Below are 56,888 nucleotides of genomic sequence, written 5' to 3' on the forward strand. Positions count from 1 at the left end.
GGAAATCATCCTGCACCGGGTCGGCAACAGCCAGCCCAGCTCCAAGGTCAGTCGCTACCTGAAGCTGTACTTCCTGGCCCAGGACATCCACGAGCGCGTCAGCGCCTCGCACTACCCCTACAACGCCCTGAGCGAGGCGTTCTTCCACAGCGATGTGATGTTCCGCTGCCAGCGCCTGCTGCGCAAACAGGGTTCATCCTGCCAGGAACTGGCCCGTTCGATCCGCCTGCGCCAGCCGTTCGTGCTCGCCAGCGGCTACCCCGAGGCGCTGGAAGACCTGAACGCCTCGCTGGAGCATCTGCGCACCCAGAACAACCCGGCCTGGCGCAGCCTCCTGCGCTCGCTGCGGGCACTGGCGGTGAACCTGGCCACGCTGGACCGCTTGCTCGGCGCGGCCAGCAACCCCGACAGCCTCGCCGACGCCAGCGACAGCAGCCTGCTCGACCGCTCGCCGCGCACGTTCAAGGAGGTATGGAAACGCCTGCGCACCCAGCTCACGCCCACTTCGCTGCTGTTCCGTCATGCCCTGCGCCTGCCGCTGGCGCTGTCGATCGGCTATGGCATGGTGCACCTGATCCATCCCACGCAAGGCTACTGGATCATCCTTACCACCCTGTTCGTCTGCCAGCCCAACTATGGCGCGACGCGGCGCAAGCTGGTGCAGCGGATCTTCGGTACCGCCATCGGCCTGACGGTTGGCTGGGCGCTGTTCGACCTGTTCCCCAACCCGATCGTCCAGTCGCTGTTCGCGGTGGTCGCTGGCGTGGTGTTCTTCGTCAACCGCACCACACGCTACACCCTGGCCACGGCGGCGATCACGCTGATGGTACTGTTCTGCTTCAACCAGATCGGCGATGGCTACGGGCTGTTCCTGCCGCGCCTGTTCGACACCCTGGTGGGCGCCCTGATCGCGATCCTTGCGGTGTTCCTGTTCCTGCCCGACTGGCAGGGGCGACGCCTGAACAAGGTGCTGGCCAACACCCTGACCTGCGCCAGCCTGTACCTGCGCCAGATCATGCAGCAGTACGCCAACGGCAAGCGCGACGACCTCGCCTACCGCCTGGCCCGGCGCAACGCCCACAATGCCGACGCGGCGTTGTCTACCACGCTGTCGAACATGCTCATGGAGCCGGGGCACTTCCGCAAGGAGGCCGATGTCGGTTTCCGCTTCCTGGTGCTGTCGCACACCTTGCTCAGCTACCTGTCAGGGCTGGGCGCACACCGGGACACGGCGTTGCCTGCCGAAGTACACGAGCAGTTGATCGATGGCGTCGGCAGCAGCCTGGCGCGCAGTCTCGACGAGATCGCCAATGGCCTGGCGGCGCGGCTGCCAGTGGCCATTCACAGCGATGAAGAAGAAGCGCTGGCCAACCAGCTGGAGCAGATGCCCGAGGAGCTGGATGAGCATCAGCGACTGGTACAGACCCAGTTGGCGTTGATCTGCCGGCAACTGGGGCCGTTGCGTACATTGGCGGCGCATCTGATCAAGGAAGGGGAGCCGGCTTGAGTCGGCTGTCCGCACCAGCCCTACCGCGGGACGAGTCGGGGCGTGACAGGGCCGCTCCCACAGGAATTGGGCTGAACTTTAAATTTTGAGCAAGACAGTTGCTCCCAGATGTTCAGGCCTGCACTGTACCTGTGGGAGCGGGCTCGTCCCGCGATAGGGCCGGCGCCGACACTCCAGGTCACAAGCCATACTGCTTCAACAACCGCGCATAGCTGCCATCGGCCTTCATCGCTGCAATCGCCCGCTCGAAACGCTCGACGATCTGCCGATGCTCAGGATGCTGAAGGCTGACGAGGATATGCAGGCTGTTCTCCCCCAGCGGCCGCTCGACGAAATCCACCGCCTCGCGCACCTCCTGCGGCTCACGCTGCAGGTTGTAGCGCGCCACGTACTCGTCCTCGACCGCCAGGTCCACGCGCCCTGCCGCCAGCATGCGGATCGCCGACGGGAAGTTGCGCACCGCCACCTTGTTCAGCCGGCTGTCGCCATCGAACGCTTGTGAGTAGGCGTAGTCACGCACAACAGCGATGCTGTACGGATAAAGATCGGCCAGTCGCTTGAAGCCAAGTACCTCGCGCTGGCGCTTGAGCAGGCGAATACGGTTGGTCAGGTAGGCCCCCGAGAACTGGCCCAGGCGAGTACGCGATTCGTTGTACCAGGCATTGATAAGCACGTCGTAGCGCCCCTCGCCAATCCCCAGCAGCGCCCGCGCCCAGGGCACTTCCTCGAACTCGCTGGCGTACCCGGCGCGGGTGAGTGCCGTAGTGACGATGCTGGTGGCCAGGCCTCCGCCCGGCATGGCACTGTCGGAGAACGGCGGCCATTTGTCAGCCACCAGGCGCAGCGGTGGCTGCGCCGCCGCGAGCGCCGTGAACATCATTGCGGTCAATCCCAGAACGCAAAGCAGTGGCCGCATGCTCAGTTCCTTTCGCAGTTGAGAGCCCCACACTGATTACGGGAGAGTACACAAAGGCGACAGGCAACGGCAGCGGACGATGATGTCATTTAGCCTCTATTTTGGCCGAACTGTGCGAGCAGGTCTCCTTGGCGGCTTGCCCCGAGGGACATCAATGCGCACCGCGCGATCTGCGCGTCTTGCACCGCCACGCCGGTCAGGTCAGCCAACGTGATCGCGGCATCCTGCGTACGACCACTTGCCTGCCCAGCCAGCAACGCGCCGATCTCGATCAGGTCGCCAGGTGCAATGAGCCCGGAATCCAGGGCGTGGGACACCTCGCCGTAGCGGCTGCATTGCCCGATAGCGTCCACCACGATGCAATCGGCGGCGGCTACCAGCGCCGGGTCGAGCTCCTGCTTGCCAGGCCCATCGGCGCCCACTGCGGTGATATGGGTGCCGGGCTGTATCCATTCACGCTGCAGCAGCGGCTCGCGCGAAGGCGTGGTGCAGACGATCAGGTTGGCGGACTCGGCAAGCTCGCGGGCCTCATGAGTGGTGCGCACCTCGAAGCCCAGCCCTTCGGCGAACCGTCGATAGTCCGCAAGCCGCCCGGCATCGCGGCCCCAGGCGATCAGACGGCGGCAGTCGGTGACCGGCAGCAGTTGTTCGAGCTGCATCCGCGCCTGCACTCCGCTGCCCAGTACACCGATTGCCCGTACCTTGCGCGGCGCCAACAGGCGGGCGACGACACGCCCGGCCAGTGCAGTGCGCAGGCAGGTCAGCCAGCCTTGGTCCTGGAGCAGCGCCAGCGGTTGGCCGGTACTGGCCGAAAACACCAGCATCAAGCCATCGTTGCTTTCCAGGCCCTTGGACGGGTTGTCGTAGAAACCGCTGGAGACTTTCACCGTGAAGGTATCGCTGCCCTGCAGCCAGGCGGACTTCACGCAGCAGTCGCCGTTTTGTTCGGTGAAGGCGAAATTCTGCACCGGTGGCACATGCACCTCGCCCGCGGAGAAGGCGATAAAACCCTCTTCGATGAGGCGTACCGCCAAATCCCGGTCGAGGATTTCGACCAGTTGCGCCTTGTCGATGATCCTCATTGGATCGCCTCCAGGAACTTCTCCAGCACGATGTTGCGCCCGCACAGCACCACCGCGACCTTCTTGCCCTGGAACTCACCAGCCAGTTTCTGCATGCCTGCGACGGCAACCCCTGCCGCCCCTTCGATGATCCAGCGGTCGTGGGCTGCGACGTCGCGCATGGCTGCGCTGATCTCAGCCTCGCTGACCAGCACGGTGCGATGCAGCAACTGCTGGCACAGGGGGAAGGTGATGGCGCCGGGCTCGACGCCGCCGGCCGTGCCGTCCGACAGGGTATCGAGTTCTTGCATCTCGATGATCCGCCCCTCCTCCAGCGAGCGCTGCAGGGTGGGTGCGTTGGCCGGCCAGCAGCCGATGACCTGCACCGAGGGTGCAAGCGCGCGCAATGCAGCGCCAATGCCCGAGATCAAGCCGCCACCACCGACAGCGACGAAAACCGCGTCCAGGTCCGGCGCCTGCTCGAACAGCTCCATGCCGATGGTGCCCTGGCCAGCGATGATCTGCGCGTCGTTGTAGGGGGAGACGAAAGGCTTGCCCTGCAGCTTGGCCTGGCGAGCCGCCTCAAGCTCGACCGACAGCGGGTCACTGTCGAGTTCGATAACCTCGGCCCCCAGGCCGCGCATGGCCCGGATCTTCAGCGGCGAGGCGCTGCTGCTGACGTACACGGTGACCGGCACACCCAGCAACTGCCCGGCCAGTGCAAGGCCCTGCCCGTGATTGCCGGAAGAGGCGGTGATCACGCCAGCCTGACGCTGCGTAGGGTCGAGCAGGCGCAGCTTGTTGCTGGCCCCGCGGAATTTGAAGGAGCCGGTGTGCTGCAGATGTTCGCACTTGAGATGAACATTGCAGCCGCTCTGGCGGGAGAGATCCGGGCTGTGGCTGAGCGGCGTGACCGCGACCTGGGGACGAAGGGCTTCATGGGCTTCGCGGATGGCGTGGGGCAGGGTGTCCAGGATGGTCATGGGGGCTCCTTGGGCGATGCGCAGGGGCAAACACCACGATGTAGAATTAAATTCTACCGTAGACTATTTTTCCAGACATTGAAAGCCTGTCGTTTGCCAGCGGTGGCCTCAGCCTTCGCGCAACGCCTTCACATACTTGTACACCGTCGCCCGTCCCATCCCCAGCACGTTGGCCACGTAGTCGTGGGCGCTCTTGCCGCGGAACGCGCCCTCCCCGTGCAGCGCCTCGACCAACTGCCGCTTCTGCTCGCGATCCAGCCCGCCCAGGCTCAATCCGCGTGCCTGCAACCAGGCATGCAGGAAGGTGTTGATGCGCTCCTGCCAGTCGTCGCGGAACAATGCCTGCGGTTGCGGCAACAGGCGGCTGGCCTGGAAGAACGCCTCCAGCGCATCGCGCGCCTGCTCGAGAATCGAAACGTTGAGGTTGATGCAGATCAGCGCCTCGGGCTGGCCGCTGGCGTCGCGCATCACGCTGCTGATCGAACGGATTTTCTGCCCGTTCCAGTTGAGCTTTTCATACGGCCCCAGGCGGGTGCTGTCATCGAGCTGGCTGGGCAGGTCGTCGAGCCCGGAATCATCGCCGAGCTGGCGCTTGGAAATGTTGTTGGCGATATGCACCACCGTCTGGCTGGCCAGGTCGTGCACCACCACTTCGGCATGCGGGAACAACAGGGCTGCGATGCCCTCGGCCATGGCGGCGTAGTTGCTGAAGCGGCTGGACGGCATGAACGTGTCCTGGAGGGTGGTCATGGATAGCCGAGCACTTCGCGAATAGTGCGCAGGTGCTGGATGATCCACTGCTTGTCGATCGCACCCCATTCACGGATGCGGTAGTGGCCAGCGTGGTTGCGCGCGCCGCTCTGCTGCTCGAATTCGCAGACGATATCCAGGTCGGCGAGCGCGGCGATGGTGTCCTGGGCAGTACGCCGCGGCATGCCGGTGGCTTCCATCAGCGCGGGCACGCTGGTGGCGGTCTGGCTATCGATCAGCCAGGCCACGTAGAGACGGCGATAGAAGCTGCTCTTGGTCTTGCTCACGTCCATGCTGATGGGATCCTCATGCATTGCCTGGCAATTCGCGCCAGGTCAGGTAGACACGCAAGTCGAACTCCAGTTGATGGTAGTCCGGCTCCATGTGCTGGCACAGCTGGTAGAACGCCTTGTTGTGGTCGCGCTCACGCAGGTGCGCCAGCTCGTGCACCACGATCATGCGCAGAAACTGCGGCGCCGCGTCCTTGAACAACGAGGCGATGCGGATTTCCTTCTTGGCCTTGAGGTTGCCCCCCTGCACCCGCGACACAGCCGTGTTCAGGCCCAGGGCCCGGTGGGTGAGGTCGAGGCGGTTGTCGTAGAGCACCTTGTCCAGCGGCGGGGCGCTGCGCAGGTACTGCTGACGCAGGTCCTGGGCATAGAGGTAAAGCGCCTTGTCGCTCTGCACCTCGTGGCGCGCGGGGTAGCGCTGCTGCAGGTAACCGCCCAGGCGATCGCTGGCGATCATCTGGCGGACCTGTTCCTGCAGGTGCGGGGGGTAGGCTTGCAAGTAGCGTAGCGTGGTCATGGGGTGGGAGTTTACCGAATTGGTGAGGGCCTGTGGTTGGCCGGGCTGGCCCTTTCGCGGGCAAGCCCGCTCCTACAGGACGCAAAATTTGGCTAGGATGCTGTATTCGCCCCTGCTCGAAGCACTCACCATGCCCAAAGCCAGCAAGATCACCGACCCGTCCTACGAACTGATGGACGACCACGAAGGCCATTCGCTGATCTACCGCCAGCACGGCTTCCCGAGCCCGCTGGTGCGTTGGCACTTCCACAAGGAATACGAGCTGCACCTGATCGTCGCCAGCTCCGGCAAGGTGTTCATCGGCGACTACATCGGCAACTTCGCCCCGGGCACGCTGTTTCTCACGGGGCCGAACCTGCCGCACAACTGGATCAGCCAGGTGGCCGCCGACGAGGTGGTCGATACCCGCGACATGCTGGTCAACTTCACTGACGAAGTGCTCGAGCAAGGCAGCCAGGTATTCTCCGAGCTCAACCAGCTGACGCCACTGCTGGCCCGTGCCAGCTATGGCATCGAATTTCGCGACCCGCGCCTGATCGCCGAGAGCCAGCAACTGATGCAACGCATCTCGCAAAGTGCCGGCATGACGCGCCTGGGATACTTTTTTATCCTCATGGAACAGCTGGCTGCCTGCGAGGACTACCAGTTGCTGTCCACCGTCACCTCCTCGCAGCTGGCCGATGAACACAACGTCGACCGCATCAACCGCGCGGTGGACTACATCTTCCAGCACTACGCCCAGGACCTCACCCAGAACGAGGTCGCCGAGCACCTGGGCATGACCCCCACCTACTTCTCGCGCTTCTTCAAGCAGGCCGCCGGGCGTGGCTTCGTCGAGTTCGTCAATCGCCTGCGGATCAGCAAGTCCTGCGAGCTGCTGGCCCGCAGCGACCTGCCGGTGACCGAGGTGTGCTTCGAATCCGGCTTCAGCAACCTGTCCAACTTCAACCGGCGTTTCCAGCAGCTCAAGGGCATGACACCGTCGGGCTACCGCAGCCTGGTCACTCAGCGCCTGACCGAGCAGAACCTTTCCTGAAACGTTTGAGCAGTGCATCACACTGCAAATACCCCAGTGCAAAAAAGTATCGGCCCGCGTGCAGTCGAGGCTTTGTTGCGCTGGCGATGCAGGAGTGTAATCGGCAACCAGCGACACAAAAAAAACAATAGTGACTTCCGCGCCGCCCTGCGGTCCGGAAGAGGAGTTCAACGATGAACGACTCGATCAAGGCCTGCGTGGCCGTTGCCTGTCTGAGCCTGCCGGTGTTTGCCCAGGCTGCCGAAACCCTGACCATTGCCACCGTCAACAACAACGACATGATCCGCATGCAGCGGCTGTCCAAGGTGTTCGAGGAACAGCACCCGGACATCAAGCTCAAGTGGGTGGTGCTCGAAGAGAACGTCCTGCGCCAACGCCTGACCACCGATATCGCGACACAAAGCGGACAGTTCGACGTGCTCACCATAGGCATGTACGAAGCCGCGCTGTGGGGCGCCAAGGGTTGGCTGGAGCCCATGAAGGACCTGCCTGCCGACTATCAGCTCGACGATGTCTTCCCTTCGGTGCGCGACGGCCTGTCGGTCAAGGGCACGCTCTACGCCCTCCCCTTCTATGCCGAAGCCTCGATCACCTACTACCGCAAGGACCTGTTCCAGCAGGCCGGGCTGCAGATGCCCGAGCAACCGACCTGGACCCAACTGGGCGAGTTCGCCGCCAAGCTCAACAAACCCGAAGCCGGCCAGTACGGCATCTGCCTGCGCGGCAAGGCCGGCTGGGGTGAGAACATGGCGCTCATCGGCACCCTGGCCAATGCCTTCGGCGCCCGCTGGTTCAACGAGCAGTGGCAGCCGGAGTTCACCGGCAGCGAGTGGACCAAGGCGCTGAACTTCTACGTCGACACCATGAAGCAGTACGGCCCGCCCGGCGCCTCCAGCAATGGCTTCAATGAGAACCTGGCGCTGTTCAACAGCGGCAAGTGCGCGATGTGGGTCGACGCCAGCGTCGCCGGCTCGTTCGTCACCGACAAGAGCCAGAGCAAGGTCGTGGACGATGTGGGCTTCACCTTCGCGCCGAAGGAAGTCACCGACAAGGGCGCGACCTGGCTGTATTCCTGGGCGCTGGCGATCCCCACCAGTTCCAAGTCCAAGGACGCGGCCAAGACCTTCAGCACCTGGGCCACCTCCCAGGCCTATGGCCAGCTGGTCGCCGACAAGGAAGGCGTGGCCAACGTGCCGCCAGGCACCCGCGCCTCCACCTACAGCGAGGCCTACCTGCAGGCCGCACCGTTCGCCAAGGTCACGCTGGAGTCACTGAAGAAGGTCGACCCCAACCATCCGACCCTCAAGCCTGTGCCCTACGTGGGTATCCAGCTGGTGACCATTCCTGAGTTCCAGGCCATCGGCACCCAGGTCGGCAAGCTGTTCTCCGCCGCCCTGACCGGCCAGATGAAGCCTGAACAGGCGTTGGCCGCCGCCCAGTCGTCCACCGAACGCGAGATGAAACGCGCCGGCTACCCCAAGTAGACCGCCACTGACCGCCAGCACGCCGCCCTCGGTGTGCCGGCGGCCGGCTGCTCGCCCCTTTCTGCCGTACACGGAGTCGTCATGAACACCTCGGCCCTCGACACCCCGACCCACGCCCCCGCCCGCCCCGGCAAACGCCGCGTCGGCCCCGGCTGGTTCCTGGTCAGCCCTTCGGTGGCGCTGCTGCTGTTATGGATGATCGTGCCCCTGGGCATGACCCTGTATTTCTCGCTGATCCGCTACAACCTGCTGTACCCCGGCGAGAACGACTTCGTCGGCCTGGAGAACTTCAGCTTCTTCGTCACCGATGCCGGCTTCCTGCCCGGCGCCCTGAATACCCTGACCCTGGTCGGCAGCGTGCTGGCGATCAGCGTGGTGTTCGGCGTGCTCATCGCCGCGCTGCTGGAGGCTGGTGAGTTCTGGGGCCGCGGCGTGGTGCGCGTGCTGCTGATCTCGCCGTTCTTCATCATGCCCACGGTCAGCGCGCTGCTGTGGAAGAACCTGATCTTCCACCCGGTGTCCGGGATCCTCGCGGCGGTCTGGCGCCTGTTCGGCGCGCAGCCGGTGGACTGGCTGGCGCACTATCCATTGCTGTCGATCATCCTGATCGTGTCGTGGCAATGGCTGCCGTTCGCCATCCTGATCCTGATGACCGCCATGCAGTCGCTGGACCAGGAACAGAAGGAGGCCGCACGCCTGGACGGCGCCGGCCCGCTGGCGATCTTCTGGCACCTGACCCTGCCGCACCTGGCGCGGCCGATCGCCGTGGTGGTGATGATCGAGACCATCTTCCTGCTGTCGGTGTTCGCCGAGATCTTCACCACCACCAGCGGCGGGCCGGGCTACGAGTCCACCAACCTCGCCTACCTGATCTACAACCAGGCATTGCTGCAGTTCGACGTCGGCATGGCGTCGGCCGGTGGCCTGATCGCCGTGCTGATCGCCAACATCGCCGCCATCGTGCTGGTGCGCATGATCGGCAAGAACCTCACCGAGCGCAGCTGAGGAGCCCTCCATGCTGACACTGAAGCAAACCCGCCGCCTGCGCGATGCGCTGATCGGCCTGCTGTGCTGGGGCATTGCCCTGGCGATCTTCTTCCCGATCTTCTGGATGCTGCTGACCAGCTTCAAGACCGAGCTCGACGCCTTCGCCACGCCGCCGCAGTTCATCTTCCACCCGACGCTGGAGAACTACCTGCACATCAACGAGCGCAGCGACTACTTCGCCTACGCCTGGAACTCGGTGCTGATCTCGTTCTCCGCAACCCTGCTGTGCATGCTGATCGCAGTGCCTGCGGCCTACTCGATGGCGTTCTTCGAAACCCGCCACACCAAACGCACGCTGCTGTGGATGCTGTCGACCAAGATGCTGCCACCGGTGGGCGTGCTGATGCCGATCTACCTGCTGGCCAAGCAGTTCGGCCTGCTCGATTCACGGCTGTCGCTGATCATCGTCTACACCCTGATCAACCTGCCGATCGTGGTGTGGATGGTGTACACCTACTTCAAGGACATCCCCGTCGACATCCTCGAAGCGGCGCGCCTGGACGGCGCCGGCACCTGGCAGGAAATCTTGCGCGTGCTGCTGCCGATCGCCCGTGGCGGCCTCGCCTCGACCGTGCTGCTGTCGCTGATCCTGTGCTGGAACGAGGCGTTCTGGTCGCTCAACCTGACCTCTTCGGCCGCCGCACCGCTGACCGCGCTGGTGGCCTCCTACTCAAGTCCCGAAGGCCTGTTCTGGGCCAAGCTCTCGGCCGTCTCGACCCTGGCCTGTGCACCGATCCTTATCTTCGGCTGGATCAGCCAGAAGCAACTGGTGCGCGGGCTGTCGTTCGGGGCGGTGAAATGAATACCCCCAACTACACCATTCCTGTAGGAGCGGGCTTGCCCGCGAAGCAAACACTGCGGTGCATGGCACCGGCTATGCCGGTGTTCGCGGGCGAGCCCGCTCCTACAGGACTCTGCAAAACCTCAATTTTTCCTGGCCACTGCACAGGTAACTCGACATGGCTGACCTGAAGATCCGCAACCTGCAAAAAGGCTTTGATGGCCACGCCATCATCAAGGGCATCGACCTGGACGTGCACGACCGTGAATTCGTGGTGTTCGTCGGGCCATCCGGCTGTGGCAAGTCGACCTTGCTGCGCTTGATCGCCGGCCTCGAAGAGGTCAGCAGCGGCAGCATCACCCTTGATGGCGTCGACATCACCGACACTGCACCCGCCAAGCGCAACCTGGCCATGGTGTTCCAGACCTACGCCCTGTATCCGCACATGACCGTGCGCAAGAACCTGTCGTTCGCCCTGGACCTGGCGGGGGTGGCCAAGGCCGAGGTCGCCAGCAAGGTCGACAACGCCGCGCGCATTCTTGAGCTGCAACCGATGCTCGAGCGCAAGCCGCGCCAGCTCTCTGGCGGCCAGCGCCAGCGGGTGGCCATCGGCCGGGCGATCGTGCGTAACCCGAAGATCTTCCTGTTCGACGAGCCGCTGTCCAACCTCGACGCCGCCCTGCGCGTGCAGATGCGCCTGGAGCTCTCGCGCCTGCACAAGGAACTGGCGGCGACCATGATCTACGTGACCCACGACCAGGTCGAGGCGATGACCCTGGCCGACAAGGTGGTGGTGCTCAACGCCGGTCGCATCGAGCAGGTCGGCTCGCCGCTGGAGCTGTACCACCATCCGGCAAACCTGTTCGTCGCAGGTTTTCTCGGCACACCGAAGATGGGCTTCCTGCGCGGGCACCTGAGCCGCATCCAGGGCAACCAGTGCGAGGTCGCCCTCGAGTGCGGCGCCCGTATCGCCCTGCCGCTATGCGCAGGCGAACTGGCCACCGGCAGCCAGATCACCCTGGGCATTCGCCCGGAGCACCTGAGCATCAGCCGCAGCGGTCACGGCGAGCATGGCTCGCTGCAGGTCACCGCCGATGTCAGCGAACGCCTGGGCAGCGACAGCTACTGCCACGTGCGCAGCGCCTCCGGCGAGATGCTCACCGTGCGGGTCCGCGGCGACTTCGCGCCCGAGTACGGCGAACAATTGGAACTGAGCTTCGATCCGGCGCACTGCCATCTGTTCGACAGCACCGGCAAGGCCCTGGACAAACGACTGCAACAGGCGGCCTGAGCCGTCTTCAAGGATTTTTCGATGAAACTCAACCAGCGCAATCTCGACAAGCTGGCGACCGCGGTCGCACGCCCCGCCTATGACCCGGCGCAACTGCGCCAGGGCATCGTGCACATCGGTGTCGGCGGCTTCCATCGTGCCCACCAGGCCGCCTATACCGACGCCCTGATGAACCGCGGCGAAGCCCTCCACTGGGCGATCTGCGGCGCCGGCCTGCGCAGCGAAGACCGCGCCATGCGCGACGCCCTGGCCAGCCAGGACCACCTCTACACCCTGTTCGAGCTGGGCGAAAACCCCGACACCGAGGTGCGTGTAATCGGTGCCATCAGCGGCATGCTGCTGGCAGAAAGCGACAGCCAGGCATTGCTCGACAAACTTGCCGACCCGGCCATCCGCATCGTCTCGCTGACCATCACCGAGGGCGGCTACTGCATCGACGACAGCACGGGCGAGTTCCTCGAGAACCTGCCGATGATCCAGCACGACCTGGCCAGGCCTGACCAGCCGCACAGCGTATTCGGCTTTCTCTGCGAGGCCCTGCGCCGTCGCCGCGAGGCCGGCACCCCGGCGTTCACGGTGATGTCCTGCGACAACCTTCCACACAACGGCGATGTGGCGCGCAAGGCGCTGCTGGCCTTCGCCCATTTGCTCAACCACGACCTGGCCCAGTGGATCGCCCAGCACGTCAGCTTCCCCAACGCCATGGTCGACCGCATCACGCCCATGACCAGCGACGAACACCGCCGCCAACTGGCCGAGCGCCATGGCGTCGAGGACGCCTGGCCGGTGGTCTGCGAGCCGTTCCTGCAGTGGGTGCTGGAAGACAAGTTCGTCAGCGGTCGCCCGGCCTGGGAGAAGGTCGGCGTGCAGTTCACCGACGACGTCACGCCCTATGAAGAGATGAAGATCAAGCTGCTCAACGGCAGCCACCTGGCGTTGACCTACCTGGGCTTCCTGCAGGGTTATCGCTTCGTCCACGAGACCCTCGCCGACGATCTGCTACGCCGCTACATGCGCACCTTCATGGACCAGGACGTCACCCCGCAACTGGCACCGGTGCCGGGCATCGAGCTGACGCACTACAAGGACAGCCTCACCGAGCGCTTCTCCAACCGCGCCATCGCCGACCAGCTGGAGCGGGTGTGCTCGGACGGCTCTTCGAAATTCCCCAAGTTCATCGTGCCCACCGCCAACCGCCTGATCGCCGACGGCAAGCCACTGGAGCGCGTGGCGCTGGTAGTCGCAGCCTGGGCGCTGTACCTGGGTGGCAAGGATGAAAAGGGCAATGTCTACAGCATTCCCGATCCGCGCGCGGCACAGTGCCAGGCCCGTGTCGTCCAGCGCGAAGGGCTGGCCGCCCGGGTGCTGGGCGACGAGGCGATCTTCGGCACGGCGATCCCCAACTCGCGGGCCTTTGTCGAGGCCTTCGAGCGCCTGTACGACAGCTTGCGTGAAGTCGGCGTGAGTGAAACCCTGCGCCGGGTACTGGGCGACTGAGACGGAGCACGGCGATATGGACGGACTGTTCCTCGGCATCGACTGCGGCACCCAGGGCACCAAGGCCCTGGTGCTCGACGCAGGCAGCGGCCGTGTACTGGGGCTGGGCAGCGCGGCACATGCGGCGCCGCAGGGCGACCACGGGCGCCGCGAACAGGATCCGGCAGACTGGCTGCAGGCGCTGCGCACGGCGGTAGCCAATGCCCTGGCCGACGCAGGGGTCGGCGGCCATGCCATCCGCGCACTGGCCGTGTCTGGCCAGCAACACGGCCTGGTGATGCTCGACGACCAGGGCCGAGTGCTGCGCCCGGCCAAGCTCTGGTGCGACACCGAGACCACCGCGGAAAACGACGAATTGCTGGCCGCCCTCGGCGGCGCCGCAGGCTCGCTGGAGCGCCTGGGGCTGGTGGTCGCGCCGGGCTATACGCTGTCAAAGCTGCTGTGGAGCCAGCGCCATCACCCCGCGCTGTTCGCCCGCGCCGCACACCTGCTGCTGCCTCACGACTACCTCAACCATTGGCTCACCGGCCGTGCCTGCAGCGAACCTGGCGACGCCTCGGGCACCGGCTACTACGATGTGCGCAATCGCACCTGGGCTGCCGATGTGCTGGCGCTGATCGAGCCCGGCAAGCGCCTGCTGGCGGCACTGCCCGAGCTGGTCGAACCCGGCGACTGCATCGCCACCCTGCAGCCCTCGGCAGCCCGGGCGCTGGGCCTGGACACTGGCGCCTGGGTGGCCAGCGGTGGGGGCGACAACATGCTCGGCGCCATCGGCACCGGCAACATCCATCCCGGCATGATCACCCTCAGCCTGGGCACCTCCGGCACCCTTGCCGCACACCTCGACGAGCCACACGTCAGCCCCCACGGTGAGGTCGCGACCTTCTGCGGCTCATCTGGCGGATGGCTGCCGCTGATCTGCACCATGAACCTCACCAGCGCCTGCGCCCTGGTGCAAGACCTGTTGCAGCTTGACCTGTCGGCGTTCAGCGAGCTCGCCGCACAAGCCCCCGTCGGCGCCGAAGGCCTGTTGCTGCTGCCATTCTTCAATGGCGAACGCGTGCCGGCACTGCCCGAGGCCAGCGCCAGTCTGCACGGCATGACCAGCAGTAACCTGACCCGCGCCAACCTCTGCCGGGCGGTGCTCGAAGGCACCTGCTTCAGCCTGCGCTACGGGCTCGACCTGTTGCGCGCCAGTGGCCTGCAGGGCCAGGAGATCCGCCTCGTCGGCGGCGCGGCGAAAAGCCCACTGTGGCGCCAGACGCTCGCCGACCTGCTCGGCCTGCCGGTGGTGTGCCCGCGCCAGACCGAAGCCGCCGCCCTGGGCGCTGCCATCCAGGCCGCCTGGAGCCTGGGCCGAAAGCTCGGCGAAGGAGACAGCCTGCAGGCCCTGTGCCAGCGCTGCGTCGAACTCGACGAAAGCACCCGCACCACACCCCGGCCCGCACACCAGGCGGCCTACGAAACAGCCTATCAACGTTATCTTTCGCATCTGCCTGCGCACTGATCGCAGGTATCCTGCCCGCTTACTTCGTTTCGGAGAATTTCATGTACCTGGTCTGTGGCGAAGCCCTGTTCGATGTGTTCAGCCTGGATGACAGCCCGCGCAGCAGCGAGCTGGGTTTCAAGGCGATTGCCGGCGGCTCGCCGTTCAACGTCGCGGTCGGCCTGCGCCGGCTGGGCGTGGAGTCGGCGTTGTTCGGCGGGCTGTCCAGCGACTACCTGGGCGCACGCCTGCGTCGGGTGCTGGAAGAGGAAAAGGTCGATTGCAGTTACCTGGTGACCAGCGATGCACCGACCACCCTGGCCATGGTCGGGCTGGATGCCAACGGCTCGGCACAGTACCAGTTCCGCGGCGAAGGCTGCGCCGACCGGCAGGTGCGCCTCGAGCACCTGCCGGCGCTCGATGAACAGGTGCGCGGCCTGCACGTGGGCTCCTACACCCTGGTGGTCACGCCGGTGGCGGATACATTACTGGCGCTGGTGCAGCGCGAAAGCGCACACCGGCTGATCAGCCTCGACCCCAATGTACGCCTCAACCCGCAGCCCGACGTGGCGTTGTGGCGACGCCAGGTGCAAGCCTTCGCGGCCCACGCCCACCTGATCAAGGCCAGCGAGGAAGACCTCGCGCTGCTCTATCCGGATCGCACGCCGTCCGAGGTGGCCCGTGGCTGGCTGAACGACCGCTGCCGACTGGTGTTCATCACCCACGGAGCAGACGGCGCCAGCGTGCATTGCGCGCACGGCTCATGGACACAACCTGCGGATGCCTCGCTGACGGTGCAAGACACAGTCGGTGCTGGCGATACCTTCCAGGCGGCGGTGCTGAGCTACCTCGCCCGCCTGGGGGCAGACAGCCCTGCCGGGCTGGCGGCGCTTGAACGCGAGACGATCGATGGCATGCTGGGCTTTGCCATTCGTGCGGCGGCGATCACCTGCTCACGGGTCGGGCCGGATTTGCCGTTTGCGGATGAGTTGTAGCCAAGCCGCACATCATCCGAGCATCGTCTTAATCGCAACTATGCGTTGCGCAGTCGACGCGACTCTCGTCGCAGCGCCTGCCATCGCGAAAAACGGTCGCGATGCTCAGATTTAGATTTGTATGCGCTCCACTTCCACGGTGATGTGTGCCAAGGTGCCGAGACTTCCCATCCGCCTTTGTAAAAGTGAATTTTTCCACGCAACGCATGCCTGTTTCGAAAGGCATAACGCAACTCGCTCGCACTAATAGAATTTCCAAACTCACCCTTTTTCGTGACAACCGCCGACGTCTTCAAGTCATCCAGGATAAAATGAATTTTTTGTCCAGCGTTATGGGCTGCCATATATAAACCCAGTTTCGATCCTCGCTTCCATAGTAACTGCGGCCCGGTGTCATCCACCCACCAATCATGAAAGGGACTTTCTCCCCACTGCCGTGAAACGTCGTCATAAATAGCAGAAATGTTAAATTTTTCATTTTCCCGGCCTGCTGAGAAATAGCTCTCCCAGAGCACATAACTGCCAAAGGCCAATTTAATGACATCTAAAAGCCTGGCATCCGTACGAACAGCGTTTAAAACTTGTCTTGGAGAAGCATCATCTGGCAGTTCAAAGTCCGCCAGCGCTTTCAATCGGATGGCTTTCGCGATCGCTAGATTATAGTGATCGATCGTCAAAGCGGATTTGTCATCGATACCCTTGTAACCATCGACAACAACCCTTAGATAATTTTGACGCGGGTCGCTCAGGCCATAGATGAGATCTCCTCGGCTCTCATCGAGATTAAAGCTCATGATCCTCAGACCTGAGGCGTCGAAATTCCCTACGGGATTGTTGTTCAACATTTGATATAGATTAGGACCATCAATAGTCCCTGCAGGATCGGGGTTTAACCATCGCCCCACCCATGGCTGGTAATAGCGATACCCGTAGTAATAAAGCCCTGTCGCATCTCGCTCCCGCCCCGAATAGCGAACCGTCTTGTACTCCACATCGATACGATGACACCCCGCCAGAATCGCCGTCCCGCCAAAGGGGTAGTACTCCTCGAAGCTGATGACACTGCCCTTGCCATCGAGCTCCAGTCCGACACTGCCGATCAGGCTGTCATAGCCAAAACGCACCTGGTCGTTATCGACCCCCTCCGGGTTACCGGCCTCCCAACGCAACGCCCGCACTTGGGCACGCCCTGCCTCGCCCATCACCACCGTGTGCAGACTTTCCTGCACGACGCCGTCGACCAGGGTGATACGCAGCTCAAGCCCCGGCAGATACAGCGTGCGCAGCACCTTCAGTGATCCACCTTGCTGCTGATGACTCACCTTGAGCACACGCTGCCTGCCAGCGTCGTAGCGATAGCTTTCCTGAGTACCGCCTGCAACCCTGCGCAACTCGCCGCGTGCCGTCCACTCAAGCGGCTGTCCCGGCAGCAGCACGCGCTGCTCGCCCCCTGCGGTGAACAGCGCCTCGACCTTGCTCGGGTCGCTGGCCAACGTACTCGACACGCCGCGATTACTGCACTGGCTGACGGTGATTGCAGTGACGTAGTTGTTGTTCGTAGCCGGTGCACTATGACGGACATGCGTGAGATTGCCCGCGCTGTCGTAGGTATAACTCCGGGTGTAGAGGGTATAGGCCGAATCATCCACCGGCAGCGGTACCAGCACGCTTGGCAGATGATTGCCCTGCTGCCCGGCATTGGCCATCTCACGACCGCTGGCGAAGACCAGTTGATACAGGCTGTCGTAGCGGTACTCGCTTTGCGCGCTGATCTTCTGGTTGCGCCAGAAGCGCGTCGGCTCGGCGTCGTTGGCCAGCCCGACGACGTTGCCGACAGGGTCATAGCGATAGTGCAGGTCCTGCAATCGCTGGCCTTCGCTGGTCTGGCGAGTGGTCCGCACGGCCGCCAGGCGCAGGGTCGTCGGTTCGTAGGTGTACACAGTGACGATGCCGTTGCCATGCACCTCGTGCTGCTTGCGTCCACCCGCCGAGTAACTCACCGACCTGACGATCTCACGCTCTGGCGCGCCTTTGAGCATCAGCCAGTTGGCCGCCAGGGCGCCTGCCACATTGTAGGCGCTGCGCTGCCGATGGCCTGCGCAGTCCAGCGCGGTGAGGCCCTTGCCTGTGGCGTCTACCTGAGTGCGAGTCGTGTAGCGTTGATTCTCCAACAGTGCGTCCCAGGCCTCCGTGGCCTCACCTTGCCAGTCGACATGCACAGTACCGTCGTCGCCACCCTTCAACAGCTTGCGCTGTACACAGAGGGCTGCGCCGCCGAGTGCGCTGGCGAGGATGGAAACGCGCCCGGCTGGATCGTAATGGGCAATCCGAGTGCCGGCCAGGTTGCGGGCTTTCTCTTGCGCCTCATTGCCGCCGTACAACACACGCTCGCTGGTACGAGGGATATCGCCAGCAACCTGCTCGCCAACCCCCAACAGACGCCCAGGCATATCGACCGGTTCGTAGCGCGAGGTACGGGTCACGGCTTCGGCAAAATCGTCCTGGCCATCCAACGTCCTGCCAATACGGCTCACCGAGAACAAGTCGCGCCTGGCCGCGTCTTTCAAATCGAGGCTCACCCCCGCATCGACGCTTTGCGTGCGTATGACCTGGCCTGTCAGGTCGTGCCCATGGATGAAGTTGGCAAGACCTGCGTCATGCAACCGTGGATCGCTGATCTGTGCCAGTCGTCCTGCGGGGCTGAAAACCTGTCGCGTGATGCGCGTATCGGCGTCCAATGGCGACGCACGGTGATACTCGACCTCACGCACCGCTTGGCGCCGATTGTCGAGTACCTTGATCGAGGGGGTCTGCTGGAACAGTGCGCTGCTCACAACCGTTCTACCTGCCATTCATGGCTGGAGAGGCAACAGTCGCCCACAACGACCGGAACAGACAACTGGCAGATTTATCAGGTCAGGGAGACAGGCGATCCAGCCTGCGCCCACGGATACACCGTCGGAAAACCACGCGCGTCGCCTGCCGTCATTGGCCGCGCAACCAGGAAGCCCTGCACGTAGGCGCAGCCGCTGTCGCGCAACCACTGCGCCTGGGCGTCTGTTTCCACGCCCTCGGCGATCACCGTGATGCCGTAGTCGGCGCACAGCGCGATGACACTGCGCACCAGCGCCGTATCGACCTTCGAATCGGGCAGCCGGGCGACCAGGTGGCGGTCGAGCTTCAGGGTGTCGATCGGCAGGTCGCGCAGCATGCGCAGCGAGCAATCCCCTGCGCCGAAGTCATCCAGCGCCACGCGCACGCCCAGTTCGCGCAAACGCTTCACCTGCTTGGCCGCCGCGTCGATGTCGTACATCAACGAGGTTTCCGCCACCTCCACTTCCAGTTGCGCAGGCTCCAGGCCGTACTCCTGGATCGCCCGCCGCAGTTCATCGACCAGGTTCGGCTGGGTGAACTGCGCGCGGCTCAGGCTGATACCCAGCACTACATCGTCGGCGAACACCTGACGCCACTCGTGACGCTGGGACGCGCCCTTGCTGTAGATCCAGCTCGCAAGCCGATGGATGAGACGCGCCTCCTCCAGCAACGGAATGAACAGCCCCGGCGGCACATCGCCGACACTGGGGTGCTGCCAGCGCAGCAGCGCCTCGAAGCCACGCAGGCGTCCGTCGGCGAACCCCACCTGTGGCTGGTAGACCAAGGTGAAGTCCTTGTGCTCGATGGCGGTACGCACACTATCCTCGAGCATCAGCCGCGAACGCGCGCGGCCGTTGAGCTCCTGATCATAGAAGCGATACTGCTGGCGCCCGGCGCGCTTGGCGGCATACATCGCCGCATCGCCAGCGCGCAGCAGGCCTTCGACGGTGGCGCCGCAATCGGGGTAGGTGGCGATGCCGATACTGACGCCAAGAATGACATCCTGGCCGTCCACCTGTGGACAGCTGGACATGCGCTCGATCAGGGTCTCGGCGTACCGGCCTGCGTGCTCCGCATAGGGCAAGCCATCGAACAACGCCGTGAACTCATCGCCGCCCATGCGCCCGAGCAGCGCCTGGCTGCCCAGGCAGTCCTTGAGTTGTTCGGCGACCCAGCGCAAGACCTGGTCGCCCGCCTCGTGGCCCAGTGAATCGTTGATTCGCTTGAAACCATCCAGATCCATGTACATCAAGGCCTGGACCTTGCCGGATCGTGCGTTGTGCAGCAATGCACCTTCTGCCGTCTGGTAGAAACCGCGGCGGTTGAGCAGGCCGGTCAGCGGGTCGGTCACCGCCTGGTGTTCCAGTTGCCGGTGCAGGCTGCGCACCACCGACATGTCCAGTACGGTCACCACCATGGCCTTCTGTTCAGGGGGCAACGGCGCGCACGACAGCGCCACCGGAATCAGCGGCCCCTCGGGCGGACGCAACTGGGCATCGTGCACGCGGAAGATCTGCCGCCCAAGGTAAGCCTGGTAGAAGTCCGAGTCGCGCCACAACGCGGCGCTGGGCAGTTGGATCAGGTCCAGGAGATGGGCGCCCTGCAGTTTGTCCACCGTCACCTGCAGCAGACGCGAGATGGCGGGGTTGGCAAAACTGATATCACCCGCCTCGTCGACCACCAGGATACCCTCGGCGGCGTTCTCCAGAATCGAGGCATTGAATGCACGGGCCGACTCCAGTTCACGGCTCAGTCGCTGCAGCATGCGGCGGTTGCGCTGCTGTTCGAGCAGGGCCTGCACCTTGGGCTTGAGGATCTGCGGATCGAAGGGCTTGAACAGGTAGTCCACCGCGCCACTGGCATAGCCCTTGAGCACGGCAGCTTCGGACTGTTCATTGGCGGTAAGGAAGATGATCGGGGTCAGGCGCGTGCGTTGGCTGCCGCGCATCAAGCGGGCGACCTCGAAGCCATCCATCTCGGGCATCTGTACATCGAGCAGGACCAGGTCCACTTCGTGTTCCAGCAACGTGCTCAGTGCTTCCATCCCTGAGCTTGCAGTGAGTACTTGCCAATCCTGTCGAGCCAACAAGGCCCGCATGCTGATCAGGTTTTCCGGGTAGTCATCGACCACCAGCAGTACTGAGCTGCCTTCCGGTGCCGCGGGTTGAGCTCCATCCATGCCGCTTCTCTTGTCCGACCGACTTCGTCTTGTAATTGGATCCGATTCTCTACTCTAGACGCGACTTTGCAGGACGCAATGCAATCAGTTCGCTATCAATGGTTAAAGTGAAAATAGCCGACTAATGGTCAGCGCGCCTTGGCTTTCGCGTATCTGCCACCGTCCGGCCATAAAAAAACCCGCATTTCTGCGGGTTCTTCTGGGCTATCAGCGGATCAGTTGACCTTTGCGGCCAGCTCGCCCTTGGCGTAACGCAGGTACATCTCATCCAGCGAAACCGGCTTGATCTTCGACGCGTTGCCAGCGGTACCGAAGGCTTCGTAACGCGCGATGCAGATGTCACGCATGGCTTCGACGGTCTTGGCGAAGTACTTGCGCGGGTCGAACTCGGACTTGTTCTGCTCCAGGAAGCGACGAATCGCGCCAGTGGACGCCAGACGCAGGTCGGTGTCGATGTTGACCTTGCGCACGCCGTGCTTGATGCCTTCGACGATCTCTTCGACCGGCACGCCGTAGGTCTCTTTGATGTCGCCGCCGAACTCGTTGATGATCGCCAGCCAGTCCTGCGGAACCGACGAGGAACCGTGCATCACCAGGTGAGTGTTGGGGATACGCTGGTGGATCGCCTTGATGCGGTCGATCGCCAGGATGTCGCCGGTAGGCGGCTTGGTGAACTTGTAGGCGCCGTGGCTGGTGCCGATGGCGATGGCCAGGGCATCGACCTGGGTCTTCTTGACGAAGTCGGCAGCCTCTTCCGGGTCGGTCAGCATCTGGCTGTGGTCCAGGATGCCTTCGGCGCCGACGCCGTCTTCTTCACCGGCCTGGCCGGTTTCCAGGCTGCCCAGGCAGCCCAGCTCGCCTTCTACCGACACACCGCAGGCGTGGGCGAATGCCACGGTCTGCTGGGTAACGCGTACGTTGTACTCGTAGTCGGACGGGGTCTTGCCGTCTTCACGCAGCGAGCCGTCCATCATGACCGAGCTGAAGCCCAGCTGGATCGAACGCTGGCACACGTCAGGGCTGGTGCCGTGGTCCTGGTGCATGCACACCGGGATGTGCGGGAATTCTTCGATCGCCGCCAGGATCAGGTGACGCAGGAAGGGAGCACCGGCGTACTTGCGAGCACCGGCGGAGGCCTGGACGATGACCGGAGAGTCGGTCTTGTCGGCGGCTTCCATGATGGCGCGCATCTGCTCGAGGTTGTTGACGTTGAAAGCTGGAACGCCGTAGCCGAACTCGGCGGCGTGGTCCAGCATCTGGCGCATGCTAATGAGTGCCATTGTGTATCTCTCTCCCGACAAGCGTCGTTGTTTCGTGCAAGCCTGCCGCAGGGGCGGTTGCTGTTCAAGTAGTTGTGGACCACCGTCGCGGTCCGGCCAATCACGGTGCCTTGCAGCCCCGCCCAATCAGATCGTTGGTCGCTTCCCAGTACACCAGGCCTTCATTACCCTTGGTGTGGAAGGCAAGCACGCCATCGCTGTACAGCGCGCCCGAGGCGCCGGGCTCGGCCTTGAGCCGGTAGACCTGGTCAGCGCCGCCGAGGCGGACATCGACCGACTGCTGCGCGGCATCGGCGAAGCGCCACAGCACTTCGGCCTGGCTGTCGCAGACCCAGCGGGTCCAGTTGTCCGTCGCGGCAGGTTGCGACGGTTGCAGCAGGGAGCAGCCTGCCAGGGTCGCCAGGGCCAGTACGGCCAGCAGCGCTTTCATTGAGTATCCTCGCTTCGAGGCCAGGGTGTGACCTTCTGTTCAAGACCACAAAACAGCCCATCGGTTGCCCGCTGCCCGATCAAGGGCAGCCGGGCGCCTTGCGCTGGTGTTCTTCGTCGTATTTCTCAAGCCCGTCCGGCCCCAGGCGCTTGTTGATCACCGGCACCGTCTCCGCCTGCCACTGCGACTGGTAACAGCCGCCCTTTGGCTCGCCAGCCGGCTCGCTTTGCGGGGCGCCACCGCTGGAGCAGGCACCCAACAACAAGGCCACGATCATCACAGGCAATTGCTTGACCATCAGGTCGCTCCCTTTGCCAGGCGCCGTCACTATCAGGCCTTGGCCCGTTCTTCCAGGATTGCCACGGCAGGCAGGACCTTGCCCTCGACGAATTCGAGGAACGCACCGCCACCGGTAGAAATGTAGGAGATATCAGCCCCGACGCCATACTTGTCGATGGCCGCCAGGGTGTCGCCACCACCCGCGATGGAAAACGCGGCGCTTTCGGCGATGGCCTTGGCCAGCACTTTAGTGCCGTTGCCGAACTGGTCGAACTCGAACACACCGACCGGGCCGTTCCACAGGATGGTCTTCGACGACTTCAGCAGCTCGGCGAAGTTGGCGGCGGTCTGCGGGCCGATATCGAGGATCATGTCGTCGGCGGCCACGTCAGCAATAGCCTTGACGGTGGCTTCGGCGCTCTCGGCGAACTCCTTGGCAACGACCACATCGACCGGCAGCGGTACGCTGACCTTGGCGGCGATGGCCTTGGCGGTCTCGACCAGGTCAGGCTCGTACAGCGACTTGCCGACCGGGTGACCGGCCGCGGCGAGGAAGGTATTGGCGATGCCGCCGCCGACGATCAGCTGGTCGCAGACGGTCGACAGGCTGTTGAGCACGTCGAGCTTGGTCGAGACCTTGGAGCCGGCAACGATGGCCGCCATGGGTTTGGCCGGCGCCTTCAGGGCCTTGCCCAGGGCGTCCAGCTCGGCCGCCAGCAGCGGGCCAGCAGCGGCGACCTTGGCGAACTTGGCCACACCGTGGGTGGAACCCTCGGCGCGGTGGGCGGTGCCGAAGGCGTCCATGACGAAAACGTCGCACAGGGCGGCGTACTTCTGCGCCAGCTCGTCGGCGTTCTTCTTCTCGCCCTTGTTGAAGCGTACGTTTTCGAACAGCACCACCTCACCGGCCTTGACCTCGACGCCGTCGAGATAGTCGGCGACCAACGGCACCGCACGGCCCAGGGCCTTGCTCAGGTAGTCGGCGACCGGCTTGAGGCTGTTTTCCTGGGAGAACTCGCCCTCGGTCGGGCGGCCCAGGTGCGAGCAGACCATCAGCGCAGCACCCTTTTCCAGGGCCAGCTTGATGGTCGGCAGCGCAGCCAGGATACGCGCATCGCTCGTTACCACACCGTCCTTCACAGGCACGTTGAGGTCTTCGCGGATCAGTACGCGCTTACCTTGCAGGTCGAGGTCGGTCATCTTCAACACGGTCATGAATGCAGTCCTTCAGGGCTGTTTGCTGCGGGTTTGGTGGACGACGTGCAGATAATGTTCGGCAACGTCGAGCATACGGTTGGCGAACCCCCATTCGTTGTCGAACCAGGCCAGCAGGTTCACCAGGCGGGGGCCTGAGACGCGGGTCTGGCTGGCATCGACGATGGCCGAATGCGGGTCATGGTTGAAATCACAGCTGGCATGGGGCAGTTCGGTGTAGGCCAGCAGGCCTTTGAGCGGGCCGTCCAGCGCCGCCTCGCGCAGCACCCGGTTGACCTCGGCAGCCGTAGTGTCACGGGCAGTCTGCAGGGTGATGTCCAGGCACGAGACGTTGACGGTCGGCACGCGTACCGCTTTGGCCTGGATTCGCCCGGCAAGTTCCGGCAACAGGCGCTCGATGCCCCGCGCCAGACCAGTGGACACCGGGATCACCGACTGGAACGCCGAACGGGTACGGCGCAGGTCTTCGTGGTGGTAGGCGTCGATCACCGGCTGGTCGTTCATCGCCGAGTGGATGGTGGTGATCTGCACGTACTCGATGCCGAAAGCCTGGTCCAGCACGCGCAGCAGCGGCACGCCGCAGTTGGTGGTGCAGGACGCGTTCGAGACCAGCAGTTCGTCGCCGGTCAGGCGATGCTGGTTGATACCGTAGACCACCGTGGCATCGATGTCCGCCTCGCTGGCCATCGGCTGCGAGAACAGCACGCGCGGCGCACCGGCTTCGAGAAAACGCTGGCCATCGGCGCGGGTGTTGTAGGCACCGGAGCACTCCAGCACCAGGTCGATGCCCAGCGCGGCCCAGTCGATGCCTTCAGGGGTGGCACTGCGCATGACTTTCACGCAGTCGCCATTGATATGCAGACAGTCGCCGTCAACTCTCACCTCGCCGGGGAACCGCCCGTGGGTGGAGTCGAAGCGCGTCAGGTACTCAAGGCTGGCCTGGTCGGCCAGGTCATTCAACGCAACGATCTCGAAACCGGCCTTCGCCCCCCGCTCGAACAGTGCGCGCAGGACACAGCGGCCGATGCGGCCGTAACCGTTGAGTGCAACTTTGTAGGGACGAGGGTGGGACATTCAGCGCTCACGAAACAGATCGATTGTCGTCAGTCTGCAGGATTTGCGGTGCGGCATTCGCGGGCAAGCCCGCTCCCACAAGGTCAATTGCAACCTCTGTGGGAGCGGGCTTGCCCGCGAACAAGGGCGACACCGCCCGCAGATCGTTACATCAGTCTTCCAGCAGCTCTTCGGCGGTACCCAGGATGTTCTCCAGGGTGAAGCCGAACTCCTCGAACAGCGCGGCGGCCGGGGCCGATTCGCCGTAGGTGGTCATGCCGATGACACGACCTTCGAGGCCGACGTACTTGTACCAGAAGTCGGCATGGGCGGCTTCGATGGCGATGCGCGCACCCACTTCCAACGGCAGAACCGACTGCTTGTAGGCAGCGTCCTGGGCGTCGAACACGCTGGTGCTTGGCATCGACACAACGCGGACCTTGCGGCCCTGCTCGCTGAGCTTGTCGAACGCCTGGACCGCCAGGCCCACTTCGGAACCGGTGGCGATCAGGATCAGCTCAGGCTCGCCGGCGCAGTCCTTGAGCACGTAGCCGCCACGGGCGATGTCGGCGATCTGCTGGGCGCTGCGCTCCTGGTGCTGCAGGTTCTGACGCGAGAAGATCAGCGCCGAAGGGCCGTCCTTGCGCTCGAGGGCGGCTTTCCAGGAAACGGCCGACTCGACCGCGTCACCCGGACGCCAGGTGTCCAGGTTCGGCGTGCTGCGCAGGCTGGTCAGTTGCTCGATCGGCTGGTGGGTCGGGCCGTCTTCGCCCAGACCGATGGAGTCGTGGGTGTAGACGTGGATGACGCGCTGCTTCATCAGGGCCGACATGCGCACCGCGTTGCGGGCATATTCCATGAACATCAGGAAGGTGGCGCCGTAAGGCACCAGGCCGCCGTGCAGGGCCACGCCGTTCATGATGGCGGTCATGCCGAACTCGCGCACGCCGTAGAACACGTAGTTGCCGCTGGCGTCATTGGCCTCGACACCCTTGCAACCTTTCCACAGGGTCAGGTTGGAACCGGCCAGGTCCGCCGAACCACCGAGGAACTCGGGCAGCAGCGGGCCGAAGGCGTTGAGGGTGTTCTGGCTGGCCTTGCGGCTGGCGATGGTCTCGCCCTTGGCGGCGACTTCATTGATGTAGGCCTGGGCCTTCTCGGCGAAGTCGGCCGGCAGGTCGCCAGCAGCGCGGCGCTTGAACTCGGCGGCGAGTTCAGGGAAGGCCTTGGCGTAGGCGTCGAAGCGCTGGTTCCACTCGGCTTCGGCCTTGGCACCGGCTTCCTTGGCGTCCCACTCGGCGTAGATGTCGGCCGGGATTTCGAACGGGCCGTGGTTCCAGTTCAGTTCCTTGCGGGCCAGGGCGATTTCGTCGCTGCCCAGCGGTGCGCCGTGGCAGTCTTCCTTGCCCTGCTTGTTCGGCGAGCCGAAACCGATGATGGTCTTGCAGCAGATGAGGGTCGGACGGTCGCTCTTGCGCGCGGTCTCGATCGCCATCTTGATTTCTTCGGCGTCGTGGCCGTTGACGTTGCGGATGACCTGCCAGTTGTAGGCTTCGAAGCGCGCCGGGGTGTTGTCGGTGAACCAGCCGTGGACTTCGCCGTCGATGGAGATGCCATTGTCGTCGTAGAAGGCGACCAGCTTGTTCAAGCCCAGGGTGCCGGCCAGCGAGGCGACTTCGTGGGAAATACCTTCCATCATGCAGCCATCGCCCAGGAACACGTAGGTGTTGTGGTCGACGATCTGGTGGCCTTCACGGTTGAATTGCGCTGCCAGCACTTTCTCGGCGAGGGCGAAACCGACCGCGTTGGCGATGCCCTGGCCGAGCGGGCCAGTGGTGGTCTCGACGCCTGGGGTGTAGCCATATTCCGGGTGGCCCGGGGTACGGCTGTGCAGTTGGCGGAACGCCTTCAGGTCATCGATGGACAGGTCGTAGCCGGTCAGGTGCAGCAGCGAATAGATGAGCATCGAGCCATGGCCGTTGGACAGCACGAAGCGGTCACGGTCGGCGAAATTCGGGTTGCTCGGGTTGTGCTTGAGGTAGTCGCGCCAAAGCACTTCGGCGATATCCGCCATGCCCATGGGGGCACCTGGATGGCCGCTGTTGGCCTTTTGCACGGCATCCATGCTGAGGGCACGAATGGCGTTGGCACGATCACGACGGCTGGGCATCGCTTATCTCCTGAGGCTTGAATAAGTGGTGAAACGAAAAAAGGCGGCCATTTTCGCCCACTGGGGGCCTTGGGGGCAATGACGGATGGTCGCAGTCGGGGATTTTTCCTGCGATTGGCTGGCACTTCGGGTAAAAAACGTGGGACCGGCGTCGTGCTTTGCGCGAGTGAACCCACCCACACGCCTCCCGGAGGCAGGCATCAGCCATCCATCAGGCAATATCAAAACTTTTTGATATTGCCTTGCCAGGGCAACGATGCCTGTCTAGACTGCCGCCCCATGAACCTGCGTGCGCAAGCGATACCCCAGCAAAGCGACGCACTGGCTGCCCTGTGCAAGGCCAGTGGCGATGCGCTGCGCCTGAATGTCCTGCGCGCCCTGGCCAGCGACTCGTTCGGCGTACTGGAGCTCGCGCAGATCTTCGACATCGGCCAGTCCGGCATGAGCCACCACCTCAAGGTGCTGGCCCAGGCCGAACTGGTGGCCACGCGCCGCGAAGGCAATGCGATCTTCTATCGCCGCGCCCTGCCCGACAGCCTGCGCCAGGGCGGGCGCCTGCACGCGGCCCTGCTCGAAGAAATCGACGAACTGGCCCTGCCGGACGACGTGCAGGCGCGTATTGCCCAGGTGCAGCAGCGCCGCGCGGCCACCAGCCAAGACTTTTTCCAGCGCGTCGAAGAGAAATTCCGTGCCCAGCAGGACCTGATCGCCGGCGTACCGCAATACCGCGAAAGCCTGCTGTCCCTGCTCGACAAGCTGAGCTTTGGCAGCGACGCCAGCGCCCTGGAGGTTGGCCCCGGCGATGGCGGCTTCCTGCCCGACCTGGCGCAGCGCTTCGCCCAGGTCACGGCGATGGACAACAGCCCGACCATGCTCGAGCTGGCGCGCCAGGTCTGCGAACGTGAAGGCCTGGATAATGTAATCCTGCAGTTGGCCGATGCACTGGGTGCAACGGATGTGGAAGCCGACTGCGTTGTGCTGAACATGGTCCTGCACCATTTCAGCGACCCGGCCCTGGCCTTGCGCCTGCTGGCCAAACGGGTGAAGGCGGGCGGCAGCCTGCTGGTCACCGAGCTGTGCAGCCATGACCAGGGGTGGGCGCGGGACGCCTGCGGCGACCTCTGGCTGGGCTTCGAGCAGGACGACCTGGCCCGTTGGGCCAATGCTGCGGGGCTGACCCCAGGGGACAGCCTCTATGTTGGCTTGCGTAACGGTTTCCAGATTCAGGTCCGCCATTTCCAGCGGGCCGCTGGCGACACACACATCGGTAAATTTTAGGAACCCCTCGAGATGAGCGAATACTCCCTTTTCACTTCCGAGTCCGTGTCCGAAGGGCATCCGGACAAGATCGCCGACCAGATTTCCGACGCGGTCCTGGACGCCATCATCGCCCAGGACAAATACGCCCGCGTAGCCTGTGAAACCCTGGTCAAGACCGGTGTCGCCATCATCGCCGGCGAAGTCACCACCTCGGCCTGGGTCGATCTGGAAGACCTGGTGCGCAAGGTCATCATCGACATCGGCTACAACAGCTCCGACGTCGGCTTCGATGGCGCCACCTGCGCCGTGATGAACATTATCGGCAAGCAGTCGGTGGACATCGCCCAGGGCGTCGACCGCTCCAAGCCGGAAGACCAGGGCGCAGGCGACCAGGGCCTGATGTTCGGCTACGCCAGCAACGAAACCGAAGTGCTGATGCCTGCGCCGATCTGCTTCTCGCACCGTCTGGTCGAGCGTCAGGCCGAAGCGCGCAAGTCCAAGCTGCTGCCGTGGCTGCGCCCGGACGCCAAGTCCCAGGTCACCTGCCGCTACGAGAACGGCAAGGTGGTCGGCATCGACGCGGTGGTCCTGTCGACCCAGCACAACCCTGAAGTGTCGCAGAAAGACCTGCAGGAAGCGGTGATGGAGCTCATCGTCAAGCACACCCTGCCGGCCGAACTGCTGCACAAGGGCACCCAGTACCACATCAACCCGACCGGCAACTTCATCATCGGCGGCCCGGTGGGCGACTGCGGCCTGACCGGCCGCAAGATCATCGTCGACTCCTACGGCGGCATGGCCCGTCACGGTGGTGGCGCGTTCTCCGGCAAGGACCCGTCCAAGGTCGACCGCTCCGCCGCCTACGCCGGTCGCTACGTGGCCAAGAACATCGTCGCTGCAGGCCTGGCCGAACGTTGCGAGATCCAGGTCTCCTACGCTATCGGCGTAGCCCAGCCGACCTCCATCTCGATCAACACCTTCGGTACCGGCAAGGTGTCCGACGACAAGATCATCCAGCTGGTGCGCGAGTGCTTCGACCTGCGCCCCTACGCGATCACCACGATGCTCGACCTGCTGCACCCGATGTACCAGGAGACCGCTGCCTACGGTCACTTCGGCCGTGAGCCGCAGCAGAAGACAGTGGGTGACGACACCTTCACCACCTTCACCTGGGAGCGCACCGACCGCGCCGCCGCCCTGCGCGACGCCGCCGGCCTGTAAACACCCGGCCTGACAAAAGCCCCTGGAGAGTGATCGACAGGGGCTTTTTCGTTTCCAGAAATTACTGCAAGTCCGTGTAATGCACTGATTACGTAGGCACTTTCCTCATCTTGCCAGCGATCAGTCCATTGCGGTTTCCAAATGGGCAAAATCAGGGCAGGATTTCCCTTTTTGCCGCCCTGCCCTGAAAAGAGGCTCTAGTTCATGAAATCAGTTTCCACGCTCGTTCTGCTGGCTGCCGTCGGCCTGGCCGCCGGCCCCCTGCAGGCCGCCCAGCCCGAGCCCGGCCTGACCGGCTGCGCCGCCAAGCGCAGCGCCATCGAAAACCAGTTGAGCGAAGCCCGCGCGCACAACAACAGTGCCCAGGTCGCAGGCCTGGAAAAAGCCCTGAGCGAAGTCACGGCCAACTGCACCGATAGCAGCCTGCGCAAGGAGCGCGAGCAGAAGGTGCTCGACGCCCGGCATGAAGTGAACCAGCGCACCAAGGACCTGGACAAGGCCATGAAGAAGGGCGACTCGGAGAAGATCAACAAGCGCAAGGAAAAGCTCGCCGACGCCAAGAAGGAACTGCAGGAAGCGGTCGACGAACTCGAGCGCTGAGGCCAGCGGCAAACGCGGTCGCTCCCACTCAGGGCACTGCAGATCATCAATGATTGCGAAACTCGGTATGACAGGCCTTGCACGCAGCCTCGACGCGGTCCATCGGTGCCTTCAGCCCAGCAGCATCCAATGGCTGGCTGCGGGTCACACCGACCAGCTCGCCGGTAACGCTCTCGAGCTGGCGGGCCAGGTCATGGAAACGCGCCTGGCGCTCCCAGACCTCAGGCCGGGCGCTGCTATCTCCCCCGTCACGAGCCTGCAGGAAGTGCTGCCAGGGTTCGTGGGCCAGGGTATCGAGCTTTACCGCCCCTTCGGCGAACCTCGCCCCATCGAACGGCAAGCGGCCGCGCAACATGCCGCCCAGGTCTTCACTGGTCTTGAGCATGTCCTTGAAGATTGCCTTGCGCTGGCCCAATGGCGAGTTCGGATCGACACGCTCGCAAGCGGTCAGGGTCAGGGTGGCGAGCAGCACTACGGTCAATCGCTTGAACATCACGGTCTCTTCGGCCTGCATGAACGGGTCGCCAGTATCGCCGCCCGCCGGGCAAAGACCAATAGCCACACAAAAGACAAGGGCGAATTTTCATCTCCGCCCGTAACAGGACCCCGCTTATGAAATCTGCTTTGCGCCCTCTGGCCTGGGTGCTCCCGGCCTTGGCCCTGCTGGCCGGCTGCAACGGCGGCGAGGGCACCAAGCCCGAGCCCCACGCCATCGCCACCTATACCGGTGCCACCTGGCAAGATTTGCCGAGCGTCACTGACAGCGACCTGGTCGCAGGCTTCCAGGCCTGGCGCAACGGCTGCGAGAAACTCAAGCGCGACCCGGTCTGGGCTGCGACGTGCAGCGCGGCGGCTGCGGTGCCGGGCGATCCGGCCCAGGTACGTGCCTTCCTGCAACAGAACCTGCAGGTCTACGGCCTGCGCTCCGCCGAGAACAACGCCAACGGCCTGATCACTGGTTACTACGAACCGGTCTACCCAGGCAGCCTGACGCGCACGGCACAAGCCCAGGTCCCCGTCTATGGCCCTCCCGACGACATGATCGTGGTCGACCTGGCCAGCGTATACCCGGAGCTCAAGGGCAAACGCCTTCGCGGCCGTATCGAAGGTCGTGTGCTCAAGCCCTACGACACCGCCGAAGTGATCAACCGCCAGGGTGTGAAGGCGCCGGTGCTGGCCTGGCTGACCGACCCGATGGACCTGCAATTCCTGCAGATCCAGGGCTCCGGTCGCGTGCAACTGGAGAGCGGCCGCCAATTGCGCCTGGGCTACGCCGACCAGAACGGCCACCCTTACCGACCGATCGGCCGCTGGCTGGTGGACCAGGGCCAGTTGAAGAAAGAAGACGTGACCATGGGCAGCATCCACGCCTGGGCCCAGGCCAACCCACAGCGGGTGCCGGAGCTTCTGGCGAGCAACCCGAGCTATGTGTTCTTCGCAGCAGGCCCCGACAGCGACGAGGGCCCGCGCGGCTCGCTCAACGTGCCATTGACCGCGGGCTACAGCGTGGCCATCGACCGCAAGGTGATTCCGCTGGGCAGCCTGCTGTGGCTGTCCACCACCCGACCAGATGGCTCGCCGGTGGTGCGCCCGGTAGGTGCGCAGGACACCGGCGGCGCGATCACCGGCGAGGTGCGCGCCGACCTGTTCTGGGGGACCGGCCCAGAGGCCGGCGAGCTGGCAGGGAACATGAAGCAGCAGGGGCAGATCTGGATGCTGTGGCCCAAAGGGGCTGCGCTGCCTGAAGTGCCGAAGGTGCCGTGATCGGTGGTTAAGCTATCGCGGGGCAAGCCCGCGATCGCTTCATGCCGATACGACGAACAACGACACGATCAACGCCAATCCGGCGAACCACACCAGCGAGCGCAACGCTGCCCAGTCCGCCAGGTAGCAGATGATGTACAGCAGGCGGCTGGTGATATACAGCACCGCCAGCACATCCTGGGTCACCTGCTCGGCGTTGCCGACGATATCCGCCACCAGCACTGCTGCGGCGAAGGCGGGAAACGCCTCGTAGCCGTTCTGCTGCGCCGCATGGGCGCGCCGAGGCAGGCCCGAGAGCGTGTCGAGAAAGGCTCGCGGATCATGGTTGTCGCTCAAGCCAAAACGGCCACTGGCGACTTTGGCAATCAATGCGCACAAAGGCGGCAGGACCAGGGCGATCAGGATGCACCACAGGGCAACGGTCATGGATAGGCTCCTCGTTCAGAAAGGTCAGAGCTTCATCACCAGCATGCCTGCCAGGACCAGCCCGCAAGCTAGGAGTCTCGGGCCGCCAAAAGGTTCTTTGAGATAGCGCATGCCCAACAGCACCACCAGGATCACACTGACCTCCCGCAGCGCCGCCGCCTCCGCCACCGACCCCAGATGCATGGCCCACAACACCAGGGCGTAACTCAGCAATACACACAGCCCGACCGCCAATCCAAGTCGCCATTGGCTGCGCCAGAACAGCACGAAGGGTTCACGTCGGGCCACGCCCGCCAGCACCGGGAACGGCCAGGCACTCAGCAGAGTGAGCCAGACCAGGTAGTCCCACGGTTTACCCCACAGGCGCACCGCCTGGCCGTCGAACCAGGTGTAGCAGCCGATGCACAGGCCGATCAGCGCCACCACCGGCAGCATCGACCAGGGCAGACGATCACCGCCACCGCCCTGCCAGAGCAGACAAGCCATGCCGCAGGGGATCAGCAGGATGCCAATGATCTGCTGGCCGCTCAGCGACTCACCGGCGAAAGCCAGGGTCAGCCCCAGCACCACCAGCGGCGACAATCCACGCATCAGAGGATAGACCAGGCCCAGGTCACCGACCCGGTAGGCCTTGATCAGCAGGACACGATAGATCTGCTCGGCCAGCGCCGAGGCCAGCAGCCACGGCCAGATCGCGGCCGGAGGGGGCTCGACGAACGCCACCGCGAGCACCGCGAAGACCAGCGCCACCGCGTCCATACTGGCGATCACCAGCAGGCGCTCCGCGCTGAACTTGATAAGGGTGTTCCAGGTGGCATGCAGCAGGGCGGCGATCAGGACGAGGGAAGTTGCCAGCACGCGGAAGGTTCCTTGAACAAGACTCGCGTCACTATATACGCGATCCGGGCAGCGCCTGTAGGCGCGGCTTCAGCCGTGAATTGAGGAACGATCCTGATAATTCCGGTCATAAGGTGTGTCCCGAGTGCTCCGTCAGGCCATCAAAGAACTGCCCGAGCTGTTCGGGTTACGACTTGGAAGCCATTGTCACAGGATTCAGGATGCTTGAATTAGTTGCCGCGTTCATCTGCCTCACCACCCTCCTCACCTATGTGAACTACCGTTTCATCGGCCTGCCGCCCGCCATCGGCGTGATGGTCACCGCCCTGCTGTTCTCACTGATCCTGCAAGGCCTGAGCCTGATCGGCTTTCCCGGCCTGGAGGAGCGCGTCGAAGGCTTGATGAACCAGATCGACTTCAATGACCTGCTGATGCACTGGATGCTGTCGTTCCTGCTGTTCGCGGGCGCGTTGCACGTCAACCTCGGCGACCTGCGCAGCTACCGCTGGCCAATCGGCCTGCTCGCCACCATCGGCGTTCTGATCGCCACCGTGGTAATCGGCTATCTCGCCCACTGGGTGTTCGCGATGTTCGGCTGGGACGTACCGCTGATCTACTGCCTGCTCTTCGGCGCGCTGATCTCGCCGACCGACCCCATCGCGGTGCTCGGTGCACTGCGTACCGCCAACGCCTCCAAACCGCTGAAGACCACCATCGTTGGTGAGTCGCTGTTCAACGACGGTACCGCGGTGGTGGTGTTCACCGTGCTGCTGGGCATCATCCAGCTCGGCGAGACGCCAAGCGTTTCCGACACCGCCATCCTGTTCGCCCGCGAAGCCGTAGGCGGCGTGGTGTTCGGTGGGCTGATCGGCTACGCCACCTACCGCATGATCAAGAGCATCGAGCAGTATCAGGTCGAGGTGATGCTGACCTTGGCGCTGGTGATCGGCGGCTCGGCCATGTGCTACGAACTGCACGTGTCGGCGCCGATCGCCATGGTGGTAGCCGGCCTGATCATCGGCAACCTGGGGCGTAACCTGGCGATGAACGACATGACCCGTCGCTACATGGATGGTTTCTGGGAGCTGATCGACGACATGCTCAACGCCCTGCTCTTCGCCCTGATCGGCCTGGAGCTGTTGCTGCTGCCGTTCAACTGGCTGCACCTGGCAGCGGGTGGCGTGCTGGCGGTCGCGGTGCTGGCATCGCGCCTGTTGACCGTGGCGCCAGCCATCGTCTTGCTGCGGCGCTGGCGCGAAGTGCCACGTGGCACGGTGCGGGTACTGACCTGGGGAGGCTTGCGCGGGGGTGTATCGGTGGCCCTGGCGCTGTCGCTGCCGGTGGGTGACGAACGCGACCTGCTGCTGTCGATCACCTACATCGTGGTGCTGTCGTCGATCCTGGTGCAGGGGCTGACAATCGGCAAGGTGGTGCGCCGGGTAAGCGCCCAGCCGTGATTACGATGGCGCGCACTTCGCGGACAAGCTCGCGAAGTGCGCCGCACGGTTTCCAGCTCTACTCCACCGCCGAATCCGGGAACTGATCCTGGATGTACTTGATCTCGGTGCGCCCGTGCGGTGCCGGCAGGCCATCCTCGCCCAGGTTGACGAAGACCATCTTGTCGACGGTGAGGATGCTCTTGCGGGTGATCTTGTTGCGCACTTCGCACTGCAGGGTGATCGAGGTGCGACCGAACTCGGTGGCGGTGATACCCAGCTCGATGATCTCGCCCTGGCGCGAGGCGCTGACGAAGTTGATCTCGGAAATATACTTGGTCACCACCCGCTGGTTGCCCAACTGGACGATGGCGTAGATCGCCGCTTCCTCGTCGATCCAGCGCAACAGGCTGCCACCGAACAGGGTGCCGTTGGGATTGAGGTCTTCGGGTTTTACCCATTTGCGCGTGTGGAAATTCATTACAACTCCTGACGTGCCTGACTGACGTGGGGTAATGATGGCAGACCCGCCGGTCAGCCTCCATTGAACATCGACTATCGTCGCGATAAATCGACAGAAAGTCTTGGGTGTGTCACACGGGCGCGGCTATAATCTCGCCGTTTTCCAATGGCCACCCGCTGCGGTGGTCATCCCGCCACCTGTCCGAGGGGCGCTGCAGCAGGTTCACCTGTCAGGCTCGGATGGGGCGTTGTCCGCTGCTGCGGACGCTCAACGCACAACGGCGCCCATTCGCACACTACGAATGGAGGCTCTTCATGAGCGCTGTAAACACGCCCGCTGGTTTTTCCGACTTCAAGGTCGCCGACATCTCCCTGGCCGACTGGGGCCGCAAGGAAGTCATCATCGCCGAATCGGAAATGCCCGCACTGATGGGCCTGCGCCGCAAGTATCAAGCCGAGCAACCGCTCAAGGGCGCGAAGATCATCGGCTGCATCCACATGACCATCCAGACCGCCGTGCTGATCGAGACCCTCATCGCCCTGGGCGCCGAAGTGCGCTGGTCGTCCTGCAACATCTTCTCCACCCAGGACCAGGCTGCTGCCGCCATCGCCGCTGCCGGTATCCCGGTGTTCGCCTGGAAAGGCGAAACCGAGCAGGAGTACGAGTGGTGCATCGAGCAGACCATCCTGAAAGATGGCCAGCCCTGGGACGCCAACATGGTTCTGGACGACGGCGGTGACCTGACCGAAATCCTGCACAAGAAATACCCGGCCATGCTGGACAAGATCCACGGCGTGACCGAAGAGACCACCACTGGCGTGCACCGCCTGCTGGACATGCTGGCCAAAGGCGAGCTGAAAGTCCCGGCGATCAACGTCAACGACTCGGTCACCAAGAGCAAGAACGACAACAAGTACGGCTGCCGTCACAGCCTGAACGACGCCATCAAGCGCGGCACCGACCACCTGCTGTCGGGCAAGCAGGCCCTGGTGATCGGCTACGGCGACGTGGGCAAGGGCTCGGCCCAGTCCCTGCGTCAGGAAGGCATGATCGTCAAGGTCACCGAAGTCGACCCGATCTGCGCCATGCAGGCCTGCATGGACGGCTTCGAAGTGGTCTCGCCGTTCAAGGACGGTATCAACACCGGTACCGAAGCTGGCATCAACAAGGACCTGCTGGGCCGCATCGACCTGATCGTCACCACCACCGGTAACGTCAACGTCTGCGACGCCAACATGCTCAAGGCCCTGAAAAAGCGCGCAGTGGTCTGCAACATCGGTCACTTCGACAACGAGATCGACACCGCCTTCATGCGCAAGAACTGGGCATGGGAAGAGGTCAAGCCACAGGTGCACAAGATCCACCGCACCGGCGCCGGCACCTTCGATCCGCAGAATGACGACTACCTGATCCTGCTGGCCGAAGGTCGTCTGGTGAACCTGGGCAACGCCACCGGCCACCCGAGCCGCATCATGGACGGCTCGTTCGCCAACCAGGTACTGGCGCAGATCTTCCTGTTCGAGCAGAAGTTCGCCGAGCTGCCAGCTGCGAAGAAGGCCGAGCGCCTGACCGTCGAAGTGCTGCCCAAGAAGCTCGACGAAGAAGTGGCCCTGGAAATGGTCCGCGGCTTCGGCGGTGTAGTCACCCAGCTGACCCCACAGCAGGCCGAGTACATCGGCGTGACTGTCGAAGGCCCGTTCAAGCCCGACGCGTACCGCTACTAAGCGGCGAGCGGCGCGCACTGCGCGCCGCAGCAGCGCAAGGATCTGAACGACGCCCAAGCCAGATCGGCCATCACCGATCTGGCTTTTATTTGCAGCTTGGCGCTTGAAGCACGCTGCCAGAGGAACGACCGATGTCCCAGGAACGCCGCTACAGTTTCGAGTTCTTCCCGACCAAGACCGATGCCGGTCACGAAAAACTCATGGCCGTTGCCCGTCAACTGGCCACCTATAACCCCGACTTCTTCTCCTGCACCTACGGCGCCGGCGGCTCGACTCGCGACCGCACGCTGAACACCGTGCTGCAACTGGAAAACGAAGTGAAGGTCCCGGCAGCCCCGCACCTGTCGTGCGTCGGCGACAGCAAGGACGACCTGCGCGCCCTGATCGCCGAATACAAGGCGGCCGGAATCAAGCGCATCGTCGCCCTGCGCGGTGACCTGCCATCCGGCATGGGCATGGCCAGTGGCGAATTGCGCCATGCCAGCGACCTGGTCGAGTTCATCCGCCAGGAAACCGGTGACCACTTCCACCTGGAAGTTGCCGCCTACCCCGAAATGCATCCGCAGGCGCACAACTTCGAGGACGACCTGGCCAACTTCGTGCACAAGGTCAAGGCCGGTGCCGACAGCGCCATCACCCAGTACTTCTTCAACGCCGACAGCTACTTCTACTTCGTCGAGCGCGTACAGAAGCTGGGCGTGGATATTCCGGTAGTGCCCGGCATCATGCCGATCACCAACTACAGCAAGCTGGCGCGCTTCTCCGACGCCTGTGGTGCCGAGATTCCGCGCTGGATCCGCAAGCAGCTGGAAGCCTACGGCGACGATGCCACCAGCATCCAGGCATTCGGTGAAGAAGTGATCAGCAAGATGTGCGAAGAGCTGCTGCAAGGTGGCGCGCCGGGCCTGCACTTCTACACGCTGAACCAGGCCGAGCCGAGCCTGGCGATCTGGAACAACCTCAAGCTGCCGCGCTGAAACCTATTGGTAACAATAGCTTAAGCAATGATTAAGGCTCCGAACGTAGATTGGAGCCTTGATCATTCAAGCTGATGCCAGGTTTCCCTCGATGCAGCCGTGTAACCGTGACACCCCGCAACTCGTCTACCTCGCCTTCGGCCCGGCTACCTATCACCAGGAAGCCTGCTTCAGCATCGTCAGCGCCCTGGCCAACCTGCGCAAGACGCCAGGTGAAGCCATGGACATCCAGGTCTACACCGACAACCCCGAACCCTACGCCAAGCTGCCCGTCACCGTGCACCTGCTCGATGAGCACACGCGTACAACCTGGAACCAGCCGCACGGGTATCACTTTCGCAGCAAGCACGTGCTGCTGCGCCATGTCCTTGAGCAGCACCCGCTGGCAGTGCTGATCGATACCGATACCTTTTTCCGCCAATCGCCCATAGGGCTGTTCCGCCGGGTAAAGCCCGGCAGCCTGCTGTGCAATGCCATTGGCGGTCGCTACGGCGAAAACCAGAAGTGCCTGCTGTACAAGAACCTGCTGACGCTTCTGCAACAGCGTGGCCTGGCCGACTGCCAGATGCCGCTGGTCAACTCTGGCGTCATGGGCCTGACTGCACAGGATGCAACGATCCTGGACCACTCCATCGCACTGATGGACGAGCTTTATCCCCTGGCGCGCGAGGCCTATACGCTCGAGGAGTTCTGCCTGGCGGTCGCCGCCTACCGCAAGCTTCAACTGGCCACCTGCACCGACGTCATCCATCACTATTGGAGCCGCAAGGCCCAGTTCCGTGCCAAGATCCAGGCGTGGTTGCGCAAGCACGGCGACGATCCATTCGGCGAGGCCGCGATGGCCGACATCACGCTGGTCAACGATCAACTGCCTCGCCCCCCCACCCTGCACCGCCTCGGCTACAAGGCCATGAGCCTCACGCTACCCACTCGTCACCGCCAGTTCGCCCGTGAACTGCTCTATGGCTGCTACCCCTACGACAACGAATTCGACCGTGCCTGCGCCACGGCGTGGTGGGACAAGGCCCTGGAAAACGTCAATCAGCGCCAGGGCGGCATGAGCCCCGAGCAACTGCGCGAATGCTTGCGCCAACCCGGCCTTCGTCTGTCGCTGGGCACGCGTCACAAAGATATCGAACGGCATCTGATCGACGCACAGCAAGCCTGAGTACAGCCCTGCTGGCGATCGCGGAGCGCCCCTGTACTGCCCAGCATGCGCGCAACGCAAACTCCGCCGAACATTTTCTCGACGCCGTTGAGCAGCAGGATCGCAGCACATCGCGATAGCTCTGTTATACTCGGGCCTTCCCGCCCGGCTCACGCCCGGACGCTCGGCCTCGCAAAAGGCATCTCGACCAGCAGCGACGCACCCTCAAGTGCCCGCCCGCCGCCTCCAGGATGCGCAGTGTAAGCCCAGCTGGACCGGACGCGATCGCATCCCACCGATGCCAGTCGCGCCAGGCAGAACATCCCACAGGGCCCAGCCCAAACGAGAACAGGATTGCCCATGTCCTTTGCTTCCCTCGGTCTCTCCGAGGCACTTGTCCGCGCTATCGAGGCTGCGGGCTACACCCAGCCTACCCCGGTGCAACAGCGGGCCATTCCCGCCGTGTTGCAAGGCCGCGACCTGATGGTCGCCGCGCAGACTGGCACTGGTAAAACCGGTGGCTTCGCCCTGCCGATCCTCGAGCGCCTGTTCCCAGGTGGCCACCCCGACAAATCGCAGCGTCACGGCCCGCGCCAACCGCGCGTCCTGGTCCTGACCCCGACCCGCGAACTGGCCGCACAGGTCCACGACAGCTTCAAGATCTATGCCCGCGACCTGAACTTCATCAGCGCCTGCATCTTCGGCGGCGTCGGCATGAACCCACAGATCCAGGCGATGGCCAAGGGTGTCGACGTTCTGGTCGCCTGCCCGGGCCGTCTGCTCGACCTGGCCGGCCAAGGCAGCGTCGACCTGTCCAAGGTGGAAATTCTCGTTCTGGACGAAGCCGACCGCATGCTCGACATGGGCTTCATCCATGACGTGAAGAAAGTCCTCGCACGCCTGCCGGCCAAGCGCCAGAACCTGCTGTTCTCGGCGACCTTCTCCAAGGACATCACCGACCTCGCCGACAAGTTGCTGCACAACCCCGAGCGCATCGAGGTCACGCCGCCCAATACCACCGTCGAGCGTATCGAGCAGCGCGTCTACCGCCTGCCTGCCAGCCACAAGCGCGCGCTGCTGGCCCACCTGATCACCCTCGGCGCCTGGGAACAGGTGCTGGTCTTCACCCGTACCAAGCACGGCGCCAACCGCCTTGCCGAGTACCTCGAAAAGCACGGTCTGACCGCTGCCGCGATCCACGGCAACAAGAGCCAGAATGCGCGCACCAAGGCTCTGGCCGACTTCAAGGCCAACAGCGTGCGAGTGCTGGTCGCCACTGACATCGCCGCCCGCGGCCTGGATATCGACCAGTTGCCGCACGTGGTCAACTTCGAACTGCCCAATGTCGAGGAAGACTACGTTCACCGCATCGGTCGTACTGGCCGTGCTGGCCGCTCCGGTGAAGCCATTTCGCTGGTGGCACCTGACGAAGAGAAACTGCTCAAGAGCATCGAGCGGGTAACCAAGCAGAGGATCCCGGATGGCGACCTGATGGGCTTCGATGCCTCGCAGGTCGAGGCCGAGAAACCCGAGGTGCGCGAGCGCCAGCAGAACAACGGCCGCGGCGGGCGCAACCAGCAGCAACGTGCCGAAGGCAGCAAGGAAGGCAGCGGCGGGCGCAAGGACAAGGGCAAGGACAAAGGCAAGACCAAGCAACAGGCCGCCGACAAGCCTGCCGACAAGGGCACTGCAGGCGACAAGCCGCAGCAGAAGAAGCAGGAGCCACGCAAGCAGCGCGACAACAGGAAGCCGCGTCAGCAGCAGGCCGGCCAGGCCCAAGGCAATGCCCCCAAAGTACCCGCCGATCGCGACCCGGAAGAGTTCCTGGACGACGATATCGACAACTTCGGCAACCGCGCCGACTACGTCAGCCCTTACCAGAACGGCAAGAACCAGGGCCGCAACCGTCGCCCGGGCGGCAACGGCGGCCAGGCCCAAGGCCAGGGGCAGCGTTCGGGTTCGGGCCAGCCTCGCAACAACAACGGTAGCGGCGGCCAGCGCCAGGGCGGCCAGGGTTCTGGCGAGAAGCGCCCCCGCAACAACAATGGTGGTGGTGCACGCCGCGATGGCAACCCGGGCCGTGCGCGCCGGGACGACAGCAACCGCCAGGAACCTGCCGTGCGCAATCCGCGCGAGTCGCAGAGCACGCCTGTGATCATCCGCAAGGAATCCAAGCTCGACCGCTACCCGACGCCCGAGCAACTGGATGACCTGCCGAGCCGCCCACGTGGCGAGCGTCCGGCGCTGTTGACCCGCAAGGGCTGACAGAAACGACAAGGGGCCGCATAGCGGCCCCTTGTCGTTTCAGATGACGCGAATCACTTCTGCTTCACGCCTTCCAGGCTGATGTCCAGATCCAGGGTCTGGGAAGTCGGGCCTGGGCCCTTGATGCCAAAGTCGTTCAGGTTCAGCGTGGTCTTGGCGTTGAAGCCAGCGCGCTCGCCACCCCACGGGTCCTTGCCCTCGCCGTTGAACACGGCCTTGAAGGTGACCGGCTTGGTCACGCCATGCAGGGTCAGGTCGCCGGTCACGTCGGCAGTCTTGTCACCGGTGGACTTGACGGCCGTGGAGACGAACTTGGCGTCGGGATATTTCTTCACGTCCAGGAAGTCGGCGCTGGCGATGTGCTTGTCGCGCTCGGCATGGTTGGACCACAGGCTGGCAGTCTTCAGGTCGACGCTGATCTTGCTGGCTTCAGGCTTGGCGCTGTCCCAGGAGAACGAGCCGTCGAAGTCCTTGAATGTGCCGTGGATGAAGCTGTAGCCCAGGTGGCTGATCTTCCAGTCGACGAAAGCATGCTGGCCTTCCTTGTCGATCTTGTAGTCAGCGGCCATGGCCTGACCAGCGCCAATCAGAGCGGTACCGAGCGCCAGGGCGGCAAAAGTCTTTTTCAACATCCTTACTTCCTTCATTTGCAATTGAGGTTGAGAGTCAAGCTTTGCGGCCCAGCATACGAGCCAGGGTCGCGTCACGGTCAATGAAATGGTGTTTCAAGGCTGCCAGGGCATGCAGGATGGCGAAAATCACCAGCCCCCAGGCCAGATACAGGTGAATCACACCGGCAGTGTCCGCCTGATCGGGCAGGTTGCTGACCAGTGCCGGTACTTCGAACAGGCCGAATACCGGAATGCCGACACCATCGGCAGTGGAGATCAGGTAGCCGGCGGCCATGACCGCGAACAACCCCAGATACAGCGCCAGGTGCCCCAGCTTGGCGGCCATGCGGGTGAGTGACCCGTGGCTGGCCGGAGCCGGTGGAGGTGGGCTGATCAAACGCCAGAGTACGCGCAGCAGCATGACAGCCAGTAATACCAGGCCAATGCTCTTGTGCAGGTCGGGCCCGGCTTTGCGCCAAGGATCGTAGTAGTCGAGACCGACCATCCACAGGCCCAGACCGAACAACCCGAATACGACAAGGGCCACGCCCCAGTGCAGGAAGATGCTGACCGCACCATAGCGAGAAGCAGAATTGCGCAGTTGCATGTTGGCGTATTCCCCGTGAAAGCTGTGCACAAGATAACGCGATAAGTATCGAAATAAAGCGGAAAAGTCCGCTTCTTATAATCGAGAAAATCGATAGCTTATTTTGAATTCATCCAATTAAGAAAACATTAACGGTAGGCGAACGCGGGGGGACTTGCCAGGCCAGGCAACAGCGCGGGCACATCGCGGCAATGCCACGAGTGCCCGCAATGACCAATCAGTTGGCCTTGGCCTGAGTGTCGGTCGAGGGTTTCTTCTTGACCGGCTCGGCTTTTGCGGCGGCCTTCTTCACCGGCTCCGTCTTGCTGGCCTGCTTGGCCGGCGGCTTGTGCGCTGGTGCGTGCTTGGCAGGTGCCGCCTTGGTCGGTGCAGCCTTGGCGGGTTGGGCCTTGACCGGTTCTTCCTTGGCCACAGGCGCAACGGCCGGCGCCGCTGGTGCGGCTGCAGGAGCAGGAGCTGGCGGCGCGGGTGTCGGCTCGGCGGCCTTGGTCACCGGCTCGGTCTTGGCCACCGGTTTGTCGTCGCCACCGAACAGACGGGAGAAGAAGCCAGGCTTGTTGTCCTTGGCGGCTGCCGCGCCGACTGCCGCAGCGCCCGCAGCGGCAGCGACCGGCGCCGCCTTGACCACTGGATCGAAGGATTTGCCAGCGGCCAGGTCCTCGACCTGGCCCGCGGCACGCTGGCCACTGCGCAGCGCGCCTTCCAGGGTGCCCGGGTAAAGTGCATCGGTGTGTTCGCCAGCAAAGGCGACACGTTGCACCGGGCGCTCCCACAGACGCCAGTACTTGCTGATCTGCCCCGGCCCGTAGGCCAGGTAGGCGCCGCCGGTGCCGGCGTCGGTGCTGTAGCGCTTGACCTCGTAACCGGTAAAGGCGCCACGAGCCTGAGGGTAGAAGGCATGCAGGCGAATCAGCACCTGGTCGACCATCTGCTTGTCACCGAAGGCCTGCAGCAGGCGGGCGTTGTCGCCGGACAGGTTGATCACCACATTGGCACCGCCCTTGAGCGCCGGTTCGATCCACAGCATGCCCAGGCCTGCGTTGCTGAAGATCTCGCCCGACATACGCGAGCGGCTCTCCCAGACCGGGTTCTTGAACTTGAGCAGCAACTGGTCGCGCCAGCCGTAGTTGGTGCCTTTGAGTGCCGCCAGATGCTGGTTGTCCAGTCCCGGCGTCATCTGGATCTTGGCCAGCGCGCGCAGCGGCACGGCAAGGACCAGATAGTCAGCCTGGTAGCCCACGGCCCCCACCTTGACGGTGACGCCGTCCTTGTCCTGGACGATGGCGGTGACCGGCGAACTGGTCTTGATGGTCTTGAGTTGCTTGACGAAGGCCTGTGCCAGCACCGGACTGCCGCCAGGCAGGCGTGCCGCACGCAGGTCTCGGTCGCCAACCCCACGATAGACCCGGCTCTGCTGGGCGAAATAGAGCAACGACAGGCGCGAGGGCTCGTCATAGCGGGTACGGATCTGCTGGTTGATCAACTGACGGGCGGTCGCTGGCAGTTGCAGCTTGTCCAGCCAGGTGGAGACGTTGATCTGATCGAGGGCGAACAACGTGCTGTTGGCAGCCGGGTTCAGCGGGTCATCGATCGAACGGGCCAGGTCATCGAGGGTCTTCTCGTAGCGCTTGATCGCCTCGGCGGTCGCGGGCTGCTTGGTGGCGAGGTCGGTCGCGCTGAAGTACTCACCGTCGATCAGGTAGCCTGGGGTACGCACGAACTCGGGCGCAGGCAAGGTTTCCAGCTTGAAGCGGTCCAGGTATTGATTGAGTACCGGTTGCGCCTTGTTGTTGCCGATCCACTCGCTGGTCGCCAGCCCCGAACGGCCACCCATGCCGCCCTTGGCTTCGAGCAGGGTCACCTGCCAGCCCTTGGACTGCAGCTCGTAGGCTGCCGTCAGGCCGGCCAGGCCACCACCGACGACAATGGCCGTGGGGGTCTTGTCCTTCGCCAGCGCACCAGCGCTGGATGCACCAATCAATACCAACGCGCACAGGCGCACCCAAGCAGCAGCCATGTCGGCGAACTCCGGATCAGAAGCGAAATGTAAGTGGGGAGGATCTCCCCAGGAGAGAAGCGCTAAGAATACGTCAGGTCCCAGGAGCCTGCCAGCACAGCGCTATCAAGTGCTTCGAATGGTTCAGGTTTCTGTGGTGGGTCCTTCGCGGCGGTTCGGCGTCCCGAGAAGCCAGCTCCCACACAAGCCTGCACAAAATCCAAGGTTGTTCCTGGGGGTGCCTTTGCTTAGGCTTACGCCGTCCTACTTGCCACCCCAGCCAGGAGATCCGCCCATGGGCCTGAATCAACAGTGGATGCAGCGCGACCTCAAGGTCCTGTGGCACCCCTGCACCCAGATGAAAGACCACGAGAGCCTGCCGCTGATCCCGATTCGCCGCGGCGAGGGTGTCTGGCTCGAGGACTTCGAGGGCAAGCGCTATCTGGACGCGGTCAGCTCCTGGTGGGTCAACGTCTTCGGCCATGCCAATCCGCGCATCAACCAGCGCATCAAGGATCAGGTCGACCAGCTCGAACACGTCATCCTTGCAGGCTTCAGCCATCAGCCGGTGATCGAGCTGTCCGAGCGCCTGGTGGCCATGACCCCGGCCGGGCTGGATCGAGTGTTCTACGCCGACAACGGCTCGTCATGCATCGAAGTGGCGCTGAAGATGAGCTTCCACTACTGGCAGAACAAGGGCCACGGCGCCAAGAAACGCTTCGTCACCCTGACCAACAGCTACCACGGCGAAACCATCGCCGCGATGTCGGTCGGCGACGTGCCGCTGTTCACCGAAACCTACAAGGCCCTGCTGCTCGACACCATCAAGGTGCCCAGCCCTGATTGCTACCTGCGCCCTGAGGGCATGGGCTGGGAGGAACACTCGCGCAACATGTTCGCAGCCATGGAGCAGACCCTGGCCGAACACCACGCCACGATTGCCGCGGTCATCGTCGAGCCGCTGATCCAGGGCGCTGGCGGCATGCGCATGTATCATCCGGTCTACCTCAAGCTGCTGCGCGAAGCCTGCGACCGTTACGGTGTGCACCTGATCCATGACGAAATCGCCGTCGGTTTCGGCCGCACCGGCACGATGTTCGCCTGCGAGCAGGCCGGTATCCGCCCAGACTTCCTCTGCCTGTCCAAGGCCCTGACCGGTGGCTACCTGCCACTGGCCGCCTGCCTGACCACCGATGACGTGTACCAGGCCTTCTACGACGACTACCCGACCCTGCGCGCCTTCCTCCATTCGCACAGCTACACCGGCAACCCACTGGCCTGCGCCGCGGCGCTGGCGACCCTGGACATCTTCGAGCAGGACCAGGTGATCGACGCCAACAAGGCGCTGTCGGCGCGCATGGCCAGCGCCACCGCGCACCTGGTCGATCACCCGAACGTGGCCGAAGTGCGCCAGACCGGCATGGCTCTGGCCATCGAGATGGTCAAGGACAAGGCCGGCAAGGTCGCCTACCCGTGGCAGGAACGCCGCGGCCTGAAGGTCTTCGAGCATGCCCTGAGCCGCGGCGCGCTGTTGCGTCCGCTGGGCAGCGTGGTGTATTTCCTGCCGCCCTACGTGATCACCCCGGAGCAGATCGACTTCCTGGCCGAAGTGGCCAGCGAAGGCATCGACATCGCCACCCGTGACAGTGTCAGCGTGGCGGTGCCGGCCGATTTCCATCCCGACTTCCGCGATCCAGGCTAGGCCTCAGTCCCCACGCGCACCCTGTGGGAGCGGGTTTACCCGCGAATACGATGGTGGCCGCACCGCCGCATTCGCGGGTGAACCCGCTCCCACAGGGTCCATGCCCACCCTGCCACAGGGTCCATGTCCACCCTTTGCCCCGAGCCAAACCATGCGCCTCTCCCGTTTCTTCATCGACGTCCCCCTGAGCCTTGGCGAGCACGAGTTGCCCGAGGCCCAGGCCCACTACATCGGCCGCGTGCTGCGCATGAGCGTCGGCGCCGCCGTGCAACTGTTCGACGGCAGCGGCCAGGAATACCTCGGCCAGTTGCTCGAAGTGGGCAAGAAATCCGTGCGGGTCAGCCTCGACCAGGCCCTGCCCGGCCAGCCCGATTCGCCGCTGCACATCCACCTCGGCCAGGGGCTGTCCCGTGGCGAGCGCATGGACTGGGCGATCCAGAAAGCCACTGAGCTGGGCGTCAACCAAATCACCCCGATCGTCAGCGAGCGCTGCGAAGTGCGTCTGAAGGACGAGCGCGCCGACAAGCGCCTGGCTCACTGGCGCCAGGTGGCGATCAGCGCCTGCGAACAATGCGGGCGCTCCACGCTGCCAGTGATCCACCCGCCGGTGACCCTGGCCGAATGGTTGAAAGACAGCGATGCCGATCTCAAGCTGGTCCTGCACCCGGTGGCCGAGCCGCTGACCAGCCACGACAAACCGACACGTCTGGCCTTTCTGATCGGACCTGAGGGTGGCTTGAGCGATGCCGAAGTCGATCAGGCCAAGGGCGCCGGCTTCCACGCCGCCCGCCTCGGCCCTCGCGTACTGCGCACCGAGACGGCGCCGGTGGTGGCGCTATCGGTGGCGCAGCAGCTGTGGGGCGATTTCTAAGCTCAGCCCCTATAGCACGTAGAAGTACACCGCGACGAAGTGCATCAGGCTGCCAGCGATGACGAACAGGTGCCAGATGCCGTGCCAGTGGCGAAAGCGGCTGTCGAAGGCGAAAAAGATGATGCCGACGGTGTACAGCACACCGCCGGCCGCCAGCCAGGCAAAGCCAGCGCCACCGAGGCTGTGGAGCAGCGGCTTAACCGCCACCAGCACGATCCAGCCCATCACCGCGTAGATGATGATCGAGAGGATCCGTGCCTCGGAGCGCGGTTTGATCTCCTGGAGCATGCCGATCACCGCCAGGCCCCAGACGATGCCGAACAGGCTCCAGCCCCAGGGCCCGCGCAGACTGACTAGGCAGAACGGTGTATAGCTGCCGGCGATGAGCAGGTAGATCGACAGGTGATCGAGCTTGCGCATGACCACCTTCGCCCGGCCGCGCGTGCTGTGATAGAGCGTGGAAATGCTGTAGAGCAACAGCAGCGTAAAGCCGTAGATGGAGAAGCTGACGATCTTCCAGGGGTCGCCCTGCAAGCCCGCGACGACGATCAGCCAGATGGCACCGATACAGGCCAGGACAGCACCGACCAGGTGGGTCCAGGCGTTGAAGCGTTCACCGTAGTACATGCAGGCTCAGACCTCCACAAGGCCAATGGGTTCCTGGCGGGCAGTGGCGCGACAGGGCCCGCACGAGCATCATCCTACTGCGCCGAAGGTTGCAGATCCGCGTCACGCACCAGCCGCTCGAGCGCCGCCAGGTCCGGCACTCGCGCCACTTGCTCGCCCACCTGCACCGCCGCCAGCTCCAGCGCCCCCAGCGGCACGTCCACATAGTTCAACTGGCTGTCCAGCTTGCACGAGCGCGGGATCCCCTGCAGGAGCAGCGCCAGGTAGCGCAGCCCGGTATCGCCCAAGGCGTTGAGCACGACGATCCGCGCCCGCTCGCCACAGGGCGTTTCACCGCCACAGGCGGCCTCGAAGCCTATCAGCGGCAGACACTGCTGGCGCCAGTCGATCCAGCCCATGTGCCAGGCCGGCTCATGCAGTTCGCAGACGAACGCACGCTCGCCGATCAGCTCGGCCACCGCAACGTTGGGCAGCACCAGGGTGCGGTCGCCCAGGGGCAGCAACAGCCCGGTGAGGCTGCTGCGCTGACCGGCGATATGTTCAAGCATGAGGCTGGCTCCAGTGGGCGATGCTCTGCAACAGGAGCGACTCCTGGTAAGGCTTGCCGAGGTATTCGTTGACGCCGATGGCCATGGCCCGGTCGCGGTGTTTCTGCCCGGTACGCGAGGTGATCATGATGATCGGCAAGTCGTGCAGGCGGTTGTCACGCCGCACCCGCGTCGCCACTTCGAAGCCGTCCATGCGCGGCATCTCGATGTCCAGCAGCAGCACGTCAGGGCGGTGCTCCTCCAGCAGGGCCATCGCATCGACCCCGTCCTTGGCGGTCAACACGCTCATGCCGTGACGTTCCAGCAGGCGGCTGGTGACCTTGCGCACGGTGACCGAATCATCGACCACCATCACCAGCAACGGACGCCGCGCCGCCGGGCCGAACAGCTGGCGCCGCTCGCCGTCACCCACCGGCAACCGCGCCAGGCGCCGCTGCTGGCCGCGCAGCTGACCGAGCAGGTCGAGAATCAGCACCACCCGCCCATCACCGAGCAAGGTCGCACCAGACAACCCCGGCACCGCAGCGAATTGTGGCCCCAGGCTTTTCACCACGATTTCGCGGCTCGGCGACAAGCCATCGGCCTGGATCGCAAACGACTGCTCCTGGGCATGCACCAGCAGCACCGGCAAGGGCAGGCTTTGCCCCAGCAGGCGCGGACGGCCGACATCCTGCAACAGCTCGCCCAGGTAGCGCAGGTCGTAGGCGTGCCCCGCATAGCGATAGCGCGGCGGATCCAGCTGGTAGCAGGCCTCGAGCTCGGCGGGCGGCACGCGGACGATGCCCTCGATGGTGTTGAGCGGGATGGCGTACTGCTCCTCGCCCAGGTGCACCATCAGCGCCCGGTTCAGCGATACCGTGAACGGCAAGCGGATCTGGAAGCGTGCCCCCTTGCCTGGGCTGGACTCGATGCTCATCGAGCCACCCAACTGCTTGACCTCTTCATGGACCACATCCATGCCCAGCCCGCGCCCGGAAATCTGGGTGATCTTCTCGGCCGTGGAGAAGCCCGGACGCAGGATGAACTGCAAGATCTCGTGATCGCTGAGCTGCGCCTGCGGCGCCAGCAAGCCGCGCTTGATGGCCTTCTTGCGAACCGCCTCCAGCGGCACCCCGGCGCCGTCGTCGCTCATCTCGATGACGATGTCGGCGCCCTCGTGGAGCAAGTTGAGGTGGATGGTGCCCTGCTCCGGCTTGCCTGCCGCCAGGCGCACCTCGCGCGGCTCCAGGCCATGGTCGACGGCGTTGCGCAGCATGTGCTCCAGGGGCGCGACCATGCGCTCGAGCACGCTGCGGTCCAATTCGCCCTCGGCGTTGCCGACCACCAGTTCGACCTGTTTGCCCAGCTCGCTCGCCACCTGCCGCACCACGCGCTGCAGGCGTGGCACCAGGCGCTCGAAAGGCACCATCAGGGTGGCGGTCAGGCCTTCCTGCAACTGACTGTTGACCCGCGCCTGCTGCTGCAGCAGGCCATGCGCCTCCTGGGCCCGCAGGGTCAGGGTTTCCTTGAGGTCGAGCAAGTCGGAAGCCGATTCGAACAAGGCCCGCGACAGCTGCTGCAACTGCGAATGGCGGTCCATTTCCAGCGGGTCGAAATCGTCGTAGGCGTCGCCCTCGGCCTGCCAGCGGCTGGACATGCGGCCCTGGGTTTCGTTGTCCAGGCGCAGCAACTGGTCGCGCATGCGCTCCAGGGTGGTTTCCATTTCGCTCAAGGCGAACTGTGCATCGTTGACCTGCTGCTCGATGCGACCACGAATGATCGCGTGCTCGCTGGCCAGGTTGCCCAGGTCGTCGAGCAGTTCGGCATCGACCTTGACCATGTCCCCCGGCGCTCGCTCGGGTGCAGCGCTCGGCACATCGAGCGGCGCGGCCTCCACCGGCGGCTGGCCGGCGGCGCTGTCGGTCAGCGCCGCACTGGAGAAGTTGCGAATGTAGTCGATCAGCGCCGTTGCCGCGTGCAGCGGCTGCCCCAAACGTACGGCGTCGAGCATGTGCGCGAGACGGTCGTGGCAGTTCTGCAGCAGGCTGAACAGCGCGGGCGTCGGCGGCAGGCGGCCAGCAGCGAGCAGTTCGTAGAGAAACTCCAGCTCATGGGCCAGGTCGCCGATGGCGGCGATTTCCACCATGCGCGCGCCGCCCTTGAGGGTGTGCAGGTCGCGCAGCAGGTTTTCCACCTCGACACTGCTGCGCGGGTCGGCCTGCCAGCGCGCCAATGCAGCCGCAGCGCTTTCGACGATGTCCGAGCTTTCTTCGAGGAAGACTTCCAGCAGCTCCTTGTCGCCGGGTGTTTCTGCCCCCTCCGGCTCGCTGACCGGCGCATGGCGGAACTCACGCAACTCGCCGAGCAGTGCCACCGCAGAAGACGGCAGCTCGCCCTGGCGCAGGCTGTCGAGCATCTGGCCCAGCGCCGCATGGCTGCGCTGCAGCAGCTCGAACAGCGCACTGCTGGCGGCCAACCGCCGATCGACCAGCCCTTCGTAGAGCAACGCCAGCTCCTGGGCGAGCACTTCGATGGCGCCAATCGCGGCCATCTGCGCACCGCCGCGCAAGGTCTGCACATCGTGCTGCAACGCGGACACCGCCGAGCTGGCTTCCGGCTCCTGTCGCCAGCGCTGCAAAGCCTGATCGGCGCTGTCGAGGATGTCGCCGGCCTCGTCGAGGAACAACTGCACCACTGCCGGCTCCGGCAGGTCCATGGCCGTGGCCAGCGGGGTCACGCCCTGCTCGCCCACCAGCCCGGTTGCCGCCGGGTCGAGCGCCCCGTCCAGCAGCGCACGCAAGCCATCCAGGCACTCGCTGCGCGGGGTGACCTCCTGCCCGGCAGCAATCTCATCGAGCATGTCGATCAGGGCTTCGTGGGCCTGCCGCGCCTGGGCGAAGAAATGCCCGTTGGCGACCAGGCTGCCCTCCTCAACCGCCCCATACAGATCGAGCAGCGCTTCGCAGAGCTCATCCACCTGCCAGAAATCGGCCAGGTGCGCACCATGGGCCAGGGTCGTCAGCTCATCAAGCAGCGTGTCCAGCTCCTGGCGTTCGCGCGGGTGCTCCTGCCAGCGCGACAACAGCGACTCGGCATCGAGCAGGATATCCATGCCCTGAGCCAGGAAGCTGGCGATCAGTTGTGGATCACGACGGTTGCGGCGGGTGTGCGGCGCTGCGTCCTGCAGCACCGCCAGGCGTGCATCCACCGCTTCGCCGACCTGCTCGATCAGTTGCGCAGCGCCAGGAATCGGTGCCAGCGGTGTGCGCTCAAGCTGGGCCAGGCCCAGCTGGAACAGGCTGCGCGACGCTTCCAGCCATTCGATATCCGCCACTTCCAACGGCAGTTGGTGCGCCTTGTATTCACGCGCCAGGCGGTCGAAGGCGGTGGCAAGCTCTGCGATCGGCATCACCCCGGCCATGGCCGCGCTGCCCTTGAGGGTATGCAGCGCGCGTTGCAGGCTGTCGCTGACCGGGGTGTCCTGGCCTTTGGCAGCCATGAGGAAACTGTCGAGGCTGGCCAGATGGCCCTGGGCCTCGTTGCGAAAGATCTCCAGCAGTTGCGGATCGAGCCCGTCACTGTCGCTGGCAGACGCGGTGTCGTTGACCGCCAGGGCGTGCAGGTGGCTACTGAGCTGCTCGACATCGGCCAGCCGGGGTATCTGACCCACCGCAAAGTCGGCGAGCAGGTCAGGCAGGTGCACAAAGGCCTGTTGCAGCGCCACGGCGCCCTCGCCGCTGAGCACGATGCGTCCTTCCAGCACACGGTTGAGCAGATGCTCGGCGCCCCAGGCCAGCTCGGCCACGGCGCCTGCGTGCACCATCCGCCCGCTGCCCTTGAGCGTATGCAAGGCACGGCGCAGTTCGACAAGCGCGTCGCGTTGCTGGTTGTCGGCACGCCAGCGCAACCATTGGCGTTCGATCTCCGGCAGCAGCTCAGCGGTTTCCTCCAGGAACACTTCGCGCAGCTCATCGTCGATGCCGTCATCGGCACGCTGCGGCTCAGCCATGACCGGCGCTTGGCTGCAGCGCAGGCCAAGGGCGGCCAGACTGGCGCAGGCCATGTCGAGAAAACGCTGGGCATCGGCCAGCGGATCGGCGACACGCCATTGCAGGTAGCACTCCACCGCACTCAAGGCCTCGGCCAGGTGGGCCAGCTCCTGCTCCGGTGGCTCCTGCTCAAGATGCGACGACCAGCCTTGCACATAGTCGGCCGACACCCCGAACACCTCGGAGGCGGCCGGCAGCATCAGCATCGCCAACGCGCCACGCACCTGCTGCAGCAGGCCCGGCAGGGGCTGCAGACGCTGGCGCGGCCAACCGGATTCCAGGCAGTCGCCGATCAGGTCCTTGGCCTGCTGCAACACCGAGAGCGACTCCTCGAACACCCGCTGGCGGATCTCGGTCACGTCCGAGCCGGGCATGCCGCCTTCCAGGCCCTCGGCAAGGCCGCCGACCATGCCGTTGAGCGTCGCCTCCACGTACAACAGTGCACCGGCCACATCCATCAGCACCGCATCGTCCACGGCACGTTCGCCCTGGGCCAGGGCCTGCAAGGCGAGCACCTGGTCGATGATGACCCGGCGCGGCTGCTGGAAGCCCAGCACTGCGAGGGTATCGGCCACATGGCGCAGCGGCGCGATCAGCACATCGAGTGGGTCGCGCTGCTCGTTATCCCCCCGTACGAAGGGGTCGAGCCGCTCCTTGATCCGCACCAGGTCGTCGCACAGGGCAGTGATCACCGAGCGCAGGGCATCGCGGCCCTGGCCGGCCTGCAACTGGTCGCGCCAGTTGCCCAGCGACAGGTCGAGGTTGGCCAGATCGTTGGCCCCCGCCAGGCGCTGCGCCGCCTCTCCCATCAGGCTGTCCTGGGCCAGCGGCTCGGCGCCGCGGCACAGGCGCAACTGATTGAGCAACGGCAGCACCACCAACGGCAGGTCGTGGCGCGCCCCCCGCAGGCGCTCGAGGTAGGGCGGTAATTGCTCAAGGCCGCGGAACAGCGCACCCAGGCAATCGCCACGCGGGCTGACCTGGCCCTCGAAGAGGGCACGCCCGAGCAACTCCAATTCCTCGGCCAGGCGCGCCGCGCCATTGAGCTCGAGCATCGTCAGGCACCCTTGCACCTGATGCAGGTTGTCGACGAAGAACCCCAGCAAGGCGGGGTCGCCCGGCTCGCTGGAAAAACGCTCCAGCGCCTGCCGCGCCTGGCCCAGGCAATCGGCGATGGCCGCCTTGGTCCAGCTCAGGGCGACCGTGTCGTGACGCTCGGGGCTCATTGCCGTAACGGCCATAGACCTCTCCTCAGCGCCGCTCGGCCGGGGCCGGCAGGGTGAAACCAGACACCGAACGGCGCATCTCGCTGGCCATTCTGGCCAGGTGACGGATGCTGTCGGCGGTAGCGCCGGAACCGGCGGAGGTCTGCGCAGTGATCTGCTGGATCACCGCCATGGTGTGGGAAATCTGCCCGGCCGAGGATGTCTGCAATTGCGCCGCGTCGGAAATGCTGTGGATCAGTTCGGCCAGGTTCTGCGACACGCCCTCGATTTCGGCGAGGGCCACGCCTGCGTCCTGGGCAAGACGCGCACCACGCACCACTTCGGCGGTGGTCTGCTCCATGGAGATCACCGCTTCGTTGGTATCGGCCTGGATGGTCCGCACCAGCGCTTCGATCTGCCGGGTGGCCGACGACGAACGCTCAGCCAGGCGCTGCACTTCGTCAGCGACCACGGCGAAGCCGCGCCCGGCTTCACCCGCGAGCGAAGCCTGGATTGCCGCATTGAGGGCCAGGATGTTGGTTTGTTCGGCAATGTCGTCGATCAGGCTGACGATGTCGCCGATTTCCTGGGAAGACTCGCCAAGACGCTTGATGCGCTTGGCGGTGTCCTGGATCTGTTCGCGGATGTTGTCCATGCCATGGATGGTGTTGTGCACCACCTCGTTACCCTTGTTGGCGATGGCCACCGAACGCTCGGCGACCTTGGCCGACTCGTAGGCGTGGGCGGAAACCCGGTCGATCGACTCGACCATGTCGCCCACCGCCAGCGACGCCTCGCTGATCTGGTCGGCCTGGTGTTCCGAGGCCTTGGCCAGCTGGCGTGCGGTGTTCTGGGTGTCCTGCACCGCAGCGGCGACCTGCTCGGCGCTGTGGTTGATGGTCGCCACCAGGTCGCGCAACTGGTCCACCGAGAAGTTGATCGAGTCGGCGATGGCGCCGGTGAAGTCTTCGGTGACCGACACCGTCACCGTCAGGTCGCCATCGGCCAGCTCTTCGATTTCATCGAGCAGGCGCATGATCGCCTGCTGGTTGCGCTCGTTCTTCTCCGCCGTGTCGCGTAGTTGCCGGTTGGTGGCGCGGACCATCACCAGGCCGATGAGGATGATCGAGGCCAGCGCCAGCAGGCCGAGTACGTAGCCGCCGACGGTGTCGAGGGTGCGCCCGGCCAGGTTCTCGAAACCATTGGCCAGGTGCGAGGCTTCGTCGAGCAGGGTCTGCGACAGGCTGAAGATGTTGCTCGCGGCCTCGCGCACCCGCAGCAGCTCCGGTGAAGTCTCGAGAATTTCGTCGACCGAGCCGGAAACGAACTGGAACAGCTCGGCGATCTCGGCCAGGCGCGCACGCGCGTCCGGGTCTTCGACACGGGTCACCTGGATTGCCGGATTGCCACCGAGCATGCCCTCGAGCACCTGGCCGAAGCGGCTGGCATCACGGCCGAAGGTGTCGGCGGCCTGCACCGAGGTATCGTCACCGGCCAGCACGGTATTGACCGAACCGAGAATCCGCTCGGCCAGCAGCAACTGGCGCTGGGCCACAGCCACCTGGCTGGCCGGTGCACCGCTCTGCAGCAGGATTTCCACGACCTTTTCGTACTCGACCTGCAACTGTGGCACGGTTTCGGCCAGGGTCGCCGCCACCTGGTGCAACGACAGCACGGTCTGCTCGCTGGCCAGGATGGTGTCGGTGTTGCGCCGCAGGTTTTCCCAGTCCTGGCGCACCGCGTCCATCTCGTCGCGCACCGTGGCCGGCGCTGGCGGCAGGCCGGTGGCCTTGTCACCCTCGCGCAGGTATTTCCAGCGGCGCTCGAAATCGTTACGTGCATCGGACAGCAGCCGGAACGCCAGGGCCTTGCCCGCCGCCGCCTCGGTGGCGTTCTTGGCGATGCGCTGGGACAGCACGCGCAACTCGCCGGCATGGCCGATGTACTGCTTGTCGTGGTTGGACTGGGTGTTGAGGTAGGCGAAGTTGGCGAACAGCAGCACGATCGACAGGATCAGCACCACGAACAGCACAGTGATCTGCGCGGTGCTGCGCGGGCGCTGGGCCAAGGCTTCGGGAACGACGGTTGGAGCGGGCTTGTTCACTGTCGCAGGGTCCTCTACAACGCCACATCGAGAAAGCCTGGCGCCTGGGCCAGGGCGAAGGGGCTGAAGATCGCCCAGTTGCGCTCACGCGGGAAATGCCCCTGGACGAAACGCGCCGCGGCGCGGATCAGTGGCTGCGGGGGCGACAGCTCCAGGCTGCTCAGGTCGAAATGTTGCAAGCCGACCACTTCATCCACCAACAGGCCGACGAACAGGTCGTCGTGGTCCAGCACCAGCACGCGGCGCTGCTTGCCCGAGGCTGCCGGCCCAAGGCCGAAGAACGCCGAAAGGTCCATCACCGGCAGCAGGCGACCGCGCAGGTTGGCCACGCCGCACACCCATGGCTGCACCCCAGGCACCCGGCTGCTGCGCGGCTCGCGCAACACTTCGGCCACCTCCCCCATGGGGGCGACGAACCACTGCCCGGCGATGCGAAAGCCGATACCGCTCCATTGTTGCAGGCGCGTGTCCTGCAGCGGCTGGTCGGCCACCAGCAGGCGGCAGCGGCGGTCGATGTCCAGCAACAGCTCGAAGGCGGTCAGCGACGCACCCTGGGGGCGTGTGGTCAAGCGCCCAGCACCTCTTTGAGCTTGGCGATCAGCGCGTCCTCTTCCACCGGCTTGGTCAGGAAATCGCGAGCGCCCTGGCGCGTGGCCCAGATGCGGTCGGTTTCCTGGTCCTTGGTGGTGACCACGATCACCGGGATGGCGCTGGTTTCAGGGTCCTTGCTGAGCTGGCGGGTGGCCTGGAAGCCGTTCATGCCGGGCATGACGATGTCCATCAGCACCGCATCCGGCTTGTCCTGGCGGGCCAGGGCCACGCCATCGGCACCGTTGCTGGCCTTGAGCACCTGGTAGCCATGCTTCTCGAGCCATTCGGTCAATCTGTACATCTCTGTCGGCGAGTCGTCGACAATCAGCACTCGGGCCATACGGTTTCCCCATCAGGAAAATGAAGACCGCGCCAGGGCGGGCGCGGTCAGGGTGCGTGTTGTGCCTGCACGGCGAATTCGGGCACGTGGGCACGGATCGCGTCGAGCAGTTCTTCCTTGCTGAACGGTTTGGTGAGGAACTGATCGGAGCCGACCACCCGGCCGCGGGCCTTGTCGAACAGGCCGTCACGCGACGACAGCAGGATCACCGGAATATCCTTGAACGCACTGTTGTGCTTGATCACCGCACAGGTCTGGTAACCGTCCAGGCGCGGCATCAGTACATCGACGAAGATGATCCGCGGCTTGTGATCGACGATCTTGGCCAGGGCATCGAAACCGTCGCTGGCGGTGATCACCTCGCAACCCACCTCGCCCAGCAACATCTGGGCGGTGCGGCGGATGGTGCGGGAATCG

The 56,888-nt window shown here is 64.3% G+C and carries 48 protein-coding genes and 1 riboswitch (2 of these 49 running past the window's edge); of the genes, 20 read left to right on the plus strand and 28 right to left on the minus strand.

Translation table 11 applies throughout. The features are described 5' to 3' along the window. Positions 1-1,507, plus strand: partial view of a YccS family putative transporter gene (yccS, locus tag F6X62_RS17260; protein WP_054893130.1) — the 3' portion only. It extends 677 nt beyond the left edge of the window; only the last 1,507 of its 2,184 coding nucleotides appear in the window; its start codon lies beyond the left edge, outside the window; it ends in the stop codon at positions 1,505-1,507. 178 nt (positions 1,508-1,685) lie between these two features. On the opposite strand, the gene F6X62_RS17265 is transcribed toward yccS, so the two are convergent. From F6X62_RS17265 to F6X62_RS17290, 6 genes are all read right to left on the minus strand, one after another. Beyond that, entirely contained in the window at positions 1,686-2,423 is a 738-nt protein-coding gene (locus F6X62_RS17265; protein WP_054893129.1) for an ABC transporter substrate-binding protein, read from the minus strand. Between the two features lie 89 nt (positions 2,424-2,512). Then, the gene (locus tag F6X62_RS17270) at positions 2,513-3,505 is read right to left on the minus strand and encodes an ornithine cyclodeaminase family protein (RefSeq protein WP_153774241.1); all 993 of its coding nucleotides are present in this window, start codon (positions 3,503-3,505) and stop codon (positions 2,513-2,515) included. Beyond that, positions 3,502-4,467 (minus strand): threonine/serine dehydratase, encoded by a 966-nt coding sequence (locus tag F6X62_RS17275; protein WP_153774242.1) that lies wholly within the window; start codon positions 4,465-4,467, stop codon positions 3,502-3,504. Before F6X62_RS17275 ends, F6X62_RS17270 begins: the two co-directional genes overlap by 4 nt. Before the next feature lie 108 nt (positions 4,468-4,575). Beyond that, positions 4,576-5,217: a transcriptional regulator gene (locus F6X62_RS17280; RefSeq protein ID WP_153774243.1), complete on the minus strand. Its 642-nt coding sequence runs from the start codon at positions 5,215-5,217 to the stop codon at positions 4,576-4,578. Beyond that, positions 5,214-5,510 (minus strand): helix-turn-helix domain-containing protein, encoded by a 297-nt coding sequence (locus F6X62_RS17285; protein ID WP_054895459.1) that lies wholly within the window; start codon positions 5,508-5,510, stop codon positions 5,214-5,216. Before F6X62_RS17285 ends, F6X62_RS17280 begins: the two co-directional genes overlap by 4 nt. A gap of 13 nt (positions 5,511-5,523) precedes the next feature. After that, positions 5,524-6,024 carry a M48 family metallopeptidase gene (locus F6X62_RS17290; protein ID WP_054895460.1) on the minus strand — a complete coding sequence of 167 codons (501 nt, stop codon included), beginning with the start codon at positions 6,022-6,024 and terminating at the stop codon, positions 5,524-5,526. Between the two features lie 130 nt (positions 6,025-6,154). On the opposite strand from F6X62_RS17290, the gene F6X62_RS17295 reads away from it, so the two are divergent. The 8 genes from F6X62_RS17295 (at position 6,155) to F6X62_RS17330 (ending at position 15,641) form a co-directional block, all read left to right on the plus strand. Beyond that, on the plus strand, positions 6,155-7,060 hold the full coding sequence (locus F6X62_RS17295; protein ID WP_054895474.1) for an AraC family transcriptional regulator: 906 nt from the start codon (positions 6,155-6,157) through the stop codon (positions 7,058-7,060). A 173-nt stretch (positions 7,061-7,233) separates the two neighbouring features. Continuing rightward, positions 7,234-8,544: a sugar ABC transporter substrate-binding protein gene (locus F6X62_RS17300; protein WP_153774244.1), complete on the plus strand. Its 1,311-nt coding sequence runs from the start codon at positions 7,234-7,236 to the stop codon at positions 8,542-8,544. Positions 8,545-8,625: 81 nt separating this feature from the next. Then, positions 8,626-9,549 (plus strand): carbohydrate ABC transporter permease, encoded by a 924-nt coding sequence (locus F6X62_RS17305; protein WP_063546495.1) that lies wholly within the window; start codon positions 8,626-8,628, stop codon positions 9,547-9,549. A 10-nt stretch (positions 9,550-9,559) separates the two neighbouring features. Beyond that, positions 9,560-10,393, plus strand: coding sequence for a carbohydrate ABC transporter permease (locus F6X62_RS17310; protein ID WP_063546497.1), 834 nt, complete (start codon positions 9,560-9,562; stop codon positions 10,391-10,393). Between the two features lie 157 nt (positions 10,394-10,550). After that, positions 10,551-11,663 carry an ABC transporter ATP-binding protein gene (locus tag F6X62_RS17315; RefSeq protein WP_153774245.1) on the plus strand — a complete coding sequence of 371 codons (1,113 nt, stop codon included), beginning with the start codon at positions 10,551-10,553 and terminating at the stop codon, positions 11,661-11,663. A 21-nt stretch (positions 11,664-11,684) separates the two neighbouring features. Further along, positions 11,685-13,160 carry a mannitol dehydrogenase family protein gene (locus tag F6X62_RS17320; protein WP_153774246.1) on the plus strand — a complete coding sequence of 492 codons (1,476 nt, stop codon included), beginning with the start codon at positions 11,685-11,687 and terminating at the stop codon, positions 13,158-13,160. 16 nt (positions 13,161-13,176) lie between these two features. Next, on the plus strand, positions 13,177-14,667 hold the full coding sequence (gene xylB / locus F6X62_RS17325) for a xylulokinase (protein WP_153774247.1): 1,491 nt from the start codon (positions 13,177-13,179) through the stop codon (positions 14,665-14,667). A gap of 41 nt (positions 14,668-14,708) precedes the next feature. After that, a complete protein-coding gene (locus F6X62_RS17330) occupies positions 14,709-15,641 on the plus strand; it encodes a carbohydrate kinase (RefSeq protein WP_153774248.1) in 933 nt (310 codons plus the stop codon). A gap of 38 nt (positions 15,642-15,679) precedes the next feature. Here F6X62_RS17330 and F6X62_RS17335 read toward each other — a convergent pair whose 3' ends face one another. The 8 genes from F6X62_RS17335 to tkt form a co-directional block, all read right to left on the minus strand. Next, positions 15,680-18,475: an RHS repeat-associated core domain-containing protein gene (locus F6X62_RS17335; RefSeq protein ID WP_178117562.1), complete on the minus strand. Its 2,796-nt coding sequence runs from the start codon at positions 18,473-18,475 to the stop codon at positions 15,680-15,682. A 77-nt stretch (positions 18,476-18,552) separates the two neighbouring features. Further along, positions 18,553-20,694, minus strand: coding sequence for a bifunctional diguanylate cyclase/phosphodiesterase (locus F6X62_RS17340; protein ID WP_153774250.1), 2,142 nt, complete (start codon positions 20,692-20,694; stop codon positions 18,553-18,555). Positions 20,695-20,909: 215 nt separating this feature from the next. Continuing rightward, positions 20,910-21,974, minus strand: coding sequence for a class II fructose-bisphosphate aldolase (fba, locus tag F6X62_RS17345; protein ID WP_009399343.1), 1,065 nt, complete (start codon positions 21,972-21,974; stop codon positions 20,910-20,912). Between the two features lie 100 nt (positions 21,975-22,074). Continuing rightward, positions 22,075-22,404 carry an MliC family protein gene (locus tag F6X62_RS17350; RefSeq protein WP_054895470.1) on the minus strand — a complete coding sequence of 110 codons (330 nt, stop codon included), beginning with the start codon at positions 22,402-22,404 and terminating at the stop codon, positions 22,075-22,077. Between the two features lie 79 nt (positions 22,405-22,483). Next, the gene (locus F6X62_RS17355; RefSeq protein ID WP_371105668.1) at positions 22,484-22,735 is read right to left on the minus strand and encodes a hypothetical protein; all 252 of its coding nucleotides are present in this window, start codon (positions 22,733-22,735) and stop codon (positions 22,484-22,486) included. Further along, positions 22,735-23,898, minus strand: coding sequence for a phosphoglycerate kinase (locus tag F6X62_RS17360; RefSeq protein WP_063546513.1), 1,164 nt, complete (start codon positions 23,896-23,898; stop codon positions 22,735-22,737). Before F6X62_RS17360 ends, F6X62_RS17355 begins: the two co-directional genes overlap by 1 nt. Before the next feature lie 12 nt (positions 23,899-23,910). Next, complete coding sequence (epd, locus tag F6X62_RS17365; RefSeq protein ID WP_153774251.1) at positions 23,911-24,972, minus strand: erythrose-4-phosphate dehydrogenase; 1,062 nt, start codon at positions 24,970-24,972, stop codon at positions 23,911-23,913. Positions 24,973-25,123: 151 nt separating this feature from the next. Next, positions 25,124-27,121, minus strand: coding sequence for a transketolase (tkt, locus tag F6X62_RS17370; RefSeq protein ID WP_153774252.1), 1,998 nt, complete (start codon positions 27,119-27,121; stop codon positions 25,124-25,126). 279 nt (positions 27,122-27,400) lie between these two features. Between tkt and F6X62_RS17375 the strand changes: the two genes are divergently transcribed. From F6X62_RS17375 to F6X62_RS17385, 3 genes are all read left to right on the plus strand, one after another. Next, positions 27,401-28,399 (plus strand): metalloregulator ArsR/SmtB family transcription factor, encoded by a 999-nt coding sequence (locus tag F6X62_RS17375; protein WP_065863846.1) that lies wholly within the window; start codon positions 27,401-27,403, stop codon positions 28,397-28,399. Between the two features lie 12 nt (positions 28,400-28,411). After that, positions 28,412-29,602: a methionine adenosyltransferase gene (gene metK / locus F6X62_RS17380; RefSeq protein WP_054894817.1), complete on the plus strand. Its 1,191-nt coding sequence runs from the start codon at positions 28,412-28,414 to the stop codon at positions 29,600-29,602. A gap of 204 nt (positions 29,603-29,806) precedes the next feature. Further along, on the plus strand, positions 29,807-30,202 hold the full coding sequence (locus F6X62_RS17385) for a DUF1090 domain-containing protein (RefSeq protein WP_054894818.1): 396 nt from the start codon (positions 29,807-29,809) through the stop codon (positions 30,200-30,202). A gap of 46 nt (positions 30,203-30,248) precedes the next feature. On the opposite strand, the gene F6X62_RS17390 is transcribed toward F6X62_RS17385, so the two are convergent. Next, positions 30,249-30,695, minus strand: coding sequence for a cytochrome c (locus tag F6X62_RS17390; RefSeq protein WP_153774289.1), 447 nt, complete (start codon positions 30,693-30,695; stop codon positions 30,249-30,251). Positions 30,696-30,814: 119 nt separating this feature from the next. Here F6X62_RS17390 and F6X62_RS17395 point away from each other — a divergent pair, with 119 nt between their 5' ends. Then, the gene (locus F6X62_RS17395) at positions 30,815-31,966 is read left to right on the plus strand and encodes a murein transglycosylase A (protein ID WP_063546522.1); all 1,152 of its coding nucleotides are present in this window, start codon (positions 30,815-30,817) and stop codon (positions 31,964-31,966) included. A gap of 39 nt (positions 31,967-32,005) precedes the next feature. On the opposite strand, the gene F6X62_RS17400 is transcribed toward F6X62_RS17395, so the two are convergent. Together F6X62_RS17400 and F6X62_RS17405 are read right to left on the minus strand one after the other, a co-directional pair. Next, positions 32,006-32,392: an MAPEG family protein gene (locus F6X62_RS17400; RefSeq protein ID WP_065863850.1), complete on the minus strand. Its 387-nt coding sequence runs from the start codon at positions 32,390-32,392 to the stop codon at positions 32,006-32,008. Positions 32,393-32,416: 24 nt separating this feature from the next. After that, a complete protein-coding gene (locus F6X62_RS17405; RefSeq protein WP_153774253.1) occupies positions 32,417-33,250 on the minus strand; it encodes a DMT family transporter in 834 nt (277 codons plus the stop codon). Between the two features lie 200 nt (positions 33,251-33,450). Between F6X62_RS17405 and F6X62_RS17410 the strand changes: the two genes are divergently transcribed. Next, positions 33,451-34,686 (plus strand): sodium:proton antiporter, encoded by a 1,236-nt coding sequence (locus tag F6X62_RS17410; protein ID WP_065863852.1) that lies wholly within the window; start codon positions 33,451-33,453, stop codon positions 34,684-34,686. Positions 34,687-34,744: 58 nt separating this feature from the next. On the opposite strand, the gene F6X62_RS17415 is transcribed toward F6X62_RS17410, so the two are convergent. Further along, positions 34,745-35,146 carry an acyl-CoA thioesterase gene (locus tag F6X62_RS17415; RefSeq protein ID WP_054894823.1) on the minus strand — a complete coding sequence of 134 codons (402 nt, stop codon included), beginning with the start codon at positions 35,144-35,146 and terminating at the stop codon, positions 34,745-34,747. Positions 35,147-35,325: 179 nt separating this feature from the next. Then, positions 35,326-35,421: riboswitch (S-adenosyl-L-homocysteine riboswitch) on the plus strand. 21 nt (positions 35,422-35,442) lie between these two features. Between F6X62_RS17415 and ahcY the strand changes: the two genes are divergently transcribed. The 4 genes from ahcY to F6X62_RS17435 all read left to right on the plus strand — a co-directional run bounded on the left by ahcY (position 35,443) and on the right by F6X62_RS17435 (position 41,241). Further along, positions 35,443-36,852 carry an adenosylhomocysteinase gene (ahcY, locus tag F6X62_RS17420; RefSeq protein ID WP_065863853.1) on the plus strand — a complete coding sequence of 470 codons (1,410 nt, stop codon included), beginning with the start codon at positions 35,443-35,445 and terminating at the stop codon, positions 36,850-36,852. 131 nt (positions 36,853-36,983) lie between these two features. Further along, positions 36,984-37,829, plus strand: coding sequence for a methylenetetrahydrofolate reductase [NAD(P)H] (gene metF / locus F6X62_RS17425; RefSeq protein WP_054894825.1), 846 nt, complete (start codon positions 36,984-36,986; stop codon positions 37,827-37,829). A gap of 91 nt (positions 37,830-37,920) precedes the next feature. After that, positions 37,921-38,997 carry a hypothetical protein gene (locus tag F6X62_RS17430; RefSeq protein ID WP_153774254.1) on the plus strand — a complete coding sequence of 359 codons (1,077 nt, stop codon included), beginning with the start codon at positions 37,921-37,923 and terminating at the stop codon, positions 38,995-38,997. Between the two features lie 339 nt (positions 38,998-39,336). Continuing rightward, the gene (locus tag F6X62_RS17435; RefSeq protein WP_178117563.1) at positions 39,337-41,241 is read left to right on the plus strand and encodes a DEAD/DEAH box helicase; all 1,905 of its coding nucleotides are present in this window, start codon (positions 39,337-39,339) and stop codon (positions 41,239-41,241) included. A gap of 53 nt (positions 41,242-41,294) precedes the next feature. On the opposite strand, the gene F6X62_RS17445 is transcribed toward F6X62_RS17435, so the two are convergent. The 3 genes from F6X62_RS17445 to F6X62_RS17455 all read right to left on the minus strand — a co-directional run bounded on the left by F6X62_RS17445 (position 41,295) and on the right by F6X62_RS17455 (position 44,476). Further along, positions 41,295-41,873: a YceI family protein gene (locus tag F6X62_RS17445; RefSeq protein ID WP_054894828.1), complete on the minus strand. Its 579-nt coding sequence runs from the start codon at positions 41,871-41,873 to the stop codon at positions 41,295-41,297. Between the two features lie 34 nt (positions 41,874-41,907). After that, positions 41,908-42,459 (minus strand): cytochrome b, encoded by a 552-nt coding sequence (locus F6X62_RS17450; protein WP_065863857.1) that lies wholly within the window; start codon positions 42,457-42,459, stop codon positions 41,908-41,910. A 217-nt stretch (positions 42,460-42,676) separates the two neighbouring features. Next, positions 42,677-44,476: a flavin monoamine oxidase family protein gene (locus F6X62_RS17455; RefSeq protein WP_153774256.1), complete on the minus strand. Its 1,800-nt coding sequence runs from the start codon at positions 44,474-44,476 to the stop codon at positions 42,677-42,679. A 274-nt stretch (positions 44,477-44,750) separates the two neighbouring features. Here F6X62_RS17455 and F6X62_RS17460 point away from each other — a divergent pair, with 274 nt between their 5' ends. Next, entirely contained in the window at positions 44,751-46,157 is a 1,407-nt protein-coding gene (locus F6X62_RS17460) for an adenosylmethionine--8-amino-7-oxononanoate transaminase (protein ID WP_153774257.1), read from the plus strand. A 151-nt stretch (positions 46,158-46,308) separates the two neighbouring features. Beyond that, a complete protein-coding gene (locus F6X62_RS17465) occupies positions 46,309-47,028 on the plus strand; it encodes a 16S rRNA (uracil(1498)-N(3))-methyltransferase (RefSeq protein WP_153774258.1) in 720 nt (239 codons plus the stop codon). A 9-nt stretch (positions 47,029-47,037) separates the two neighbouring features. Here the strand turns inward: F6X62_RS17465 and F6X62_RS17470 are convergent, their stop codons facing one another. The 7 genes from F6X62_RS17470 to F6X62_RS17500 all read right to left on the minus strand — a co-directional run. Further along, entirely contained in the window at positions 47,038-47,655 is a 618-nt protein-coding gene (locus F6X62_RS17470; RefSeq protein WP_063546544.1) for a hemolysin III family protein, read from the minus strand. 74 nt (positions 47,656-47,729) lie between these two features. Further along, on the minus strand, positions 47,730-48,203 hold the full coding sequence (locus F6X62_RS17475; RefSeq protein ID WP_054894834.1) for a chemotaxis protein CheW: 474 nt from the start codon (positions 48,201-48,203) through the stop codon (positions 47,730-47,732). Then, positions 48,196-53,472: an Hpt domain-containing protein gene (locus F6X62_RS17480; RefSeq protein WP_256674048.1), complete on the minus strand. Its 5,277-nt coding sequence runs from the start codon at positions 53,470-53,472 to the stop codon at positions 48,196-48,198. Before F6X62_RS17480 ends, F6X62_RS17475 begins: the two co-directional genes overlap by 8 nt. Before the next feature lie 10 nt (positions 53,473-53,482). Continuing rightward, positions 53,483-55,504, minus strand: a complete 2,022-nt coding sequence (locus tag F6X62_RS17485) for a methyl-accepting chemotaxis protein (protein ID WP_370671316.1) — start codon at positions 55,502-55,504, stop codon at positions 53,483-53,485. A gap of 50 nt (positions 55,505-55,554) precedes the next feature. Continuing rightward, the gene (locus F6X62_RS17490) at positions 55,555-56,109 is read right to left on the minus strand and encodes a chemotaxis protein CheW (RefSeq protein WP_065863863.1); all 555 of its coding nucleotides are present in this window, start codon (positions 56,107-56,109) and stop codon (positions 55,555-55,557) included. After that, positions 56,106-56,471: a twitching motility response regulator PilH gene (gene pilH / locus F6X62_RS17495; RefSeq protein ID WP_012274551.1), complete on the minus strand. Its 366-nt coding sequence runs from the start codon at positions 56,469-56,471 to the stop codon at positions 56,106-56,108. The genes F6X62_RS17490 and pilH overlap by 4 nt, the downstream gene beginning before the upstream one ends. Positions 56,472-56,518: 47 nt before the next feature. Further along, positions 56,519-56,888, minus strand: the 3' portion of a protein-coding gene (locus F6X62_RS17500; protein ID WP_054894851.1) for a PleD family two-component system response regulator. 32 nt of this gene lie beyond the right edge of the window; the window shows 370 of its 402 coding nt (coding positions 33-402); its start codon lies off the right edge, out of view; it ends in the stop codon at positions 56,519-56,521.

This window comes from Pseudomonas sp. MNR3A (assembly GCF_009650575.1).
GTDB lineage: Bacteria > Pseudomonadota > Gammaproteobacteria > Pseudomonadales > Pseudomonadaceae > Aquipseudomonas > Aquipseudomonas machongensis.

What these genes read in the sequence shown, in the direction of transcription:
- ahcY (WP_065863853.1), top strand. Translation starts at nt 35,443, where the DNA reads ATGAGCGCTGTAAACACGCCCGCTGGTTTTTCCGACTTCAAGGTCGCC.
- F6X62_RS17465 (WP_153774258.1), top strand. Translation starts at nt 46,309, where the DNA reads ATGCGCCTCTCCCGTTTCTTCATCGACGTCCCCCTGAGCCTTGGCGAG.
- F6X62_RS17295 (WP_054895474.1), top strand. Translation starts at nt 6,155, where the DNA reads ATGCCCAAAGCCAGCAAGATCACCGACCCGTCCTACGAACTGATGGAC.
- F6X62_RS17315 (WP_153774245.1), top strand. Translation starts at nt 10,551, where the DNA reads ATGGCTGACCTGAAGATCCGCAACCTGCAAAAAGGCTTTGATGGCCAC.
- F6X62_RS17385 (WP_054894818.1), top strand. Translation starts at nt 29,807, where the DNA reads ATGAAATCAGTTTCCACGCTCGTTCTGCTGGCTGCCGTCGGCCTGGCC.
- F6X62_RS17280 (WP_153774243.1), bottom strand. Translation starts at nt 5,217, where the DNA reads ATGACCACCCTCCAGGACACGTTCATGCCGTCCAGCCGCTTCAGCAAC.
- F6X62_RS17320 (WP_153774246.1), top strand. Translation starts at nt 11,685, where the DNA reads ATGAAACTCAACCAGCGCAATCTCGACAAGCTGGCGACCGCGGTCGCA.
- F6X62_RS17430 (WP_153774254.1), top strand. Translation starts at nt 37,921, where the DNA reads ATGCAGCCGTGTAACCGTGACACCCCGCAACTCGTCTACCTCGCCTTC.
- fba (WP_009399343.1), bottom strand. Translation starts at nt 21,974, where the DNA reads ATGGCACTCATTAGCATGCGCCAGATGCTGGACCACGCCGCCGAGTTC.
- F6X62_RS17455 (WP_153774256.1), bottom strand. Translation starts at nt 44,476, where the DNA reads ATGGCTGCTGCTTGGGTGCGCCTGTGCGCGTTGGTATTGATTGGTGCA.
- pilH (WP_012274551.1), bottom strand. Translation starts at nt 56,471, where the DNA reads ATGGCCCGAGTGCTGATTGTCGACGACTCGCCGACAGAGATGTACAGA.
- F6X62_RS17305 (WP_063546495.1), top strand. Translation starts at nt 8,626, where the DNA reads ATGAACACCTCGGCCCTCGACACCCCGACCCACGCCCCCGCCCGCCCC.
- F6X62_RS17435 (WP_178117563.1), top strand. Translation starts at nt 39,337, where the DNA reads ATGTCCTTTGCTTCCCTCGGTCTCTCCGAGGCACTTGTCCGCGCTATC.
- F6X62_RS17265 (WP_054893129.1), bottom strand. Translation starts at nt 2,423, where the DNA reads ATGCGGCCACTGCTTTGCGTTCTGGGATTGACCGCAATGATGTTCACG.
- F6X62_RS17285 (WP_054895459.1), bottom strand. Translation starts at nt 5,510, where the DNA reads ATGGACGTGAGCAAGACCAAGAGCAGCTTCTATCGCCGTCTCTACGTG.
- F6X62_RS17415 (WP_054894823.1), bottom strand. Translation starts at nt 35,146, where the DNA reads ATGAATTTCCACACGCGCAAATGGGTAAAACCCGAAGACCTCAATCCC.
- xylB (WP_153774247.1), top strand. Translation starts at nt 13,177, where the DNA reads ATGGACGGACTGTTCCTCGGCATCGACTGCGGCACCCAGGGCACCAAG.
- metK (WP_054894817.1), top strand. Translation starts at nt 28,412, where the DNA reads ATGAGCGAATACTCCCTTTTCACTTCCGAGTCCGTGTCCGAAGGGCAT.
- F6X62_RS17395 (WP_063546522.1), top strand. Translation starts at nt 30,815, where the DNA reads ATGAAATCTGCTTTGCGCCCTCTGGCCTGGGTGCTCCCGGCCTTGGCC.
- epd (WP_153774251.1), bottom strand. Translation starts at nt 24,972, where the DNA reads ATGTCCCACCCTCGTCCCTACAAAGTTGCACTCAACGGTTACGGCCGC.
- F6X62_RS17460 (WP_153774257.1), top strand. Translation starts at nt 44,751, where the DNA reads ATGGGCCTGAATCAACAGTGGATGCAGCGCGACCTCAAGGTCCTGTGG.
- F6X62_RS17310 (WP_063546497.1), top strand. Translation starts at nt 9,560, where the DNA reads ATGCTGACACTGAAGCAAACCCGCCGCCTGCGCGATGCGCTGATCGGC.
- F6X62_RS17300 (WP_153774244.1), top strand. Translation starts at nt 7,234, where the DNA reads ATGAACGACTCGATCAAGGCCTGCGTGGCCGTTGCCTGTCTGAGCCTG.
- F6X62_RS17450 (WP_065863857.1), bottom strand. Translation starts at nt 42,459, where the DNA reads ATGCAACTGCGCAATTCTGCTTCTCGCTATGGTGCGGTCAGCATCTTC.
- F6X62_RS17445 (WP_054894828.1), bottom strand. Translation starts at nt 41,873, where the DNA reads ATGTTGAAAAAGACTTTTGCCGCCCTGGCGCTCGGTACCGCTCTGATT.
- F6X62_RS17475 (WP_054894834.1), bottom strand. Translation starts at nt 48,203, where the DNA reads ATGCTTGAACATATCGCCGGTCAGCGCAGCAGCCTCACCGGGCTGTTG.
- F6X62_RS17360 (WP_063546513.1), bottom strand. Translation starts at nt 23,898, where the DNA reads ATGACCGTGTTGAAGATGACCGACCTCGACCTGCAAGGTAAGCGCGTA.
- F6X62_RS17470 (WP_063546544.1), bottom strand. Translation starts at nt 47,655, where the DNA reads ATGTACTACGGTGAACGCTTCAACGCCTGGACCCACCTGGTCGGTGCT.
- F6X62_RS17270 (WP_153774241.1), bottom strand. Translation starts at nt 3,505, where the DNA reads ATGAGGATCATCGACAAGGCGCAACTGGTCGAAATCCTCGACCGGGAT.
- F6X62_RS17290 (WP_054895460.1), bottom strand. Translation starts at nt 6,024, where the DNA reads ATGACCACGCTACGCTACTTGCAAGCCTACCCCCCGCACCTGCAGGAA.
- F6X62_RS17330 (WP_153774248.1), top strand. Translation starts at nt 14,709, where the DNA reads ATGTACCTGGTCTGTGGCGAAGCCCTGTTCGATGTGTTCAGCCTGGAT.
- F6X62_RS17375 (WP_065863846.1), top strand. Translation starts at nt 27,401, where the DNA reads ATGAACCTGCGTGCGCAAGCGATACCCCAGCAAAGCGACGCACTGGCT.
- F6X62_RS17340 (WP_153774250.1), bottom strand. Translation starts at nt 20,694, where the DNA reads ATGGATGGAGCTCAACCCGCGGCACCGGAAGGCAGCTCAGTACTGCTG.
- metF (WP_054894825.1), top strand. Translation starts at nt 36,984, where the DNA reads ATGTCCCAGGAACGCCGCTACAGTTTCGAGTTCTTCCCGACCAAGACC.
- F6X62_RS17410 (WP_065863852.1), top strand. Translation starts at nt 33,451, where the DNA reads ATGCTTGAATTAGTTGCCGCGTTCATCTGCCTCACCACCCTCCTCACC.
- F6X62_RS17275 (WP_153774242.1), bottom strand. Translation starts at nt 4,467, where the DNA reads ATGACCATCCTGGACACCCTGCCCCACGCCATCCGCGAAGCCCATGAA.
- F6X62_RS17480 (WP_256674048.1), bottom strand. Translation starts at nt 53,472, where the DNA reads ATGGCCGTTACGGCAATGAGCCCCGAGCGTCACGACACGGTCGCCCTG.
- F6X62_RS17350 (WP_054895470.1), bottom strand. Translation starts at nt 22,404, where the DNA reads ATGAAAGCGCTGCTGGCCGTACTGGCCCTGGCGACCCTGGCAGGCTGC.
- tkt (WP_153774252.1), bottom strand. Translation starts at nt 27,121, where the DNA reads ATGCCCAGCCGTCGTGATCGTGCCAACGCCATTCGTGCCCTCAGCATG.
- F6X62_RS17400 (WP_065863850.1), bottom strand. Translation starts at nt 32,392, where the DNA reads ATGACCGTTGCCCTGTGGTGCATCCTGATCGCCCTGGTCCTGCCGCCT.
- F6X62_RS17390 (WP_153774289.1), bottom strand. Translation starts at nt 30,695, where the DNA reads ATGTTCAAGCGATTGACCGTAGTGCTGCTCGCCACCCTGACCCTGACC.